The sequence below is a fragment of the Fusibacter tunisiensis genome (assembly GCF_016908355.1).
Classification (GTDB): domain Bacteria; phylum Bacillota; class Clostridia; order Peptostreptococcales; family Acidaminobacteraceae; genus Fusibacter_D; species Fusibacter_D tunisiensis.
On the sequence record NZ_JAFBDT010000017.1, the window covers coordinates 1 to 50,942 of the forward strand.

General features: G+C 36.8%; 45 protein-coding genes, 9 tRNA genes and 1 other RNA gene. 48 read left to right on the forward strand and 7 right to left on the reverse strand.

All coding sequences use genetic code 11. The features are described 5' to 3' along the window. Window positions 1–18 precede the first annotated feature (18 nt). The 16 genes from JOC49_RS09480 to JOC49_RS09555 all read left to right on the forward strand — a co-directional run bounded on the left by JOC49_RS09480 (window position 19) and on the right by JOC49_RS09555 (window position 7,976). Window positions 19–94 (forward strand) — tRNA-Val (locus JOC49_RS09480). Window positions 95–107: 13 nt separating this feature from the next. After that, window positions 108–191: transfer RNA gene (locus JOC49_RS09485), tRNA-Leu, on the forward strand. 170 nt (window positions 192–361) lie between these two features. After that, window positions 362–436: transfer RNA gene (locus tag JOC49_RS09490), tRNA-Gly, on the forward strand. Window positions 437–440: 4 nt separating this feature from the next. Next, window positions 441–514: transfer RNA gene (locus JOC49_RS09495), tRNA-Gly, on the forward strand. 7 nt (window positions 515–521) lie between these two features. After that, window positions 522–597: transfer RNA gene (locus JOC49_RS09500), tRNA-Lys, on the forward strand. A gap of 3 nt (window positions 598–600) precedes the next feature. Then, window positions 601–675, forward strand: a tRNA-Cys gene (locus JOC49_RS09505). Between the two features lie 6 nt (window positions 676–681). Then, window positions 682–758: transfer RNA gene (locus tag JOC49_RS09510), tRNA-Arg, on the forward strand. Window positions 759–814: 56 nt separating this feature from the next. Then, window positions 815–890, forward strand: a tRNA-Val gene (locus tag JOC49_RS09515). Between the two features lies 1 nt (window position 891). Continuing rightward, a tRNA-Gly gene (locus tag JOC49_RS09520) sits at window positions 892–966 on the forward strand. Window positions 967–1,057: 91 nt separating this feature from the next. After that, a complete protein-coding gene (locus JOC49_RS09525) occupies window positions 1,058–2,008 on the forward strand; it encodes an aminoglycoside phosphotransferase family protein (RefSeq protein ID WP_204664719.1) in 951 nt (316 codons plus the stop codon). A 13-nt stretch (window positions 2,009–2,021) separates the two neighbouring features. Next, complete coding sequence (locus tag JOC49_RS09530) at window positions 2,022–2,459, forward strand: peroxiredoxin (protein ID WP_204664720.1); 438 nt, start codon at window positions 2,022–2,024, stop codon at window positions 2,457–2,459. Window positions 2,460–2,468: 9 nt separating this feature from the next. Beyond that, window positions 2,469–4,187, forward strand: a complete 1,719-nt coding sequence (locus JOC49_RS09535; protein WP_204664721.1) for a proline--tRNA ligase — start codon at window positions 2,469–2,471, stop codon at window positions 4,185–4,187. A gap of 87 nt (window positions 4,188–4,274) precedes the next feature. Further along, entirely contained in the window at window positions 4,275–6,053 is a 1,779-nt protein-coding gene (locus JOC49_RS09540; protein WP_204664722.1) for an FAD-dependent oxidoreductase, read from the forward strand. A 65-nt stretch (window positions 6,054–6,118) separates the two neighbouring features. Then, window positions 6,119–6,499: a NusG domain II-containing protein gene (locus JOC49_RS09545; protein WP_204664723.1), complete on the forward strand. Its 381-nt coding sequence runs from the start codon at window positions 6,119–6,121 to the stop codon at window positions 6,497–6,499. Between the two features lie 4 nt (window positions 6,500–6,503). After that, the gene (locus JOC49_RS09550; protein ID WP_204664724.1) at window positions 6,504–7,031 is read left to right on the forward strand and encodes a Gx transporter family protein; all 528 of its coding nucleotides are present in this window, start codon (window positions 6,504–6,506) and stop codon (window positions 7,029–7,031) included. Between the two features lie 15 nt (window positions 7,032–7,046). After that, window positions 7,047–7,976: a polyprenyl synthetase family protein gene (locus tag JOC49_RS09555; protein WP_204664725.1), complete on the forward strand. Its 930-nt coding sequence runs from the start codon at window positions 7,047–7,049 to the stop codon at window positions 7,974–7,976. A gap of 55 nt (window positions 7,977–8,031) precedes the next feature. Here JOC49_RS09555 and JOC49_RS09560 read toward each other — a convergent pair whose 3' ends face one another. Continuing rightward, entirely contained in the window at window positions 8,032–8,520 is a 489-nt protein-coding gene (locus JOC49_RS09560) for a GAF domain-containing protein (protein ID WP_243423678.1), read from the reverse strand. A 132-nt stretch (window positions 8,521–8,652) separates the two neighbouring features. Here JOC49_RS09560 and JOC49_RS09565 point away from each other — a divergent pair, with 132 nt between their 5' ends. Continuing rightward, window positions 8,653–9,897 (forward strand): MFS transporter, encoded by a 1,245-nt coding sequence (locus tag JOC49_RS09565; RefSeq protein ID WP_204664727.1) that lies wholly within the window; start codon window positions 8,653–8,655, stop codon window positions 9,895–9,897. A gap of 12 nt (window positions 9,898–9,909) precedes the next feature. Here the strand turns inward: JOC49_RS09565 and greA are convergent, their stop codons facing one another. After that, window positions 9,910–10,371: a transcription elongation factor GreA gene (greA, locus tag JOC49_RS09570; RefSeq protein ID WP_204664729.1), complete on the reverse strand. Its 462-nt coding sequence runs from the start codon at window positions 10,369–10,371 to the stop codon at window positions 9,910–9,912. Window positions 10,372–10,524: 153 nt separating this feature from the next. On the opposite strand from greA, the gene glsA reads away from it, so the two are divergent. Continuing rightward, entirely contained in the window at window positions 10,525–11,442 is a 918-nt protein-coding gene (gene glsA / locus JOC49_RS09575; protein ID WP_204664731.1) for a glutaminase A, read from the forward strand. Between the two features lie 12 nt (window positions 11,443–11,454). Then, window positions 11,455–12,450 (forward strand): hypothetical protein, encoded by a 996-nt coding sequence (locus JOC49_RS09580; RefSeq protein ID WP_204664733.1) that lies wholly within the window; start codon window positions 11,455–11,457, stop codon window positions 12,448–12,450. Here JOC49_RS09580 and JOC49_RS09585 read toward each other — a convergent pair. Beyond that, entirely contained in the window at window positions 12,434–13,618 is a 1,185-nt protein-coding gene (locus JOC49_RS09585) for a GGDEF domain-containing protein (protein WP_204664741.1), read from the reverse strand. The two genes, JOC49_RS09580 and JOC49_RS09585, sit on opposite strands and share 17 nt — an antisense overlap. Window positions 13,619–13,754: 136 nt before the next feature. Here JOC49_RS09585 and asnS point away from each other — a divergent pair, with 136 nt between their 5' ends. From asnS to JOC49_RS09635, 10 genes are all read left to right on the forward strand, one after another. Continuing rightward, window positions 13,755–15,146: an asparagine--tRNA ligase gene (gene asnS / locus JOC49_RS09590; protein ID WP_204664743.1), complete on the forward strand. Its 1,392-nt coding sequence runs from the start codon at window positions 13,755–13,757 to the stop codon at window positions 15,144–15,146. Window positions 15,147–15,194: 48 nt separating this feature from the next. Next, window positions 15,195–15,470, forward strand: a complete 276-nt coding sequence (locus JOC49_RS09595; RefSeq protein ID WP_341534675.1) for a DUF1294 domain-containing protein — start codon at window positions 15,195–15,197, stop codon at window positions 15,468–15,470. A 113-nt stretch (window positions 15,471–15,583) separates the two neighbouring features. Further along, window positions 15,584–16,537 (forward strand): L-threonine 3-dehydrogenase, encoded by a 954-nt coding sequence (locus JOC49_RS09600; protein WP_204664747.1) that lies wholly within the window; start codon window positions 15,584–15,586, stop codon window positions 16,535–16,537. Between the two features lie 23 nt (window positions 16,538–16,560). Then, window positions 16,561–17,457, forward strand: a complete 897-nt coding sequence (gene ftcD, locus JOC49_RS09605; protein ID WP_204664749.1) for a glutamate formimidoyltransferase — start codon at window positions 16,561–16,563, stop codon at window positions 17,455–17,457. 3 nt (window positions 17,458–17,460) lie between these two features. After that, entirely contained in the window at window positions 17,461–18,732 is a 1,272-nt protein-coding gene (gene hutI, locus JOC49_RS09610) for an imidazolonepropionase (RefSeq protein ID WP_204664750.1), read from the forward strand. Window positions 18,733–18,751: 19 nt separating this feature from the next. Continuing rightward, entirely contained in the window at window positions 18,752–19,369 is a 618-nt protein-coding gene (locus JOC49_RS09615) for a cyclodeaminase/cyclohydrolase family protein (protein ID WP_204664751.1), read from the forward strand. A 59-nt stretch (window positions 19,370–19,428) separates the two neighbouring features. Continuing rightward, window positions 19,429–20,268 (forward strand): DegV family protein, encoded by an 840-nt coding sequence (locus JOC49_RS09620; protein WP_204664752.1) that lies wholly within the window; start codon window positions 19,429–19,431, stop codon window positions 20,266–20,268. Window positions 20,269–20,448: 180 nt separating this feature from the next. Beyond that, window positions 20,449–21,519, forward strand: a complete 1,071-nt coding sequence (locus JOC49_RS09625; RefSeq protein WP_204664753.1) for a pyridoxal-phosphate-dependent aminotransferase family protein — start codon at window positions 20,449–20,451, stop codon at window positions 21,517–21,519. Window positions 21,520–21,568: 49 nt separating this feature from the next. Further along, window positions 21,569–22,483, forward strand: a complete 915-nt coding sequence (locus JOC49_RS09630; protein WP_204664759.1) for a D-2-hydroxyacid dehydrogenase — start codon at window positions 21,569–21,571, stop codon at window positions 22,481–22,483. Between the two features lie 17 nt (window positions 22,484–22,500). Then, the gene (locus tag JOC49_RS09635) at window positions 22,501–23,748 is read left to right on the forward strand and encodes a DUF1015 family protein (protein ID WP_204664761.1); all 1,248 of its coding nucleotides are present in this window, start codon (window positions 22,501–22,503) and stop codon (window positions 23,746–23,748) included. 50 nt (window positions 23,749–23,798) lie between these two features. Here the strand turns inward: JOC49_RS09635 and JOC49_RS09640 are convergent, their stop codons facing one another. Then, the gene (locus tag JOC49_RS09640) at window positions 23,799–25,712 is read right to left on the reverse strand and encodes a type I glutamate--ammonia ligase (RefSeq protein WP_204664763.1); all 1,914 of its coding nucleotides are present in this window, start codon (window positions 25,710–25,712) and stop codon (window positions 23,799–23,801) included. 110 nt (window positions 25,713–25,822) lie between these two features. Beyond that, window positions 25,823–26,893 (reverse strand): AI-2E family transporter, encoded by a 1,071-nt coding sequence (locus tag JOC49_RS09645; protein WP_204664765.1) that lies wholly within the window; start codon window positions 26,891–26,893, stop codon window positions 25,823–25,825. A 78-nt stretch (window positions 26,894–26,971) separates the two neighbouring features. Between JOC49_RS09645 and ltaE the strand changes: the two genes are divergently transcribed. The 5 genes from ltaE to JOC49_RS09670 all read left to right on the forward strand — a co-directional run bounded on the left by ltaE (window position 26,972) and on the right by JOC49_RS09670 (window position 31,596). Beyond that, window positions 26,972–27,991, forward strand: a complete 1,020-nt coding sequence (ltaE, locus tag JOC49_RS09650; protein ID WP_204664767.1) for a low-specificity L-threonine aldolase — start codon at window positions 26,972–26,974, stop codon at window positions 27,989–27,991. A gap of 12 nt (window positions 27,992–28,003) precedes the next feature. Continuing rightward, a complete protein-coding gene (locus tag JOC49_RS09655) occupies window positions 28,004–28,591 on the forward strand; it encodes a hypothetical protein (protein ID WP_204664769.1) in 588 nt (195 codons plus the stop codon). A 7-nt stretch (window positions 28,592–28,598) separates the two neighbouring features. Then, window positions 28,599–29,504 (forward strand): RluA family pseudouridine synthase, encoded by a 906-nt coding sequence (locus JOC49_RS09660; protein WP_204664771.1) that lies wholly within the window; start codon window positions 28,599–28,601, stop codon window positions 29,502–29,504. A gap of 39 nt (window positions 29,505–29,543) precedes the next feature. Then, window positions 29,544–29,718, forward strand: a non-coding RNA gene (gene ssrS, locus JOC49_RS09665) — 6S RNA. Between the two features lie 54 nt (window positions 29,719–29,772). Continuing rightward, window positions 29,773–31,596 carry an LTA synthase family protein gene (locus JOC49_RS09670; RefSeq protein ID WP_204664773.1) on the forward strand — a complete coding sequence of 608 codons (1,824 nt, stop codon included), beginning with the start codon at window positions 29,773–29,775 and terminating at the stop codon, window positions 31,594–31,596. Window positions 31,597–31,641: 45 nt separating this feature from the next. On the opposite strand, the gene JOC49_RS09675 is transcribed toward JOC49_RS09670, so the two are convergent. Then, window positions 31,642–32,133, reverse strand: a complete 492-nt coding sequence (locus tag JOC49_RS09675; RefSeq protein WP_204664775.1) for a bactofilin family protein — start codon at window positions 32,131–32,133, stop codon at window positions 31,642–31,644. Window positions 32,134–32,141: 8 nt separating this feature from the next. Further along, the gene (locus JOC49_RS09680; protein ID WP_204664777.1) at window positions 32,142–33,146 is read right to left on the reverse strand and encodes a M23 family metallopeptidase; all 1,005 of its coding nucleotides are present in this window, start codon (window positions 33,144–33,146) and stop codon (window positions 32,142–32,144) included. A gap of 149 nt (window positions 33,147–33,295) precedes the next feature. Between JOC49_RS09680 and JOC49_RS09685 the strand changes: the two genes are divergently transcribed. From JOC49_RS09685 to JOC49_RS09750, 14 genes are all read left to right on the forward strand, one after another. Next, entirely contained in the window at window positions 33,296–33,721 is a 426-nt protein-coding gene (locus JOC49_RS09685) for a MarR family winged helix-turn-helix transcriptional regulator (RefSeq protein WP_204664779.1), read from the forward strand. A gap of 17 nt (window positions 33,722–33,738) precedes the next feature. Next, window positions 33,739–39,129 carry a diguanylate cyclase gene (locus tag JOC49_RS09690; protein WP_204664788.1) on the forward strand — a complete coding sequence of 1,797 codons (5,391 nt, stop codon included), beginning with the start codon at window positions 33,739–33,741 and terminating at the stop codon, window positions 39,127–39,129. Continuing rightward, window positions 39,116–40,918, forward strand: a complete 1,803-nt coding sequence (locus JOC49_RS09695) for a YgiQ family radical SAM protein (protein WP_204664790.1) — start codon at window positions 39,116–39,118, stop codon at window positions 40,916–40,918. The genes JOC49_RS09690 and JOC49_RS09695 overlap by 14 nt, the downstream gene beginning before the upstream one ends. 11 nt (window positions 40,919–40,929) lie before the next feature. Next, on the forward strand, window positions 40,930–42,462 hold the full coding sequence (gene hutH / locus JOC49_RS09700; RefSeq protein ID WP_204664792.1) for a histidine ammonia-lyase: 1,533 nt from the start codon (window positions 40,930–40,932) through the stop codon (window positions 42,460–42,462). A gap of 18 nt (window positions 42,463–42,480) precedes the next feature. Next, window positions 42,481–42,657 (forward strand): DUF896 domain-containing protein, encoded by a 177-nt coding sequence (locus tag JOC49_RS09705; protein ID WP_341534676.1) that lies wholly within the window; start codon window positions 42,481–42,483, stop codon window positions 42,655–42,657. A 14-nt stretch (window positions 42,658–42,671) separates the two neighbouring features. After that, a complete protein-coding gene (locus JOC49_RS09710) occupies window positions 42,672–43,121 on the forward strand; it encodes a chemotaxis protein CheW (protein ID WP_204664794.1) in 450 nt (149 codons plus the stop codon). 107 nt (window positions 43,122–43,228) lie between these two features. Continuing rightward, complete coding sequence (locus JOC49_RS09715; protein ID WP_204664796.1) at window positions 43,229–44,350, forward strand: sensor histidine kinase; 1,122 nt, start codon at window positions 43,229–43,231, stop codon at window positions 44,348–44,350. A gap of 11 nt (window positions 44,351–44,361) precedes the next feature. Beyond that, a complete protein-coding gene (locus JOC49_RS09720; protein WP_204664798.1) occupies window positions 44,362–45,012 on the forward strand; it encodes a response regulator in 651 nt (216 codons plus the stop codon). 78 nt (window positions 45,013–45,090) lie between these two features. Continuing rightward, window positions 45,091–46,518, forward strand: a complete 1,428-nt coding sequence (locus JOC49_RS09725; protein ID WP_204664800.1) for an aminopeptidase — start codon at window positions 45,091–45,093, stop codon at window positions 46,516–46,518. Between the two features lie 134 nt (window positions 46,519–46,652). After that, window positions 46,653–47,339 (forward strand): response regulator transcription factor, encoded by a 687-nt coding sequence (locus tag JOC49_RS09730; RefSeq protein ID WP_207754715.1) that lies wholly within the window; start codon window positions 46,653–46,655, stop codon window positions 47,337–47,339. 8 nt (window positions 47,340–47,347) lie between these two features. Beyond that, window positions 47,348–48,763 (forward strand): sensor histidine kinase, encoded by a 1,416-nt coding sequence (locus JOC49_RS09735; RefSeq protein WP_204664802.1) that lies wholly within the window; start codon window positions 47,348–47,350, stop codon window positions 48,761–48,763. A 69-nt stretch (window positions 48,764–48,832) separates the two neighbouring features. Beyond that, entirely contained in the window at window positions 48,833–49,252 is a 420-nt protein-coding gene (locus tag JOC49_RS09740) for an Hsp20/alpha crystallin family protein (protein WP_204664804.1), read from the forward strand. Window positions 49,253–49,273: 21 nt separating this feature from the next. Beyond that, window positions 49,274–50,530, forward strand: a complete 1,257-nt coding sequence (locus JOC49_RS09745) for a S1C family serine protease (RefSeq protein ID WP_204664806.1) — start codon at window positions 49,274–49,276, stop codon at window positions 50,528–50,530. A 124-nt stretch (window positions 50,531–50,654) separates the two neighbouring features. After that, a complete protein-coding gene (locus tag JOC49_RS09750; protein WP_204664808.1) occupies window positions 50,655–50,858 on the forward strand; it encodes an S-layer homology domain-containing protein in 204 nt (67 codons plus the stop codon). Window positions 50,859–50,942: the final 84 nt, after the last annotated feature.

Sequence of the window (50,942 nt, forward strand, 5' to 3'; positions counted from 1 at the left end):
CCCTAGGGGTCACCATATGGGAGTATAGCTCAGCTGGGAGAGCATCTGCCTTACAAGCAGAGGGTCATAGGTTCGAGCCCTATTACTCCCACCACTTAATTTAATGTGCGGGTATGGCGGAATTGGCAGACGCGCTAGACTTAGGATCTAGTGACTAGTTCGTGGGGGTTCAAGTCCCTCTACCCGCACCAACAATTTTTTGCGAAGCGAAAAATTGCGCGTAGGTGTTGTTCTCGCGAAGCGAAACATCACTAGCGAATGTAAATTAGGGATGTTGTACAAGAAGAAATATAGTTAGGTGTTGTTCTCGCGAAGCGAAACATCACTAGCAACTATATAATATGAATATTAAATTTTTTAAGCGGGAGTGGCTCAGTGGTAGAGCATCGCCTTGCCAAGGCGAGGGTCGCGAGTTCGAATCTCGTCTTCCGCTCCAATTTGCGGGTGTAGCTCAATGGTAGAGCCCCGGCCTTCCAAGCCGGTCGTGAGAGTTCGATTCTCTTCACCCGCTCCAAGGCAATGATCCATTAGCTCAGTCGGTAGAGCACCTGACTTTTAATCAGGGTGTCCCGCGTTCGAGTCGCGGATGGATCACCATCCGGCGGCGTAGCCAAGTGGTAAGGCACAGGTCTGCAAAACCTTTATTCACCAGTTCAAATCTGGTCGCCGCCTCCAAATTATGCGCTCTTAGCTCAATTGGATAGAGTATCTGACTACGAATCAGAAGGTTGGGAGTTCGAGCCTCTCAGGGCGCACCATTATATCCACGTCTTTTTTGTTATGTAGGATGTAGATGTAATTAGTTATATAGTATGGGAGTATAGCTCAGCTGGGAGAGCATCTGCCTTACAAGCAGAGGGTCATAGGTTCGAGCCCTATTACTCCCACCATGCGGAAGTGGCTCAGTGGTAGAGCATCGCCTTGCCAAGGCGAGGGTCGCGAGTTCGAATCTCGTCTTCCGCTCCAGTAACTTGCAAGTTGTCTATGACGATTTTGCGAGTTTTCTTTTTTTGAAAAATAGAATATAATGGAGACAGTGACGAAAGGTGGGAATCAGATGATTGAACAATTGTCCGATGCTATTCATGAAATCGTATTTGATACTTTTCAAGAAACTGTTATCAACTATTATGAGTGTGGTCATCACGATTTAAATCGAAATCGTGTTTATCAAGTGAACACTTCAGAAAACAGGTATATTTTAAAATTTTATTATAAACCAAATAAGAGGATACGCGAGTTAAATGCGCTAACATATTTTCATGATGCTAAACTTAAAATATTAAATTATGGTATTTGGAAGAACTATTTGGAATGGTCTTTGTATGGTTACATAGATGGTGATATGTTACAAAGCGTAATTAAGGTATTAACGTTTGAAAATAAGGCTGTTATTTTCGATGAAATTGGACAACGTATGGCAAAGTTACATGCCTGTAAAACATTTGATTATTTTGGAGATTGGACTGTTCATAAGCAGAGTCCACTTATTGAATATAAGCAGTTTATAATTAAAGATACTGAACGTATTATTCATAATTTTCAGGCCATTAAAGCACATCAAAATATAAGGGATCAAAAAGCAGTGCAAATTGTAAGAGATGAATATCGAAACATTAGAACTCTAGATATAGGAAGATTGTGTCATAGGGACCTAGATGGCCGCAATTTAATTGTAAAGGCTAGAGAGGATGGCATGTACCATCTTGAAGCAATATTAGATTTTGAAAAATGTGTTGTTTTTAACGAGCATTTGGACACAATTGGCCTGTTTAGGAAATACTTTATTGAGTCACCTGAATTGATCCCGTATTTTATAAAGGGCTATAAAAAATATCATGACATTTCCCCCAGTTTTAATAAAGAATTGAAATTCAATCTCTTTAGGCTTGGACTCGACTTGAGCAGTTGGAGTCAAAACGTGTCTAAGTCTTTTTACGATGAATCAATAGAGTATTTAAGAACATTAATAACTATTGAAACAGATATTATCAATTATCATTTTTGAAGGGAGGTAAACGATGCAATATTTTGAAGAAATTTCCGACAAAACATTGGATTTGGGAAAATTGTCGAATCAAAATTTTGTCCTTTATTTTTATCCAAAAGATAATACGTCGGGATGTACACTTGAAGCGCTTGAATTTAGTGAACTATATCATGAGTTTGTTGCCCTGGGATATCATATATATGGTATTAGTAAAGATACTGTAGGTAGTCATTTGAAATTTAAAGAAAAGAACAATATCCCATTTGAGTTGATCAGCGATCCCGAAAGGGTATTGTTGAATCGATTTGAAGTTGTTAAGGAAAAAAAAATGTATGGAAAAGTTGTAAAAGGTACAGAAAGATCAACCTTTATATTTAAAAAAGATTTTGAGCTTATAAAAAGCTTTAGAAATGTAAAAGCACAAGGTCATGCAAAAGAAGTCTTAGAATATATTAAAGAAAATAGTTGAGGTGGTTTTATGAGAATGTCTTATTTGTATATGCCTACATTAAGAGAAGTGCCAAATGATGCTGACATTATCAGTGCACAATTGCTCTTAAGAGGTGGAATGATTCGAAAGCTGGTTTCAGGCGTTTATTCTTTTTTACCTTTAGGCTTTAGAGTTATGAAAAATGTTGAAGCAATTGTAAGAGAAGAAATGGATCGGTTTGGTGGCCAGGAAGTTTTGATGTCTGCGATTCAACCAAAGGAAATTTGGGAAGAAAGCAATAGGTGGGCAAATTTTGGACCTGAAATGTTTAAACTCAATGACCGTCAAGATCGAGAGTTCTGTCTTGGACCAACACATGAAGAATATTTCACGTTTATGATTAACAATGAACTTAAATCCTATAAACAACTTCCACTGAATTTATATCAGATTCAAACCAAATACAGGGATGAACGTCGACCTAGATTTGGATTAGTACGTGCAAGAGAATTTATTATGAAGGACGCTTATACTTTTGATGTGGACCAAGAGGGTCTTGAAAAATCATATCAAAATATGTGGAAAGCTTATGAAAGTGCTTTTGATCGTGTAGGTTTTAAGTATAAAGTTGTAAAAGGCGATTCAGGCAATATGGGGGGAAATATATCGCATGAATTTATTGCAATCACACCAAATGGTGAGAGTACGATAGCTTATTGTGATTCGTGTGATTTTGCAGCTACCGATGAAGTTGCAGAAGTAATTTACAATCAAAAAATTAGTCAGGTAGAGCATGGTGAACTGGAAAAAGTCCATACGCCAAATGTAAAAACAATTGTAGATTTAGAAAACTTTTTTGGCATTACTGGAGGGCAGTTTATTAAAACCTTACTCTTTAAAACTGAAGATAACCAGCGTGTTTTTGCAGTGATGGTGCCAGGTGATAGAGCTTTAAGTCTCGTGAAATTGTCGAAGGTTGTTGGGGTATCAGAAGATGCGTTAATAATGCTCACAGAAGATGAAGTTCATGATATGGCAGGATCAATTTTAGGGTTTGTAGGACCATTTGGATTAAAAGATACAGTAGAAATTGTTGCGGATAAACGTGTGTTTTTAATTAAAGGTGGTATTTGCGGTGCAAATGAAAAAGACTATCATCTTAAAAATGTAACATTAAATAGTGAGTTATATCAAGTTGCAGATGACTTGCTGTTGGTTGAAGCGGGTGACCAGTGTCCAAACTGTGGCAAGCCACTTATGATTGATAAAGGTACAGAAGTTGGTAATATTTTCCAACTGGGTGATAAGTATTCGAAGGCAATGAATGCGACATTTTTAGATAAAGATGGAAAGGCCAAACATTTCATTATGGGATCTTATGGGATTGGAATTTCTAGATGTGTGGCCGCAGTGGTTGAACAATGCCATGATGACAATGGTATTATTTGGCCATTGTCTATTGCACCCTATAAAGTTCTTGTAACTGTTGTAAATATGAAATCAGAAGAACAAAAAACGTTGGGTGAAGAAATATATCAAGAACTTGTTTCTAGAGGAATTGATGTCCTTCTAGACGATCGAAATGAAAGGGCTGGGGTTAAATTTACAGATGCTGATTTGATCGGGATTCCTTTGCGGGTCACAGTAGGAAAAAAGGCTTCAGAAGGCATGGTTGAATTCTCACTTAGAAAAGATGGCATTAAAGAAGAACTTGATAAAAAAGAACTTTTAGAGCGAATTGATAATGAATTATCAAAAAAAGTGTAACATTTAGAAATAAGTGTTTTTATTTCCTACTATTTTGGTATAATATTCAAGAGGAAATTATTGAAATTCATAGAAATGAGGGAAATTATGGCGAACAAAAAGAAAATTGTTATTCTTGGCGGTGGATATGCTGGCGTTAAGGCTGGCAAAACGCTTCACAAATTGTTTAAGAAAGATGATTCTGTGGAGATAACGCTAATTGACAAAAAACCTTACCACACTTTAATGACTGAGCTTCATGAAGTTGCTGGACACAGAACAGAACCTGATGCAATACGTATTGATCTGAGAACGATTTTTCAGGGCCGAAAAGTTAACGTTGTAACAGATGCAATTCAAAATATTGATTTTGAAAAGCGTACTTTGGAATCTGAAAAAACAACATATGCTTATGATTACTTATTGATAGCATGTGGTTCTGATTCAAATTCTTTTGGAATTGATGGCGTAGATGAACACGCATTTACTTTATGGTCATATGAAGATGCAATTCGGATTAGAGAGCATGTTGAAAAAATGTTTGAAATGGCGTCTATCGAAGAAGATCCAGTGGTGCGTCAGCAGCTTTTAACATTCGCAGTAGTTGGTGGTGGATTTACAGGCGTCGAGATGATTGGTGAATTAGGAGAAGCAAAAAAACACTTGAGCGAAAAGTATGGTGTGGATCCTAATGAAGTAACACTCTACAATATAGAGGCTGCTCCAAGAATTTTAAATACGCTTAAAGATGAAAAACAAATTGCTAAGGTAGAGAAGAGATATAAAAAACTTGGCATCCAATTATTAAAAAATGCCGCACTTGTTAAGGCAACAGAAGACGGTTTTGATCTAAAAGATGGTACCCATATTAAAACAAAAACGTTGATTTGGGGTGCTGGAATAAAGGTCAATAATTTTGTTGGAAAACTTGGATTTGAAGCAGGTCGTGGCGGCCGCGTTGCAGTTAACGCGTTTATGCAGTCAGGCACACATGAAAATGTATACTTGGCGGGTGATAATGTTCACTATGAAGATGGCGATGGCTTATTGCCACAAATTGTGGAAGCTGCAGAGCAGACGGGTCATACGGCTGCGCTGAACATAGCAGCACAGATTAACAACACTGAAATGCACAGTCATAAACAAAACTATCATGGATTCATGGTGTCAATAGGATCTAGATATGCTGTTTCTGATAACAATGGCCTTAAATTCAATGGATTTTTAGCTGTTTTGGTGAAACACCTTGTCAATTTCTTTTATTTGTTTACAGTAAGTGGTGTGGCGCAGTTATTCGAGTATTGGAGACATGAATTTTTCCATGTTAAAAATAGAAGATCATTTTTAGGCGGACATTTTGCAGCTGCAACACCAAATTTCTGGTTGGTACCTTTACGTGTTTATATGGGTGTTATGTGGCTTATTGAAGGCCTTAACAAAATAGATGAAGGCTGGCTGTCAGAAGCTAAAATTTATGCTTCTGATGCGGTTGCTCAAGCTTCTGAATGGGTTGAGCCAGGTGCTGAAGCTGTTAAACCCTTAATAGAAACTGTTCCTGGAATTGTTCAGTGGGGAATTGATGTCTTTGTAGCACCGAATGCAGTTCTTTTCCAAACAGGCATGGTTCTTGCAGAAATCGTTTTAGGTTTAGCATTGATTGCCGGATTGTTTACTTTTATTTCAGCAGTTGTTACCACTGTTATGACGGTTGCAATTACATTAACAGGTATGGCTGATGCTTCAATTTTGTGGTTCTTCTTTGGTGGAATTGCCTTGATTAGTGGCTCAGGAACTGTTTTCAGTTTGGACTATTATGTAATGCCTGTTCTAAAAAAATGGTGGAAATCTACAAAATTTGCTCGAAAATCCTATTTATATTTTCACTAGATGATGACCTAAATCGTATCTGCTTATAGCAGATACGATTTTTAACGATTGAAGAAGGGTTTTGTATGAAAAAAAACGATTTTATTATGGTTATTGCTGTTTTAGCAATTGCAATTGTGGGTTTTGTCGCAATTAGAGGTTATCAAAATCAAGAGGCAACACAAACATATGTTGTAGTTAAGCACGATGGCAAAGTGATTGAAAAAATTCTATTTAATGCTGAAACTGAATCTCAATTTGAGTATGCCCATGGTGATGAATACAATACAATTGTCATAAAGGATGGCCTTGTTACAGTAGAAGAGGCGAGCTGTAGGGATCAAATTTGTGTAAAAACAAAATCCATATCAAAAAATGGCGAGATAATCGTGTGCCTGCCACATAAATTGACAGTAGAAATCTATGCAGAATCCAGTGAAATAGAACTAGATGGTATAGCGGAGTAATGATATGAATCAGAAAAACACATCAGGAAAGACCAGACTTTTGGTGTTTATATCTGTCTTGGTTGCACAAGGCATGGTTTTGTCCTTTATAGAGCGTATGATCCCGTTTCCTTTCATAGCGCCTGGTGCTAAACTAGGGCTTGCAAATATTGTAACAGTTACAGCAGTATACTTGTTAACTTTTAAAGAGGCTGCTGCCGTTGTCTTGTTACGCATATTTCTAACTGCAGCTACGTTTGGCTCTTTATCGAGTTTTTTGTATAGTTTAGCAGGAGGCGTATTGAGTTTGCTTGTGATGGCAGGGATTGTCAAAGTTTTTAGAAATGATTTTAGCCTAATTGGTGTCAGTATAGCTGGCGCAATCTTTCATAATTTGGGGCAATTATTAGTTGCTTCTTTTATGATCAATAGTTTTTTGGTTTTGACATATTTGCCAATTTTAATGATCGTTGCAATACCGACAGGACTATTTGTTGGTTTTGTGGCACGCTATTTAATAGCATATTTGGAACGTGTTAATATGATACGTTAAAAAATGGAGATTGTAATGTCGGTATTTGAGAGTATAAAAGGTATGGAAACACCACTTTCAGCGGAGATAGAGAAAGAGTTGAAATTGGTTAAAGATATGCTTGGAAATGTAACCAGAACAAAATATGCAGGAATTAGAGCGGTAATAGAAGATGTTATGGATCTAAATGGAAAAATGTTGCGCCCAATCTTTGTTATACTGTCTGGACATTTTGGAGCGTATCGGTCAGAAAAAGCAGTTCAATTGGCGGCTTCAATTGAACTATTGCATTTAGCTACATTAATCCATGATGATATTGTCGATGATTCTAAAATGAGACGTCATAAAGAAAGTGTTCAAAGCAAATATGGTAAAGATATGGCTGTTTATGCAGGTGACTATCTTCTCGCAAAATCTTTGACGATTCTTGACAGCGACAAATATGAGGCAAAACATGTGGATCGATTGGCAGAAGGGATAGAACGTATATGTGAAAGTGAATTGCTTCAGTATCAAAGTCGTTTTAATACCATGACGGTAAAAAATTATTTGAGAATTGTTTCGGGTAAGACAGCAACTTTATTTGCAGTTGCCCTTTATGTTGGCGCTGCAGAAAGCGGGTGCTCTGAGCAATTGTCCAAGCAATTGGGACGGATTGGGCATGAATTGGGCATTGCATTTCAAATTATAGATGACGTATTAGATTTTAGCACGACTCAAAAAAATGTGGGAAAATCGACGCAAAATGACCTAAAAAAAGGGTATTATACACTTCCTGTAATTTATGCACTTCGAGAATCTGATGACGTTAATCCTAAAAGTTTGGAGAGCGGTATTCAAAAATCTAGAAAACTAGCAATTAAGTATACGGATAAGGCATTCAAGAGAATTGAGAAGTTGCCTGACTCTGAGGCAAAAGACCTATTGCAGCATATTGCAACGCATATGTTAAAAAGACAATATTAATGTAAAAAAAACCTACATTCTAGTGGTATAAACAGCTAGAATGTAGGTTTTTTGATTAGAAAGTAATGTATTCTAAAATAAGTTTTGCAATTTCTTCCAAATATGTTTGATCGATTTGTTTAAACCGATCTAGCTCAGGACTATCTATGTCCAAAACGCCAATAAGGGTATCATTTTTAATTAACGGGATAACGATTTCACTATTTGAGTACAAATCACAAGCGATGTGTCCCGGAAATTGGTGCACGTCTGGAACAATAAGTGTTTCGCGTTTTTCAGCTGCACTTCCACAGACACCACTCCCCATTTTAATACGCGTTACAGCGGGTCTTCCCCAAAATGGGCCAAGAACCAGCTCATCATTTTTTAACAAATAAAAACCAGCCCAGTTTAAATCATTTAAAAGAAAGCCCAATGTCGCAGCTGCATTGGCGGCATTTGCTATTGGATCAGATTCTGTTTCAAATAGTTTTTTCATTTCATCCATGATATAAGGATAGAGAATTTCGGGCGCTTTACTTGGCGCAGGGTACATACAAGCCATAATAGTCCTCCTTGTTTTAGTTTAGTATAGCCTAAATTTCAGTAAGGGACAATGACAAAAATAAAATATTTCGAAATTCGAATAAAAATATTTCGGTTTACAAAATATATGGTATAATATGTCTTGGTGATGATGATGAAAATGATTTTAAGAGATTATACGGATTATTTTAAGAACATATCGAAGAACGTGCTTTTATATCTAGGCATTATACTTTTTGCGACTATTGTAACGGCAGCCTATAATATTCTTTTTGGAATCTACATGAAAAATGTGGGGTACACAGAAGAATTTGTTGGCAGAATTTTGTCGTTAAAAACAATAGGTGTTGCAATAGGTGCTGTACCAGTAGCCATTATATCAGAGAGAATTAATAAGAAGTGGACCTTGATTGCAGGTTTGTTTGTCATGCTGGGAAGTAGTTTAATGATATTGAATGTGAACTTCTCATGGACCATGGAATTGTTTGCGATTATTTTTGGCCTTGGAAATGCAACTGTAATGGTTCTGCAAGCACCCATTATTTATGACAATACAGAAGCTGAACATCGTGTTACGGCCTTTAGTATGGCCTTTGTGTTTCAGAATATTGCATTTGTAATTGGCAGTTTTGCCTTGGGCCATCTTTCCGAGTTCTTATCAGGTATTTATGGTGCGGCTTCAGCGAATTTAATGGTTCTTAATGGCGCTACCTTATTGGTTGGAATTGCCATTTTAATAGCACTTAGATTTAATGGGGATCAAATGACTTCTGTTAATCATGACAATACTGTTTTTGAAGCTTTAGGTAAAGTTTTGACCGGCTATCGTTTGCTCCTTAAAGGCGATACATTTATGTATCTGCTTCAAGTTGCACTTGTTGGTGTAGGTGCAGGCATGATTGTGCCATTTTTTAGTATGTATCTTAAGTATTCTTTGAACATCGCAGATGGATCAGTAGGGACTATAATGGCAATTAGCCAAGTGGGGACTGTTTTTGGTGGACTCATCGTGCCACCACTTGCAAAGCGAATGGGGCGTGTAAATACAGTTATAGCCTGTCAGCTCTTATCAATTCCTTTTTTGATTTCAATTTCTTTTCCGCAAGGCATTATTATCATAACCATTTCATTTTTCTTTAGATCGTCTTTAATGAATATGGCAAGTCCTGTGATTAACAGTTTGGCAATGGAGATTACATCAGATGATAGCCGAACTTTTATGAGCAGTATGATTATGTTAATTAACAATTTATTTAGATCGATTGGAATTTATATAGGTGGTTACTTAATGTTTAAATATTCGTATAACACACCCTATTATTGGACGATACTTGCATATTTAATTGGTACATTTATACTTTACCGAGTTTTTAAAAGAAAAAACCGCCTCGCATGAGGCGGTTTTATATTACAGCATTTCAACAACTTTTAATCTAACCAACCCGTTTGGCGTGTGAACTTCCACTTCTTCACCGACTTTCTTACCCATTAGTTTTTCACCCATGGGAGACTCGTTTGAAATTTTGCCATCGAGAGGATCAGATTCTATACTGGTTACAATTTGAAGCGTTTCAGTTTCGTCAAAATCTAAGTCCAAAATTTTAAATTTACTATTGATTGAAATTGTATTTTTATCTTTTGGTTCTTGGACCAACTCATAAGATTCCAAAATTGCTTTTAACTTAAGGATTTCTGTTTCATTATGTGATTGCGCTTCTCGTGCAGCATGATACTCAGCATTTTCAGATAAATCACCAAAGCCTCGGGCTCTTTTGATTTCATCGGATATTTGATGTCTTTTCTCTATGAGCTCATCGTACTCATGCTCGAGTTTCTCAAGGGCCGATGGGGTTAGCAATGTCTTTTTCATATGGACAACTCCTCGTAATTTGTTTGCATGTAACATACACTATAATACCAAACTTACTGATGTTTGTAAATTGCTTTTTTAAGAATAAATCGATACTGGAATTTTGCTGTCATCTTGTTATAATGGTAACAGAAAAAGCGAATGAGGTGGCCTATGAACGCACTATTGAATCAACTGATAGAAACACATAAAAATGATGCTCAAAAGGGAAATGTAGCGGATTACATTCCAGAACTTAAAAAGACCCCAAAAGACTTGCTGGGGATTTCCATTATTGATTTGAATGGCAACTCTTATGAAGCAGGTGACTGTGATGTAAAATTTACTCTTCAAAGCATCTCTAAGCCGATCGTTTTGCTGTTGGCACTTATGGACAATGGTGAATCCCGTGTTTTTGAAAAAGTTGGCAAAGAACCTACGGGAGATCCTTTTAATTCTATAATACGATTGGAAACCTATAACGAGCATAAGCCTTTGAACCCTATGATTAATGCAGGCGCTATTTCTGTTTCTGCACTTGTAAAAGGCAAAAATTCCAGTGAAAAAATAGATCGTATTTTAGAGTTTATGCGTAAAATTACGAATAACCCTACGATTCAAGTGAATGAGCATGTGTTTGAGTCTGAACTTGCTACTGGAAATCGAAACCGGTCTATGGCTTATTTTTTACATGATGTTGGAAACTTGGAAGGCAACGTAGAAGAAGCACTAACCGTCTATTTTAAACAGTGCTCCATTGAAGTAACTGCAAAAGATTTAGCCTATATTGGCGCAGTACTTGCTGCAGATGGTGTTGACTTAACGACCAGAGAGCGGTTATTCCCCAAAAGGTATTGTGATATCGTTAAATCTTATATGGCGACATGTGGTATGTATGATGGATCAGGTGAGTTTGCAATTAATGTGGGCATTCCTGCTAAAAGTGGTGTCGGTGGCGGCATTATGTGTACTGTACTTGGTCGAATGGGTATTGGCGTGTTTGGACCTGCATTGGATTCTAAAGGAAATAGTTATGCCGGATTAAGGGTTTTGGAATCCTTGTCCAGTGGTTTATCATTAAGTATTTATTAGAGAGGATTCCCTATGAAAAAAAGGTATGGTTTAGTCACCTTTCTTTTGATTGCGACGCTTCTACTTGGCGGTTGTAAGACATACACGATAAAACCAGAAGGACTTGAACCAAATCCTGAGTTAATTCAGTATGCACCAAAGTCTACTGGTCTTTTTTTAGGGGATAATGCATACATGCACCAGATTGTTGGCATTGAAATTATAAGTGAAACCCCTTTTTATGAAATGACATTGCAAGGGGAAGTGAAGCTAAATCAAGTGTCATCTAAAAATAACGAGGCATCTTTTGATATTGATTTATGGATTGATTCAGAAAAAATGGTTCAGGTCATATCCCCTAGTTTATTTAATGATTCTGATTATGTTGAAAATGTTCTTTTAAAAATGCCCTTGGAAGTTGGTGCATCTTGGGAATATGATACTTTGGATTTTGCAGGGAATGCTCATAAAATAAAAGCTGAAATCGTTAAAATTGACAAGGACCTTATTGAGGTCGTCTATGAAAATTCAAATTTAGGAAAGGAAGCGCGGGTATTTAAGAAAGACAATGGAAGTGTTAGTTTTTCTAAGGAAATTTGGTTTGACACTGTGAAAGCAATTACCGGATATCATAAAGCCTTAGACCCTATAGAAAATCAAGCAGAAGTGTATGACCAAATAGAGCCTGTGGAAATTTCAGGAGAAATTGTTGCGCTTTTAGATGCGTTTAATCGCGCGTTTTATTCAGGTGACGTTCAAACGTATACGGAATGGGTTAAAGAAGAGTCAAGTGCAGCGATGAAACTATCGTCAGAAATAACACAGCTGGAAGAAGCCCCGAGGTATATAGGATTTAAGGTAATTAATGCTGTTTCAACAGAAAAAGGAATGGCAGTGACACTTATTGAAAAGTATGACACTGCCGATGGGACTGATTTATTGGTGGTTATAGATTACTTTGTTGAGTTAATAGATGGGAACTACTTTATTTCTGATTTTGAGATGCAGAACTCTAAAACTTTTGAATAATTGGGACATTGCCCGAGTAGCCAACTTGGTTTTTCCCTGATTCTTTGATTTTATAGAGTCCTTTATCCGCCACTTCAAGCAACTCTGTTGGCGTTCTGCCATCATAGGGATAGGTTGCTATGCCCATAGAAATGGTGATTTTCGGTTTTGTTGTTTTTGAAACTTCTTCACGCAGACGGTCACATATTTCTATTGCCATTGGTGCATTTACGCCAGGAAGGATTAGAATAAATTCATCTCCGCCATATCGGCCAAAGTCATCAGTCTTCCGTTTTCTTGACATAAATAAATTGCTTACATTAATTAAAGCTTCATCTCCAACGGTATGGCCTAATGTGTCATTGATCGTTTTAAAAGAATCAATGTCAAAAAATGCGATTGAAAAAAATTTAGTGTCTGGTGCATTGATGTGGTGTCTTATGGCATCAACGGTGCTTTGCCTGTTTAGAGCCTTGGTCAGTGGATCTCTTTGTGCCTTATCTTTAATGTATGCAACATGGTCAGCCATTTGTGTTGTGCGTTTGCGACTTTCAAATTCGACGACGCGATTAAATTTATGTTCCAAATCATTCAATCGGTTTAGTTTGGTTTTAAGATCTGATTGAGCGTGGTTAAATGTGATAATCAATTTTGAAATTTGATAGATTTGGATTAGGATTACGCCAGCAGTCATGATATGAAATTCATTTGAAAGCGACATGACAAAAGCGCCAACAACTATAAAAAACTGGGATTCCATATATTCTTTGTGTTGTTTGATTTGCGTTTGCCGATATCTTCTATAATATAAGAAGAACGTCACAAAGGCAGTGATGAGCAAAGCTATATTCAGCCACTCAATTGGTCTAAACCAATTTTGTGCCAATAAAAAAATCAATGCCATACTCGCCAGGATTCCAATGCTTAAGGAAACGGTTGTAGTTTGTTTATGTAAGATAAGAAAGTGTGCAATAACCATAAATTGGTAGACCAGAATTGCCCATTTAAAAAGGGCAAAATCTGTAACGGGAAGTAAAAGAAAATCACCCGCAAAGATAATGGCAAAGGGGAGAAACATCAAAGCCTGAGTGTTGAAACGAGAATCCTTTGCGTGTGTTCCAGACAGATGCATTACAAATCCACCAAAGAAAAGGGTAGCACTTAATCTGGTAATAAATGTGAGATCCATTTGCGCCTCCTATAAATATATATAGTCATCTTATAAGAAATAGGCGAAAAACACAATGGATTATTTTGACTTGAAGGGTGGCATAGGTTATAATTTAGAAATATTGAAGAAACTTGATTAAAATTTGGAGGAACTTATGAAAACAACTTATATAAGGGACCTGTATAAAAAAGGTTCAGATTTAGAGGATCAAGAGATTGTGGTTTCTGGTTGGATTAGAACCAGCCGGGCATCTAAGACATTTGGATTCATCGAGTTGAATGATGGTACTTATTTTAAAAATGTACAAATCGTTTATGATGAAAACCTTTCAAATTTTGAGGCAGTTTCAAAGTTATCCATAGCATCTGCAATTATTATACAGGGGAAATTGGTTTTGACACCTGATGCAAAACAACCTTTTGAAATACTTGCCACCACAATAGAGGTGGAGGGCGAATCAACGCCTGAATACCCACTCCAAAAAAAGCGTCATACCATGGAGTATTTAAGAACAATTGCACATTTAAGACCAAGAAGCAATACATTTTCAGCTGTTTTTAGAGTTCGATCTGTAGCAGCTTACGCCATTCACAAGTTCTTCCAGGACCGTGGGTTTGTATATGTACACACGCCAATTATCACTGGGAGTGATGCAGAGGGTGCAGGTCAGATGTTCAGAGTGACAACTATGGATTTAGAAAATTTGCCAATGTCGGACAATGGACAATTAGATGTAGCAGAGGATTTTTTTGGAAAAGAAACTAATCTTACAGTGAGTGGTCAATTAGAGGCTGAAACTTTTGCATTGGCTTTTAGAGATGTTTATACTTTTGGCCCAACTTTTAGAGCAGAGAACTCTAACACAAAACGTCATGCTGCTGAATTTTGGATGATTGAACCAGAAATTGCTTTTGCAGATTTAAATGACAATATGGATTTAGCTGAGGATATGGTGAAGTATATAATTGATTATGTCCTTGAACAGTGTCCAGAAGAAATGAAGTTTTTTAACGAACGCATCGATAAGGGATTGCTTGATAGACTGACCCATGTTCTTTCATCTGACTTTGTACGCGTAACTTATACTGAAGCGGTGGAGGCTTTGAAAAATTCTGGAGAAACTTTTGAGTTCCCTGTTTTCTGGGGGGCTGATTTGCAAACAGAACACGAACGCTATTTAACGGAAGTGATTTATAAAAAGCCTGTTTTTGTAACGGATTATCCTAAGGAAATCAAATCTTTTTACATGAGAATGAATGCAGATCAAAAGACTGTTGCAGCTATGGATTTGCTCGTACCTGGCATCGGCGAATTGATTGGAGGGTCACAGAGGGAAGAACGTTATGACTTGCTTTTGAACCGTATTCATGAAATGGGACTTCAGGAAGAGGATTACTGGTGGTATTTAGAGCTTCGAAAATTTGGAGGGACACGTCATGCTGGTTATGGGCTTGGCTTTGAGCGTATGATTATGTATCTTACAGGAATGGGTAACATTAGAGACGTTGTACCGTTTCCAAGAACAGTTAAAAATGCTGAATTTTAGTTTTTAAGCATACCCTTGGGTATGCTTTTTTTTGAAAAGGAGATAACTGTGATAAATAGTGTAATATATACGATTTTAGGTATGAATGTGTTGGTTTTCCTTTTGATGGGTCTTGATAAAAGTAAAGCAGTACATGGTAAATGGCGCATTCCAGAAAAATGGCTTCTTATAATGGGATTTTTTGGTGGTGGCATTGGATTTTCAACTTCGATGATTGTTTTTAAACATAAGTTGTCGAAAGGCTATTTTAGATGGACAGCCTTCGTAGGAAGTTTAATCCTGCTGGGAAGTGGTGCATGGTATATTTTAAAAGGTTTAAAATGAGTTAAGTTTTATTAAAATGTTTTTGTGAATGTTTTGTTTTACTATTTGTTTCAATCATGTAAAATAAAGATGATTTAGTATTTAATCAATTAATTTTCAAAGGGGAGTTTCACATGAAAAGAATTTTAATCACAGGTGCATCAGGTCAAATTGGAACAGAATTGACAGAACTCTTAAGAAACACTTATGGCGTTGATAATGTTGTCGCGTCTAGCCGTGGACATGGAAAAAACAAAACTGTTGAAGAAAACGGAATTTATGAAGCGTTAGATGTAACAGATGGAAAGCATTTAGGCGAAATTGTAAACAAGTATAAAATTGATACAATTATGAATTTAGCTGCTGTTTTATCGGCGGTAGGCGAGAAAAATCCTCAGTTGTTGTGGGATGTAAACATGAATGGTTTGTATAACTGTTTAGAAGTAGCAAGAGAAACTGGTGCTATGGTATTTACACCAAGTTCAATTGCAGCATTTGGACCATCAACACCTAAAGATTTAACACCTCAGGATACCCTTCAAAGACCGTCAACAATTTATGGTGTTTCAAAAGTTTCAGGAGAATTGCTGTGCGATTATTATTTCAATAAATTTGGTGTGGACACAAGAGGTGTTCGTTTTCCTGGATTGATTTCTTATGCAGCACTTCCAGGTGGTGGCACTACGGATTATGCAGTGCACATTTATTATGATGCACTAAAGTCTGGAAAGTTCACATGTAATTTAAGTGCGGATACTTATATGGATATGATGTACATGCCTGATGCACTTGATTCAATTGTACAATTGTGTGAGGCAGATCCTTCTAAATTGATTCATAGAAATGCCTTTAATATAACGGCAATGAGCTTTTGTCCGGAAGACATTAAAAATGAAATTAAAAAACACATTCCTGAATTTGAAATGGATTATGATGTAGATTCAGTCAAGCAAACAATTGCAAATTCGTGGCCTAATTCTTTGGACGATTCTGCAGCACGTGAAGAATGGGGCTGGAATCCAAAGTATAATTTAGAGAATATGACAGCTGATATGTTGGCGAAACTTAAGATGAAACTAGCACTTTAAGCGACTAGGAATTGAGGAGGTTTATGATGCAACAGATTATTCAATGTGTTCCAAATTTCAGTGAAGGTCGAGATTTAGACAAAATCGAAAAAATTGTATCTGAGTTTAGAGGCAAAGACGGTGTGAAATTGTTGGATTACAGCAATGACCCGGATCACAACAGACTTGTGGTGACACTTGTTGGTGAAAAAGAAGCCCTGAAATCGGTGATACTAAAAGCAGTAGGGGTTGCGATTGAACTGATTGACCTAACCAAACATGAGGGCCAGCATCCAAGAATGGGCGCTGTTGATGTTATTCCTTTTATTCCAATTAAAGATGTAACAATGGAAGCGTGTATTGAACTTTCTAAGGAAGTTGCTCAAGCGCTATATGAAACGTATAAGTTGCCTAGTTTTCTTTATGAAAAATCAGCTCGAAATTCTGAACGTGAGAATTTGGCCAAGTTAAGAAAAGGTCAATTTGAAGGCATGTCTGAGAAAATCAAGGATGAAGCGTTTTCACCAGATTTTGGAACTGAAATTCATCCGACTGCAGGAATTGTTGCTGTTGGCGCCCGTATGCCTCTTGTGGCATTTAATGTGAACTTAAATACTGCCGACGTAGAAATTGCCAATAAGATTGCAAAAAATGTACGTCATCTTTCTGGTGGTTTAAGATATTGCAAAGCGATTGGTATTGAAATGGAAGACCGTGGGATTACACAGGTTTCCATGAATATGACTGACTTCACAAAAACACCTCTTTACCGTGCGTTTGAATTGATTAAGATTGAAGCAAAGCGTTATGGGGTATCAGTTGTTGGAAGTGAAGTCATTGGACTTGTACCTATGGATGCTTTAATTGGAACTGCGGAATACTATTTAGGAATTGAAGATTTTTCATACGACCAGGTCCTCGAGAAGAGAATAATGGAGTAAGACATGAAAAAAGGAAATTTAGTGATTCTAAACGCCCAAGAAGTTGTTACATGTAGTGGCTTTAAGGGAAAATCTGGATCAGAAATGCAAAATTTAGGTGTTGTAACACATGCATCTGTTATTGTAGAAGATGGTATTATCACAAAGATTACAAAAGACCCTGTTGATGGTTCTGCCTTTGAAAAAAAAGGATTCAAAGTGATCGATGCAAGTGGCAAGTGTGTGTTGCCGGGATTTGTTGATTCACACACACATTTGATTTTTGGTGGTTACAGAGAAGACGAATACAACAATCGCCTCAATGGTATGGACTACATGGAAATCATGAACAGAGGTGGTGGCATCATAAATTCAGTACGTGGGACTCAAGAAAGTTCAAAAGAGACGCTTCTTGAAGTTGGCATCAAAAGGTTAAATTCCATGGCTGGATTTGGGGTTACAACAGTAGAAGGTAAAAGTGGATACGGATTGGATTTAGAGACTGAAGTTAAGCAACTTGAAGTCATGAAAGAACTTAACAAAATGCATTCTTTAGACATTGTTACAACCTTTTTGGGGCCACATGCCCGACCAATCGCGTATAAAGATAATCCTGATGCTTTTATTGATTTCATGATTGAAGATGTTTTGCCAGTGGTAGATGAAAATGGTTTGGCAGAATTTGCAGATATATTCTGTGAAAAAAATGTTTTTTCCATTGAACAGTCTAAACGCTTTTTACTTGAAGCTAAAAAACGAGGCTTTAAGCTTAAAATTCATGCAGATGAGATTGTTCAACTTGGTGGAGCGGAGCTTGCGGCTGAACTTGGGGCCTATTCTGCGGACCATTTGCTTCAAGCTTCTGACGCAGGCATTGATGCAATGCGTGCCGCAGGTGTTGTAGCGACACTTTTACCCTGCACAGCTTTTTCTTTAAAAGAACCATATGCCAGAGCACGCTTCATGATTGATCAAGGTCTTGTTGTAGCGCTTGCAACTGACTTTAATCCTGGCAGCTGTTTTACAGAATCCATTCCACTTTTAATTGCACTTGCAACAAACCAAATGGGAATGACAATAGAGGAGACGATTACTGCTTTAACAATTAATGGGGCTGCAGCACTTGACAGGGCGGATCAGATTGGCAGTATTGATGTTGGGAAAAAAGCAGATTTAACGGTTCACGAATTTCCCTCTTATAAATTTTTGCCATATCATATTGGTGTGAGTACGGTGGAGAAAGTTATTAAGAATGGTGTTTTGATTTTGGATAAAGAATCTAACGTGCCTTTATAGGCTATCATAGGAGGAAACGATGCTTAAAGAAATGTATTTGAAAGATTTTTTGAGTCAAACAGCTTCAAGCGACCCTGTTCCAGGCGGCGGAAGTGTTGCGGCACTTTCATCAGCGCTTGCTGCAGCGTTATCAGCTATGGTTGCAAACCTCACAGTGGGAAAAAAAAATTATGAATCCGTGAGTGAAGAAATGGAAACCATAGTGCATCAAATGGTTGCTTATAAAGATGCTTTTGTAGACCTTATTGATAAAGATGCCAATTCATTTGACGGTGTTATGCAAGCCTTTAAAATGCCTAAAGAGACAGATGCTGAAAAACTGGCAAGATCGAATCGTATTCAAGAAGAGACAAAGTATGCGGCATCAGTACCCTTGGAAGTGGCTAAAAAGACCAGTGAATTGTTTGACATGATTGAAGCCTTGGTTCAAAAAGGAAATAAAAATGCACAAACAGATGCTTTGGTTGCTGCGATGATGGCTAGAACAGCAATTCTTTCAGCGCTTTATAACGTCAAAATAAATCTCGGATCAATAAAAGATGCTGAATTTGTTGCTGGCATGAATAAAGAAGTAGAAGCACTGGAGTCGTATGCAATTCGGAAAGAATCTGAAATCCTCAAGCAAGCAAGCTTTTAATTGAATCCAAATGTTTTTTCTAGTATAATAAGGATATTAACTTTTTAGGAGATGATTGGATGTTTAAAATAGTAGCAGACAGTAGTACGGAAGTCGATGGTAGGTTTTTAGAGAAATTTCCAGTTTCTTTGGTCCCTTTTAAATTGTATTTGGAGGGAAAAGAATATGTGGATGATTCAAATTTAGATGTTGATGCCTTTGTTAATGATATGAAAGCATCCAATGATTTACCTAGGTCTGCTTGTCCTTCGCCAAACGATTTTTTAGATGCGTTTAAAGGAGAGGAAGATGAGATTTTTGTTGTAACCATTTCATCAAAATTAAGTGGAACTTACAACAGTGCTATGGTTGCAAAAGAACTTTTTGAAACAGAAAATCCAGGGAAAAAATTTATTCACGTTTTTGATTCCTTAGGCGCTGCAGCAGGAGAAACACTTGTGGCCCGTATGATTCATGAATTTAAGAATCAAGGTCAAAAAGGAGAGGAACTGGTAAAATCAGTGACCCAATACATTTCTAATATGAGGGTGATGTTTATATCAGAATCTTTGGATAACCTGATTAAGAACGGTCGTATATCAAAGTGGAAAGGCATAATTGCCACCAAACTTAGAATTTTTCCAATTATGGGTGCTGATGGGCATGGTGAAATTAAGCTGATTGAAAAAGTTAGAAATTCCAATAAAGCCTATAACAGACTTATTGAAATAATGCAGGAAGAAATTACGAAAAAAGGAAAGAAAATTGTTGCCATAACACATGTAGGCAACCCTGAAAGAGCAAATCAAATAGAGACTGCTATGTCAGAAACAACAGGGATAGACGAGGTTATTAATCTAAAGTGTGCAGGATTGTCTTCGCTATATGCAGACAAAAAAGGGATTGTTGTCGCTTTTTAACAAATTTTTTAGGGACGATTTGAAATCTGAGCAAAGATTTTAGTCGTCCCTTTAGTAATTTTTTGGAAGTGTTAAAATTTTTAAGCAAAATTTACAACTTGATGCGGGACAAATATTGTTATTCCTTATTTAAAATGGTATGATGAATTTGGTAAAAATAATATCTTTGAGGTGATTTGAATGCATAAACGCTTATTTATCCCAGGTCCAGTAGATGTACGTGAAGATGTGCTCCAAAAAATGGCTACGCCACAAATCGGGCACAGAACAAAGGACGCATCTGCATTGCAAAGAAGTATTTCCGACAAAATGAGAAAGTTGATGTACACTGAAAACGAAATCCTACTTTCCACTTCATCAGGTAGTGGACTTATGGAAGGTGCTGTACGGTCCTGTACACGCAAGCGCGCAGCTGTATTTTCTGTGGGTGCTTTTGGTGACAGATGGTATGAGATGGCAGTTAGCAACAATGTGCCAGCTGATATTTTCAAGTCAGAACTTGGACAACCAACAACGCCTGAAATGGTAGAAGAAGTGCTTTCAACAGGAAAATATGATTTGATTACAGTAACACATAATGAAACATCAACTGGCATCATGAATCCTGTAGATGAAATTGCAGAAGTTGTAAAAAAATACCCAGAAGTTATTTTCTGTTTGGATACGGTAAGCTCTCTTGGAGGCACAAAAATTCCAGTAGACGATTTGGGCGTTGATATTTGTATCGCATCCACCCAAAAGTGTCTTGGATTGCCTGCAGGTTTAAGTGTTTGTTCTATTTCTCAAAAAGCACTTGATGCAGCTAAAGAAGTACCACATCGCGGCATGTATTTCGATTTGCTTGCACTGTATCAGTACATTCAAAAGAAAGATTATCAATATCCTTCAACACCATCTTTGGCACATATGTTTGCGCTTGATTATCAATTGGACAATATTTTAGAAGAGGGCCTTGACAATCGATTTAAGCGTCATCAAGATATGGCAAAAGTGACACGTGAGTGGGCTGAGAAACATTTCGCTATGTTGGCGGATGAAAAATACGCTTCAAATACATTAACAACGATTAAGAATACAAAAGAAATCAGCGTTTCTGATCTGAACAAGGCACTTGGAGAGAGAGGATACATGATTTCAAATGGATATGGTAAGCTTAAAGATGTAACATTTAGAATTGCACACATGGCGGATACTCAAATGGAAGATCTTAAAAAATTACTCGCTACAATTGAAGACATATTAGGATTATAAAAACTAGGGCAATTGGAAACAATTGCCTTTCAATTGGGAGGTATATTAAATGCAACTTAAAATATTAGCCAATGATGGAATGGATAAAAGTGCAGTTGATGCTTTGAATGCAATGGGCCATACAGTTGACACAACACATTATGATGGTGAAGCCCTAGTGGAAAAAATGCGCGAGTCTCATGTGATTGTCATTCGCTCAGCAACAAAAATCCGAAAAGAATTAATTGATCAAGTTAAGGGAAGCACCATGAAACTAATGATTAGAGCGGGTGTTGGAATTGACAATATTGATCATGTCTACGCTAAAGAAAATGGATTTACTGTAAAGAACACGCCAAATTCAAGCAGTGCTGCAGTGGCTGAACTTGCTATTGGTCATATGTTTGCAATATCAAGATTTATTCATATTTCAAATGTTACAATGCGAAATGGCGAATGGAATAAAAAGAACTATAAAGGTGTTGAGCTAAATGGCAAAACACTGGGACTGATTGGTATGGGTAGAATTTCTTATGAAGTTGCTAAGCGTGCAGTTGCTCTAGGTATGAAGGTTGTTTATACAAATCGACGCGGGAAACTGGACCAGTATCCTGAGTTTGATTATATGCCACTAGATGAATTGCTTGGCGTTTCAGATTTTATTTCTTTGCACATTCCATTTGATAAAACAGCTGGCCCAACACTTAAAAAAGAGCAGTTTGATAAGATGAAAGATGGTGTTTATCTGATTAATACAGCTCGTGGTGGCGTTGTCTCTGAATCTGACTTACTGGATGCACTTAACACGGGGAAAGTTGCGGGTGCTGGGATTGATGTTTTTGAAGAAGAACCTACTAAAAATGATGCGTTGATTAATCATCCGCGTGTTAGTTGTACACCACATATTGGTGCTTCTACTGGAGAAGCACAGGCACGAATTGGGGAAGAAACAATTGGTGTTATAAAAGAATTTTTTAATCTTTAGACAATGGAGGTAATAGAGTGGCAGTAGTTAAACCTTTTAAAGGGATTTTACCTAAAGAAGATTTAGTTGAAAAAGTAGCGTCATTACCATATGATGTTATGAACCGTGAAGAAGCAAAAAAAATGGCTGAAGGCAATCCTTATTCATTTTTACATGTTGTAAGATCTGAAATTGACCTTCCGGATACAGTTGGCGATTATGAGCCTCTTGTTTACCAAACTTCGAGAAAGACGTTGGATCGATTTATTGAAGAAGAAATTATGAATCAAGATGACCAAGACAATTATTATATCTATAGACAGCTTATGAATGGTCGTGTCCAAACCGGAATTGTTGCATGTACGTCAATTGACGATTATATGAATGATGTGATTAAAAAACATGAGTTCACAAGACCAACAAAAGAGATAGATAGAATTAATAATTTTGATTACTGTGATGCAAACACAGAGCCTATTTTCTTAACGTATCGAAAAAATGATACAATTAATCAAATCGTCAATGATTGGATTAAGTTTCATATGCCACTTTTTAATTTCACAACTGACGATGATATAACACATATTTTCTGGAGATTGGATGATCCTGAACTTGTAAAGCAGATTCATACTATTTTTGAGTCAATTGATTATCTTTATATAGCAGATGGTCATCACAGATCGGCTTCTTCTGTAAAAGTTGGTCTAAAGCGAAGAGAAGAATTTCCTGATTACGATGGTACAGAAGAATTTAACTTTTTTATGTCTGTTATTTTCCCGGATGAAGATTTATTCATCATGGACTATAATCGCGTCGTGAAAGACTTAAATGGAAACTCTACTGAGTCATTTTTATCGAAAGTAAGCGAGAAATTTGACGTTGAGAAATTGTCTCAAACTGAACCTTATAAACCAATGAAACGCGCTACTTTTGGTATGTATTTAGAGGGCGATTGGTATCGACTTGAAGCGAAATCTGGTATTTATGATGCCAATGATCCAGTTGATCGATTGGATGTATCAATTCTTCAAAAAAATCTACTTGATCCAATACTTGGCATTGAAAATCCACGAACTGACGAAAGAATTGATTTTGTTGGTGGCATTAGAGGGCTAAAAGAACTTGAAAAGAGAGTTAATAACAACTTTAAAGTTGCTTTCTCAATGTATCCAACAACCATGGATGACTTAATTGGAATTGCAGATGCTGGTGAAGTAATGCCACCAAAATCTACATGGTTTGAACCAAAACTTAGAAGCGGTTTATTTGTACATCGATTAAAATAAGAGTAAAGGTCCGGGTGTCGCAATACAGTGCGATGTGCCGAACCTTTTTTTTATAAGTGATTTGTGATCATGAGATTTCGTCTGTAATCCAAATATTTTTTTAGAAGGAGTCCCATTTGATCATTCATTTCAATTTGAAGATTAGAGGCTAAATCATAATTTTCGGCATCCAAGGCTTCTCTTATTTGTGTAAATAAGGACTTCGATGCAACGGAATCTTTCATAAGCGAATGTCTGATACGATTGATGTATTCCCAACTCAAAACATCTAAATCTGTAATCTCTTCATTACCATGTAGTTTGTCAAGGCGTCTAATGGTGCGAATATGGGTTGGAATAATCCGCTCTTTAAGTTCGGTTGACCATTCGCTTAACATATATGCCCTATATGACCGTACAATCTTTTCGGAAAAAATATCATTTTGCATTAACACTTTTACTTTTTCAGGATACTTTCCAAAAGCCAATAAGTTTTCATATACCGTCTTAGGTGGGACACCAAATAAAGCATCTCTTTCTGAACTGGAGTAGTCTTCAAACACATCTTTTTCGCTTCTATAAACCCGTGGGGTCTCTAAATAAAAGTGTGGCTCACCTGCTTTTTTGTTAAAGGCAGATTCTATATCCGAAAGCGTAGCATTAGAATGTATAACGGCTTGTATGCCATCAAGTTTTGCCTGATAAAGAGCGGCTAGCAATAAGTAACTGTTTGAATTTGGATTGGGTGATCTAAGCTCGAACCTTGTGGCATGGGTGTTACTTAAATCCCGAATTAAGCCAATTAAAACTGTACGGTTTCGAGAAGGAATTTGCGGGGCGTGACCCAGTGAAGAAACAATACATACGGGAGCTTCAAATCCTGGTTTTAACCGATTTAAGCTGTCATTTGTTGAAGAAACAAAGGGGTTTATAACTTCATAGTTCTTTAAAATCCCCATTAGAGCACCATACCCTAATTTAGATAGAAAATTAGATGTCATATCTTTTGGAGAAAAAAGATTGATATTTTTTCCGTCTTTCAGTTTCAGAGCAACACCAACATGATGGTGTTCGCCACTACCTGCAACACCTTCTAGAGGTTTTGCTTGAAATGTGACATTTAGGCCATGGGCCTCAAAAACGTCCTTAATAATATCTTTGGCTATTATTTCTTTATCTGCTGTACGTAGTGTTTCATCATATGTCCAATCAATTTCCAGTTGTTCCATTATATGTGTAAACGTGTTGGTGCCTGCAAGTTTTGATGTAACGCCACCGACTTCTTTATGCCCCATTTCAGGTTCAAACCCATAATGTTCTAAAGTTAAAAGCGTTTCTTCCATTGCTGTTCTCACCTGTCCATAGGTACGTTTCCAGTATTGCTCCTTAAGATGTTGAGATGCAGACAATTTTTCAATATCCATGTGCGTGTCAGGTGTTTTAACCCAGAACTCCAGTTCAGTTGCGCTGGTTAAAGCAACAGCCTCAATCTCATCAAAATTAGAGATTTCAGGATAGTCGCGAAGGTATTCGGGAGAATCTTTTAAAAGTTTCAGTATTGTGCTTTTAAAGTGTTCAGAAGAACGTTTTAGAACACTTCTGGAACAGACAGGTACATTTTCGTGATATAAAAAGGAGGGAATAATCAATGTGCCTGAGAAGCCGCCACCAGGAAGTGGATGTCCTTTATTATAATCGACAATCCATTGAGCATCCATATCTGGGATTAAATCCACCTTTGCATTGTTAATAGTGGCGATTTCAGGTAGGTAAACAGAAGAACCATCTGTTTGAATTCCTTTTTTTAAAAAAGACTCTAAATCATCAATGATTCGGTTGATTGGAATTTTTTCATCCGTGTGATTGTTTCCAAAATCTACTGCAAACAATGAAACAAATTGGATTTCTGGGTGCTGTTTTAATAAAGAACTTAATTGATCAGGTGCTTTGAAATTATCCTTGATTGTATAGAGTGTATTTTCCATGGCTGCCTCCTAAGCATAATGTATACAAAAATTAATATATTGGACAATTATAGCACAAAAAGAAAAAAAGTAAAGCATCTGACCAACAGAAACTTTACTTTAATTTGATTTTACGCATTAATGTTCGTGTTTCTAAAAACGCTCTCATAAACTCTAATGGCCACTAGAGTAATCATTACCAGTATTGGACCTAAAATCAAACCTGAAATTCCGATAAATCGATAGCAGGTATACATTGAAAATAACATGATGAGTGGATGTGTTCCAATTTTTGAACTTACAATTCTAGGCTCAATAGTCTGACGTGTTAGTGTAGAGATTAAATAAATTACAAACAGTCCCAAAGCAGTGGAATATTCGGACATCATCAACACAAGAACAATCCATGGCATGTATATGAATGCAGGGCCAACCATAGGAATCAAATCTATAAAAGCGACAGCTGCAGCTATTAGATAACTGAAAGGAATGCCCATAATTGTAAGGCCAATAAATGAAATTAAGTAAGTAATGCTGATGATAATTAACTGTGCTTTTAGGTATTGTTTTATGGTCTCAAATGAATTTTTTTTTAAATGAATGAGCCAAGGAAACTTAATTTTTGAACCATAGTGGGAGACAGTACCTACAACTTTTTCGTGATCTCTTGTTAGAAAATACAATGAGATCAAGAGCATAAATATAAATATACCAATACTCGGAAGGGCTTTGGCAACAGATACAATAATATCAATAGCGCCATTGGTTAACTGAGTTAGGGCACTTAAAAAAACATCGTAAAAATCAAAAAGCAAATCACTAAGCGCGATTGGTGCTTCATACCAAGGCAATTCAAAAACGATTAAGTCTGCTTGTTTGGTAAGAGATTCAATATTTTCTGCAACAGTGCTGAGCAAAGTGGAAATTCCTCGGAGTGCTTGAACGCCTTTATAGACACCAAATGAAATTGCTGTGATTAAAAGTCCAATGAAGATAATTACAACAACAAGTGAAATGAGACTCCTTGGCAAATGGGTCTTTTGTTTTATTTTATCTACCAACCACGAGAGTGGCTTAGACAAGCCAAAAGCAATTGCAAAAGGAATTAAAATAAAAAAGAGTCTAAAACCTATCCAAAGAAGGGCAATGCCTAAAATGAGCATTACAACTATAAACATTAATTTATTCATAAAGATATTCATATGTCCTCCAAAACCCATTCATCGTATGCTATAATTGTACTATAATTCTTCAAAAAATTCACATAAAGGATGATGTTTATGAAATATTTTGATTTTAGAAGTGATACGGTAACCAAACCCACACAAACAATGCGAGATGCCATGTATCGTGCGGAAGTTGGAGATGACGTCTATGGTGATGATCCTACCGTTATTGAACTTGAAAAGAAAAGTGCTCAAATGCTTGGTAAAGAATCTGCTTTATTTATACCCAGTGGAACTTTTGGGAATCAGCTTGCGGTATTAACACATACAAAAAGAGGTGATGAAGTTATACTTGGGGATATGTGCCACATAGTTATGCATGAGGTGGGTGCATCGTCTGTTATTGCAGGGGTACAACTTAGAACTGTTTCTGCAGAAGATGGCTACATGAATCCAAAATATGTAGAGAAACTTATTCGTGAAGAGGACATTCATTATCCAGATACTGGACTTATTTGTGTAGAAAATGCCCATTCAAGTGGTAAAGTTATGACACTTGAAAATATGAAACAGATTTATGAAATTGGGAAAAAGCATGAGATACCAGTGCATTTAGATGGGGCACGTTTGTTTAACGCTGCTTCAGCGCTCAATGTAAAGCCTTCAGAAATTGCAAGTTATGCGGATTCAATAATGTTTTGTCTAAGCAAGGGCTTGTGTGCGCCAATAGGGAGTATGCTTGTGGGAGACACGGCATTTATCGAGCGTGCCAGAAAGAACAGAAAATTAATGGGTGGTGGCATGCGTCAAGCTGGTATAATAGCTGCAGCTGGGATTGTCGCCCTTGATGAAATGGTAGAGCGACTGGACGAAGACCATAAAAGTGCAAAACGCCTCGCCCAAGAATTGGCTAAAATTAAGGGTGTTCATATTTTTGAAGAACGCTTGGACATCAATATGGTTTTTTGTGAAATTGAAGGCATTGAAAATGATGAGCTGTTTGTGACTGAATTGGATAAGAGAGGGTTTTTAGTGAATGGGCCTGAAATGGGAGAGTACCGATTTGTTACAAATTTTTGGACACCAGAGGATGCTGTATTGGCACTGGCAAAGGCAATTGAAGAACTTTTGTAGATAGGAGCCTTTATGAATTACGGATTACAAGATTTAAAAGAAGCTGTAGAGCGTTTGGATGAAGCAATTGAAGATTTAGATGCAGAAGATGTTGACCTTTGTGTAAAACTTATTAAAAATATTGCTTCACAGATTAAGTCTGATTTTTGGTCTCAACATATAGAAAATGATTCTGTAATCATACAACCCGTTAAAAAACACAACAGTGATTTTAATATTATCAACTCATTAGAGTTCTTATATAAGCCAATGCATTTCATTAATGTCTATGAAGGCAACGAAATTGAGTATTATTCTAGAGAACGCACTGAAGAGTTGATGGAATCTGGCGCGATTGATGCCCACAATGATTTTTGGCAACATCATGAAACTGTATACGGCAATGTCTATGGGTCGCTTCCAGTTGAGTTGGTTAACCGTGAAGCTGCGGGAAAATTAACACGATATGGTTGGAAAAAAACAGTTGTCGATATAATTGAATTTAAAAATGAGTGCGATGAAATGGCCATTAGGGAGATTGCAGAGAGCAAATACAGACATTATATAATTATTAGAGAAAAAGAAACCCAAGGGATTCTAGTTCTTCGTTATAATTTTTAGGAGTGCTATGTTTATTAACAATGAAACATTAAAGTTGGCGTATCAAATAGAATCCAGTGAAGACGGATTAAAAGTTATAGATGTTTTAGCATCATCTATGAATATATCCAGCCGCCTAATTCGAAAATGCAAAAATCATAAACAGATCTATTTGAATGGGACTTGGGGATCTGTGAACAGACTTGTTCACGAAGGCGATGTGATTTCGTTAGTGCTAGACCATGATGAAAACACATTTGAGCCCAATGCAATACCCGTAGATATAATTTATGAAGATGGTGATATGATGGCTGTAAATAAACAGCCTTTTCTTGTTGTTCACCCAACTAAGGGACATCCAGTAGGAACCCTTGCAAATGCACTTTCAAACTATCAAAAGACTCGGTGTGAAAATTATAAAATTCGTTTTATCAACCGGCTGGATCGAGATACATCAGGCGTGGTTTTAATTGCAAAAAATGCCTTTGCCCAACAGGTTATTTCTGAGCAAATGAAACTGAATTTAGTGAAAAAAACATATTTTGCTGTGGTGGATGGTGTCGTGACGCAAGATGCTGGTACGATTGATTTGCCAATAGATAGAGCAAATGAAGGGGATATTAAAAGGACTGTTTTAAGTAGTGGTCTTGAGTCCATTACACATTTTCAAGTTATAGAACGGTATTCAAAACATACTTTGGTTAAAATAAATTTGGAAACAGGACGGACTCATCAAATTCGTGTCCATTTTGCCCATATTGGGCATCCAGTCCATGGAGATTCTCTTTATGGAACCACCAGTGTCTATATAGATAGGCAGGCACTTCATTGTGCTGAAATGATTTTTAGTGCACCAAGAACGAAAAATGAAATCTGCGCATCGGCAGAGTTGCCGGCGGATTTGTTAAAATTGATTCACATGCTCACGCATTGAAATCTGGATTATTTTGGTGTATAATATGTTTATCAAAGGCATTGCCTGGGATGTTGGTTGCGTTTATGAATTTTACCACTGATTATTGAACGGGAGAACGCGTTCCCGTGTGGATGGCAAGCTGTCTAGAACAGACGTCAGAAGCATAGGATAGTCCACCCACCTGGAGAAGGTGTGGTGTGAGATTTGTACGCAACGGCATCCTGGACACCATTGAATTTTGTGATTGAGTCGACTGTTGAGTCGGCTTTTTGTTTGGAGGCATAAAATGAAGCCTAAAAAAAGCACATTGGTCTTACTCTTCACACTTTACGTGCTCAAAGTGTTGTACTTTAATTTTGCAACAGATATTCCAATTAATAAAATGCTTTATGGACTCGTTACAATTTCAGTGTTTACCTTGATTTTTGTATGGACCTATAAAAAACCTAAATTGACATTTTTACTGACAGGGCTTATCACCTTGATTATGTATGGCGATATATTGTACTACAGATATTTTATGGACTACTTATCCATTAAATTATTGAATCAGGTTACGTTTGTGGGCTCTGTTATGGAGGTTGTCGTATCTATTATAAGACCTTTTGATTTTATTTTATTTATAGACATAGCGCTTTTATTTTTGCTTAGAAAAAACCTTGTTGACTTTAAACTCTTCAAAAAACGAAAAGCTTTTGTGGCAGCAATGCTTATATTTCCAACGGTGATTTTAAGCATATCATTTTCACAGGTCTATACTGGCATTAAAGAATATGAATTTTTCAACTACCATGTGTATGATCTTATTTCTGCAGATTTTGAAAACAGTAGATTAACGTCTGAAGATCGGAAAGATATTATTACAAGCATTGTAAAGCAACAAGTGGAATCTGTAGACGCGCAACATTTTGGCATAGGAAAAGATATGAACCTAATGGTTATTCAATTGGAGTCTTTTCAAAATGATTTTATTGGCGCGTTTTATAGGGGGCAAGAAATTTTACCAAACCTGAATGCCTTAATAAAAGATCAAGCTTTTTATTTTGACCATTATTATCAGCAACTTGGAAAAGGAAACACATCTGATGCTGAATTTGCTTCTTTAAATTCCTTATATCCTATTTTAACAGGCAATACTTATAATGTTTATGAAAGCAATGCCTTTATGGGACTGCCGTGGATTATGCGAGAAAATGGGTATCAAGCAACCTCTTATCATGGTTATGTGGCATCCTTTTGGAACCGAGAAAACATTTATCCTCATGAAGGATTTGAAACTTCATATTTTGAACGCGATTACATCATGGGAGATAAAATTGTTTTTGGACTGGATGATTATGATTTTTTTATGCAGTCGTTGGATAAAATGAAAGGGAGAAGTGGTAAGCAATTTGATTTTTTGGTGAGTTTATCTTCGCATAAACCTTATTCACTTCAGGCAGAAAAGCAGTTTCTTGATGTGCCAAAGGAAGAGGTGTGTTTTTTTACAGACCATCTTCAGTCCATCCATTATGTAGACCATGTATTGGGTCAGACTATCGAAAAACTTAAAGAAGAGGGTTTGTATGAAAAAACTGTTCTTGTGATCTATGGAGACCACTTTGGAATTGGTGTTGAAAACAAGAAAGCCTTTGAAGCCATGGAAGATTTTTTGGGAAGACCATATAAAAACGAAGACTTACTAAATATTCCTTTAATTATAAGGGTGCCGGGTTTAGGAGAAAGCCAAACAATTTCAACATCTGGAGGCCAAATTGACCTCTTGCCGACACTTCTCAATATAATGGGCGTTGAAAATGAGTATGTAACTTTTGGTCAAGATTTACTTAATGCAAAAGAGGGGTTGGTTCTGTCTCAAACATTTATGGGACCTGGCTCATTTATAACGGATACTGTTGTATATGAAGCCAGTAAAGATCAAGTTTTTGAAAACGGCATTGCATACGATAGGGATACACATGAGCCTGTGAGGATTGAACCTTATCGTAGAATCTTTGAAAAGGCCTTTAGACACTTGGAACTCAGTAAAAGGGTCACAGAAGCTGACGCTGTTCATGATCTTTTATTAGAGTACAAAGAATATCGGTATGGTGTTATTGAAAAAGAATAAAATCCCACTAAAAAAAGGGCATATGCCCTTTTTTTTGATGTCTTTTTATTGTGCGTTTTTAGTTTCTTCAGGTGTATCTTCTTTTTTTGATTTATTATTACGAGGCGTAGATTTTGTAAAATCTACGAGGTTTTTACTTAATGTTTTTGTATTTGGGTCATGTATGCTGCTGTCAACCGTAATTTGCATGTCTTCTTCAGGATCAACAGTACAATTGCCTTTAAAAGATGCCCCTTCTTTTGTATTGAAGCTTTTAGCCAAGACTTCTCCAATTAAAGTGGATTTTTGATGGAGATTTAACTTGCCTTTCACCTTGACATCACCTTCGCAAACACCAAATATTTCTGCATTTGAACAGGTAATGTTGCCATTAACATAAGCATTTTCACTAACAATTACATTGCCAAGTGTAGTAATATTACCAATAATTTTACCATCTACGCGTATGCTGCCTTCGCTGTCTAAATCACCCTTAATAATAGATTTTTCACCAATAACAATGTCGTAATTAGACTCATATTCTTTTTTCTGAAACATAATTCCCCCTATTGTAAAATATTTAGTGGATCCACCGAATCGCCATTATATCGAATTTCAAAGTGAAGATGTGGGCCGGTTGTTCTACCGGTAGACCCCATTTTTCCAATTTGATCCCCTTTCTGAACGGTGTCACCTTCTTCAACAGATATACGGCTCAAATGTGCATACACTGTTTCGTAGCCATATCCATGATCAATGATGATGACTTTGCCGTAGTTTCCGTCGTATCCTTCAAAAGTGACGACGCCAGTTCCAGCTGCCCATATGGCAGTACCTGAAGAATTGGAGATGTCAATGCCGTTGTGCATAGACCGTTGACCAGTTACAGGATGTCTTCTAAAGCCGAAATCAGAACTGATTTTCCCTTTAGTCGGGAAAAAGTCTGGACGAGAATCCAAGTAGGTTAACTGACTTTCAAGTTGAGTAACCAAATCGCTATACGTATCAGAACTTTCGTTAATTAAAGCGCCAATTTCATCATTTACAATGAGTGCCTCTATTTCGTCAAAAAGCAACTGATCTTCACTTATAATTTGTTCTGAAAGTTCAGATTCCACATCAAGTGTTCGTGTATAAGATCGGCTAACAGGAACCGGCAAATCCGATTTTGTTTCCTCGTTAAACATAACAACAAGTTGCGAAATATAATTTTCAGCTTTCTCCATCTCTTCAAGGCGGGTCTTTAAAAACTCAGATGAGTTGTGGAGTGACGTTTTTAAATGTTCAACTTCATCGGCACTGCTTGAATTTATGCTTAAGAGTGAATTGATTTTGTCTTGTGTTTGTATAAGGCTTTCAGACAACTCATGGTTTTCTGATGACAGTGTAACGGCTTCTGCCCGAGATGAAACTGTATCAATCAAAAGTGTTAAATTAACGACAATCAATCCCACCAATATAATAAAGGCAATGGACAGATTGAACTTCCACTGTTTAATCGATTTTTTAGCATTTGGAATAACCATCACAGTAACTTTGTGTTGGTTAAAAAACTCCTTGAACTTATTCATAACCCCTCCGCTTGTAATGTAAACTTAATATATTTTAACATATTAAATGGGAATAGTACAACGATTCTCGAAAATTTAGTTTACCTAATTACTAAAATTCTGTAAAATAGAAGAGTGAGTACTTATATTAAATAAAAATGGAGGCATAAATGAGGGAAAGAACTGTAAGAATAGAAGAGAACTTGAGACGTGTTTGTTTTAAAATTAAAAAGAAAGGCAGAGAGATTTTGAACGATGTTGAAATTACGCCCCCACAATTTGAGGCACTTCAGCATCTGATTTTTCAAGAAAATATGACAATTGGTGAATTGAGTTCGAAAATGTTTCTAGCGTGTAGTACTGTAACTGATTTGTTAGATCGAATGGAACGCAATGATTTGGTAAAACGTGTTAAAGATGAAAACGATCGACGCATTGTTCGGATTGTGGTTTTAGATAAGGGACATGAGTTGCTTGAAAAGGTTATGGAGAACAGAAGAAGTTATATTCAAGATATTTTGGATGGATTTGATGAAGATATTGTTGATGCAATTGACAGAAGTTTTAAACTGTTTAACGAAAAAGTTGAACTTTAATCTCAGGGGGGATTGTTTTGAAAATTATCAACGACAGATATGAAATATTAGAGGCATTAACCAAAGAAAACAACTGGATAGAATATTTGGTCAAAGATACAAAACACTCCACAAAAGAGGCGATTAAACGTATTCGTATCTTTGATACGGAAATGTCAAACTTTGATTTTATTCAGAGGATGGAAACTGAATTCATAGACTTAAAAAACATTGAGCATGAGAATCTTTTATCTTTGTTTGAATTTCAACCAATTTACTCTATCAACGGAAGTCGAATCAGCCGGAAGCAGTATTTTTATACGTATGAGCACTTTGACGAAAAGGACCGTATTTCTTATCTTGACCTCAATAAAACTGAGGTGAATGCTGTTATTGTTCAGCTTTTAAGAGTGATGCGGTTTTTACATCATAGAGGGGTCTATTATAAACACTTAAATTTTGACCATATGGTTATACTCAGGAATCCCCAAGGTGTTACACTTAAACTTGTGGATGTGGCCAATATTTATGTAAACGATTATAATTACAAAAGTGATTTTGAGCGGTTTAATCAATTCATGGCACCAGAGATTATGTGGGGTGAGGAAATTGATGCCACAGTAGACATTTTTTCGTTAGGTGTTGTTTTTTATTACTTGTATTATCAAATCAATTATAAAGAAAGCAATTTTGTTGAAGTTATTAAATCTTCAAGTGACAATAACATACATCAATTTATCTTAAAAGCGACGAGCCATATCCGTGAAGAGCGTCATGAAACCATTCATGCGTTTATTGAAGTGCTTGAAAAATTAATCTGGATTACAGTTGATTTTTCGGATTTGATCTACTACAACCGATATTTTGAAGACACTGAAATTGTAGGTCGTGAGCGGATTGTTAAAGATATAAAAATCTTGTTGCATGAAAAGTACATGAAAACCTTGGCCTATAATGCCATTTATATAAAGGGCGAGTCTGGAATTGGTAAAACGCGAATTTTGCGTGAGATAAGACAGATTTCAAAGTACAATCGATACCCATCTTTGTGGGTTCAAACTAGGCATTCTGATCCATCTCCGTTTGCAACAGTTCGACAAATTTTAAAACATATTTTGGAACTAGATGACGCGTCACCGATACTGTATCAGAAGTATGCGGTTGAACTTGCAAGTGTCCTACCTGAATATGCTGAGGCCTTAAAAGTAGATCGTGACCGAATGATTGATCCAGAGACACAGGCGCTTCGGATTTTAAATCGTGTGTTCAACTTTTTTATTGAATACACATCTGATAAATTCATGGTTCTATTTTTGGACGATGAACAATATATTAAAGATACAGAATCGTATTTTTACAACTTATTGTTAAATCATACGGGCATGTCAAACTACCTGCTGATTATGAGCGGAACTGAACTTCAGAAAAATCAACGGAGCCGGTATGCCAGCATTAGAGTGATTAAATTGCCTTCTCTCACTTTAGAAGAAACAGGTGAGATTATTAAGCATACGCTGGGACTCAGCCAAATCCCATATAAGCTTACACATAGAATTATGATGGAAAATCAGGGAAAGGCCAGTATTACCAAAAGAATACTCTATCAACTTTGGCGTGACGGGCACGTTTATTATGATGTGGCGTCGAACAAATGGAATCTCGACGTTTTTGACGACAAATATGTTTTTGAGTATTATGAAGGCCGTTTGGAGAACTTTCAGACGCTTATAGAAACGCTCGATGACACCTATTTGGATTATCTTTCAAAGTTGTCGGTTTTAAAAGGGTCATTTAACATGAACCTGATTTTTGAGTTTTGTGGTATGGAAGAAGAAGAAGGCTACCGTTTCCTCTCTGAAATGGAGGAAAAACGGTTCTTAAATAAGCGAATTAGCGATGTTGAGTATGTTTTTGTTTTTCAGGACAATGAATTTAAAAAAGTTTTCTATGATATGCTGAGCGAAGATGTTAAACAACAGTACTATCTTGAAGCGGCGGCGTATTTTGAAAAGCGGTATATGGCCAATCAGGAAATTAACGAAAGTCTAATCGATTATTTGTTGCTCAGTGGTAAGAAAAAATATGCATCTGAATATTGCATTATTTTTGCTGATTTGTATTCAAAACAGTATAACAACTTGAAAGCAGCTGATCTATACGAATGGGCACTTGAAATTTTTGAGTCAAATCAAGAACTTGATAGCATTAGAGAAACTGGGCTTAAACTGATTCGTCAGTTGATGAAAATCGGAAAAATAGAAGTCGCACACACAATCTCAAAGCGCATGGAACAGTATTTTTCTGATGATGCGCCTCAATTTGAAATTGACTTAAACCTAGAAGTTGCCCTAATCATGTATTATCGAAATGAAGTTGATACAACCGTTAAACTTTCAAAAAAATGTATTGAAGACTCCAAAAATATAGCTTACATTCATGGAGAATTCACAGGTGTTCAAACTTTATGCAAATGCTTGACGCATTTTGTGGATTTAGATCAACATTTGGAATTGGCGCAACTCTATTTAGACAAGAGTATTGAACTTGGAAATGTCTATTTTGAAGCTGTGTTCCATAATGAAATGGGTGCAAATTATCTTTATCGAAATGCCTTTGATAAAAGTTTGGAAGCCTTTAACAAGAGTATTGAATGCTACAAACAGATTGAAAGTGAAGAGAACATTATTAAACTTTACAACAACATTGGTGTGGTCTATTTTGAAGGTCAAGGCGATTACTTGTCAGCCAGAGAATATTTTAGAAAAGCTCATACCCATGCCTTAAATCGCAACTATCTTGTTGCGCTTCAGATTCATTTAAACAATATTGGTGAAACCTATGTGACAGAAGGTCGTTATGAAATGGCTTTACGTTATTTTGAAGAAGCCCATGAGATTTCTGAGAAAGTCGGCGATAAAAAAATTGACATATTGGCTTTGATGAATATGTGTGGTGCATTGATTAAAGTTGAAAAATATGGGAAAGCATTCACCTTATTAAATCGTTTGGAACATGAGTTTACATCTTTTTCCAAAAGCAACTTTGATCGAATGGATTATTATATCTTACACATTGAGTTTTTTATGGCTGTAAACAGTGTCATGCAAGTAGATGGCTGGAAATATGAACTCAGTCAAGAGAACATTGAAGATGACACGAGAAAATTTAAACTGCGTATTTTGGATTATTATTTAAGCCATCGGAAAAATCAGTTGGACTTACATGAGACAAGTGACTTTCCAAAAGAACTTGAAGAATTGACAGAAAAACTTGTAAAACCGTCAGATGTTGTTCTCGTTAGACGATTTCTTCTGGACGTTATGGTGGACCAGATTATTAATCAGGACTATCTTTCAGCAGAATCTCTTTACAAGCGAGATTCAGCGTTAATTGAAACGTATAATACCAAACGTGTGCGGGTACAACGGGATGTGGTTGCTGCAACTTTATCGGATTATTCAATTTCACGCATTGAAAATCTACTGCCTGTAATCAAGGAATTGTCTTCAGAGTTGCTTTGGAGAGTCTACATGATCCTAGGAAATGAGTATTTGGGAACCGGTAACCTATACCATGCCCTTCGTTATTATTTAATGGCACTGGATGAAGTGTATGACCTCACACAGTTAATTCCTGCAATATATCAAGAAACATATGTCCTCTATGACAATACAAAGATGGCACTTAAGAATAAAATCAACCGAATTACTGGGCGATTGCTGACGTTTGATGGAATTGTGCAAAATACGATCTATGATGAACGGTTTGAAACGGTGGAGGATTATTTTGATCTGAGTCAATTGACGATGCTCTATCAGAGTGAAGAATTTCTCAAATTGGCATATGAAAATACTTTGGATCAAGAAACATTTCTTTTCAAAGATTCGGTTGAATTAATTAAGACACTGGAGAAAGACGAACGTGCCAATTTATCTGCTATTTTAACGTATATCAAGCAGTTTACTTTGGCAGAACGTGGTTTTATTTATTTGCTGGACGAAAACGAGAAAATTGTGGAAACCATAGATACCGTCAATGGTGAAAACATCTATGAAATCAATCATTTGATTAATCTTATAGGCAATGATATTGAAGGGGTTTTTGTTTCCAAATTGGATACCAAAACCAATATTCAGTTGTTAATGGAAGACCAGAAGGGCATGATGTATTTCCCAATTTATGAAGCCTCTTCTGACACACTCAATAAAGAAAATCGTAAAGAAGATTTGTTGCTTTCGAAACAAAAAATTGTTGGATACGTTTATTTGGACTCCACAAATTTGATCAATCGCTTTAATTTAGACACCTTTGAGCAGGCAAAATCCTTTATCAACCTCATCTATGTGTTTATAGACAATTACAATCTAAAACGCGTTTCAACTGTGGATAAATTGACAGGTGTTTATTTGAGAAAGCATCTTGAACAGCAGTTCGCAATACACATGAGTGTTTCAAGGCAAGCAAACCTAAATTTGTCTGTCATCATGCTTGATATTGATAAGTTCAAATTTGTCAATGACACATATGGTCATAGGAAAGGTGATGAAATTCTTTCTAAACTTGGGGAAATTCTCAAAAATTCTGTTAGATCCAGCGACTATGTTGCAAGATATGGTGGCGAAGAATTTATAGTGCTCTTACCTGAAGCAGATGCTTCAGTTGGCTACAAGGTTGCTGAAAAAATCAGAACCTTGATTGAGTCCAACAAACTATTAGGAGAAGATGTGCCATTAACAGTTAGCTTAGGAATTGCAACCTATCCAAAAGATGGTGCCAATGAAGAGGAACTAATTGAAAAAGCAGATCAAGCCCTTTATTATTCAAAAAATAACGGTCGAAATCAATCGACAAGTTGGGATGAAAAGATAATAAAGGAACGTCATAGATATGACAGACTGACTGGAATACTGACGGGAAATATTTCTTCTGATACTAGAAATGTCAAGGCTGTTGTGGATGTTATGAATCAGTTGAATCATGGTATTAGTAGAGATGACAGCATTCGAAATACCTTTATCTCCTTGCTGGATATTACGGAAGGCGATGAGATTCAGTTTATTTTATTTGATGAAGATCAGAAAATTAAGGAAGTACTTTATAAAAAGAAAGGTTTTGATGAAGTTCAAAACATGTTGGTCTTAAGTGAACGCCTCATCAATCGATTTAAGGATAATGTCACCAGCAGTTACTTTATTGATTGGGAAGAAACAAAGTCCTATAAATATGGCGAAGAGACGCCAACGTGGAAATCTTACATTGTTCTTTCAATGAAAGAATTTGGCCACAGCGGTATTTTATCCATTGCTGTAGACATTGCAGAAAAAGAGTTTGATTTTAGCAATTATAATTTTGTGGATGCGTTAAGGCCTGTTTTAGAACATATTTTTTTAGACCGTGTAGATGAAAGGGAATTGAATGATATTAAATGACTTTCTTCCTATGACACAGGAAGATTTGAATAAACTAGGTTGGGAACAACTGGATTTTGTTTTTGTATCTGGGGATGCATATGTTGACCATCCTAGTTTTGGACCCGCTGTTGTATGCAGAGTCCTGCTTGATGCAGGTTATAAAGTTGGCATTATTGCACAACCGGATTGGAATGATCCAAACAGTATTTCTGTTATGGGTAAACCGCGGTTGGGGTTTTTGGTGAGTTCAGGCAATATGGATTCCATGGTGAATCATTATTATGTTTCAAAAAAAAGAAGGCGGACAGACTCATTTACACCAGGTGGCGTCATGGGAAAAAGACCTGATCGTGCGGCCATTGTGTACACCAATTTGATTCGAAAAACTTACCGTGATGTCCCCATAATTCTAGGTGGAATAGAAGCGTCACTTAGACGGTTTGCCCATTATGATTATTGGGATGATAAAGTCAGAAGATCCATTTTATTTGACAGTGGCGCGGATTTACTCGTCTATGGTATGGGTGAACATCAAATTCGGGAAATTGCAGAGTATTTAAACAGCGGTATAGATGTTCAGTACATTATGCATATTCCGGGAACCTGTTATGTGGCTGAAAGTTTGGATCATTTAGATCAGTTTATTGAAATTGATCCTTATGAAAGTGTTTCCACAGATAAAATTTCATATGCAAAAAGTTTTAAAATTCAAAACGATGAACAGGACCCAATTAGAGGACAAACCTTGGTTCAAAGGCATGCCAACAGATTTGTGGTCCAAAATCCGCCAACAATGCCACTTGAACGGTCTGAAATGGACTGGGTTTACAAATTGGGATTTCAGCGAAATTACCATCCAAGTTATGAAGCCATGGGGGGTGTGCCTGCCATACAAGAGGTTAAACTAAGTATTATCAGTGAACGTGGGTGTTACGGGAATTGTTCTTTTTGTGCACTTACCTTTCATCAAGGACGGATTGTGCAGTCTAGATCACATGACTCTATTTTGGAAGAAGCAGTACAAATTACGAAAGATTCGGATTTTAAAGGGTATATCCATGATGTGGGTGGGCCTACTGCAAATTTTAGAGAGCCGGCTTGTGAAAGACAGTTAAAATATGGGGCTTGTAAAAATAAGCAGTGCCTCTTTCCTGAACCTTGTGGAAACTTAAATGTGACACATGAAGATTATTTGACACTCCTTCGAAAATTAAGAGGCTTAGAGGGGGTTAAAAAGGTTTTTATTAGGAGTGGCATTCGATATGACTACTTGATGCACGATCCATCAGATGATTTCTTTTATGAACTTTGTGAACATCATGTGAGCGGGCAATTGAAGGTAGCACCTGAACATATTGATGAGACTGTATTAAATTACATGGGCAAACCAAGCGGAAAATTATATGGGGCTTTTGTAGATAAATTTAATAAGGTTAACCAGACGCTTGGAAAAGAACAGTATGTGATTCCATATCTTATGAGTTCTCACCCTGGAAGCACACTTAAATCTGCAATAAAACTTGCAGAATACCTTAGAGATATTCAGTACACACCTGAACAAGTGCAGGATTTTTATCCAACACCAGGAACACTTAGTACGTGTATGTATCATACTGGGCTAGATCCTAGAACACTGAAAGAGGTTTATGTTCCGAAGACGTCCGGAGAAAAGGCGATGCAAAGAGCACTGCTTCAATTTAAAAATCCAAAGAATTATAATTTGGTATATGAAGCGCTTGTATTGTCTAATCGTCAGGATTTAATCGGTTACCATAAAAAAGCTTTGATAAAACCAAAAAAGAATTAGAGGGGTCGATTATGAAAAACAAAATTGTTATCGATGGGAAAAGTCTTACTTTGGAATCTGTGATGCAAGTGGCCAGACACGGCGCTCTTGTAGAATTGTCCAATGCGTCTGTAGAAAAGGTGAACCGCGCAAGAAAATATGTCGATGAACTTGTGGACTCAAAAAAAGTTGTCTATGGCATTACAACTGGATTTGGAAAGTTTTCGGATGTGGTCATATCAAAAGATGAAACTAAAGGATTGCAGCGGAATCTAATTATTAGTCATGCATGTGGCGTTGGGAAGCCATTTGATGAAGAGATTGTGCGAGCAATTATGCTTTTAAGGGTAAATAATCTTTCTAAAGGGCATAGTGGTGTGCGTATAGAGACCATTAGCACACTGATTGCCATGCTTAATAAAGGGGTTCACCCAATCATTCCCGAAAAAGGATCCTTGGGTGCGAGCGGAGATTTAGCACCACTTGCACATATGGTGTTGGTAATGATTGGTCTGGGAGAAGCGCTATATAAAGGCGAACGTATGTCAGGTGCTAAGGCCATGAAGGCTGCAGACATTGACCCTATTGAACTTACATCAAAAGAAGGCCTTGCGCTGATTAACGGCACTCAAGTTATGACAGCAGTAGGATGCGTTACAGCTTATGAAGCAGTTCAACTTCTAAAACTTTCAGATATTAGTGCTGCACTTACTATGGAAGCGTTAAATGGCATAACAGATGCGTTTGATCCAAGACTTCACGCAGTTAGGCCACATCCAGGTCAAATTAAAACTGCTGAAAATGTCCTTAAGCTTTTAAAAGAGAGCACGCGCACAACACGTCAAGGTGAAATCAGGGTGCAGGATGCTTACACAATACGGTGTATTCCCCAAGTACATGGGGCCAGTAAGGATGCAATTCAGTACATTTTAGACCGCATTCAAATCGAAATTAATGCAGTTACAGACAATCCAATTTTGTTCCCAGAGGACGATGTGGCATTTTCAGGCGGGAACTTCCATGGCCAACCAATGGCGTTGCCATTTGATTTTATGGGGATTGCACTGAGTGAAGTTGCAAATATTTCAGAAAGAAGAATTGAGCGATTGGTAAATCCACAATTGAGCAATTTGCCTGCTTTTTTAACACCACATGGTGGCCTTCATTCAGGATTTATGATTGCACAATATGCGGCAGCAGCCTTGGTTTCAGAAAATAAAATTTTGGCACATCCTGCGAGTGTAGATTCAATCCCTTCTAGCGCAAATCAAGAAGATCATGTGAGTATGGGAACTATAGCCGCAAGAAAAGCTAAAGAAATTCTTTTTAATGCTCAAAATGTAATTGCTATAGAGATGCTTTGTGCGGCACAAGCAATTGATTTTGCTGAGTCGGGAAAATTGGGCAAAGGTACCGAAGTGGCTTATAAAATCATTCGATCGAAAGTGGATAAACTCAATGAAGACCGAGTGATGCATCTGGATTTTGAAAAAATCTATGATATAATAAAAGACAACCAATTGTTGTCAGAGGTAGAAAAGGCCATAGGAGAATTGGCCCATTAGAAAGGTGTTGAATTACAAGTGATAGGACAGGAAAAGTTGGATCGGATTAATTTTCTGGCTCAAAAGAAGAAAACTGAAGGATTAACTGATGCTGAAAAATCCGAGCAAGAAATTTTAAGAAAAGAGTATCTGGAAGCGTTTAAAAAGAATTTCAGGCGTCAACTGGATAATATTGATATAGTCTATAAAGACTGAAGGGAGTAAAGGCGATGGCTTATAAACAGTACATCATTTTTAAACTGAACGATGAAAAATACGCAGCTGAAATCAGTAACATTGCATCCATAACGGATTATTCATCGATTACCACTCTGCCAAATGGGCCTTCTTATATTGACGGTCTTTTGAATCTGAGAGGGGATATTATACCAGTTATTAATCTCAAAAAAAGGTTTAACCTTGCAGATAATCAGATGAAGGAAAAACGTATAATCATTGCCAGACGAGGTGACACACAAATCGGGTTCTTAGTAGATGACGCTTCACAATCTATGTCGGTTGAATCGGATCAGGTTTTACCACCTCCGGTTATTGCCATTCAAAAAAGCAATCGTTATATCTCAGAAGTTTGTATTAAGGACAATGAACTCATTGTGGTAATTGACCTTGAAAAAGTCTTGACGGATGACGAAGTTGAGGAAATTATGGAACTGGCATAGGCATTCTAATCAGTTAAATATAGGACCATTTCATCAAAAAAGCCCTACTTGTTTATTGAGTATGGGCTTTTATGTTATAATACTTTGAGTGAATTTGGAGTGTGTATATGATGGAAAAATTTTCAAGTACAAAAGTTTTGGATCAAATTGTCAACAAAACAGCACTGGCCATTGAAGAAGGCAAAAAAGAAATTTTTGGGATTTCTGAATCTGTTCGCAGAGAAAATGCAACTTTGGAAAGCGAATTGGTTATGACAAAAGCGAAACTTTCCATCATCATTAGTGACGTGGACAAGTTGGAAATTCGGACTCAAATGGCGAAAAATATGATCAAAACCATAAATGAACATTTTGATGAATTTGGCGAAAAAGACATCCGTGAAGCTTATGAACTGTCTGAATCGGTACAACTTTTGTTGTCGAGTAAAAGGCATGAAGAAAGAGAATTGGTTGAAAAGCGCAATACACTTGAACGCATGTTAAGAAACAACAACGAGATGTTAAAAAAGGCTGAAGTACTTGAAATGAAAGTAAGCGTGGCACTTGAGTATTTAACGGGAAATGTCGTTGAACAAATAAAAGAAAAAAAAGATATTGGGCTTAAAATTATTGAAGCTCAAGAACAAGAGAAAAAACGAATTTCCAGAGACATACACGACGGACCAGCCCAATCGCTGGCAAATGTAATATACAAGGCAGAATACGCTTCCAAAGTTATTGACCATGCACCAGGCAAGGCAAAGAAAGAGATTTATGACCTTCAAGAAGATGTGCGCAACATTCTCAATGATATCAGACGGATTATCTACGATTTGATGCCAATGTCTCTGGATGATTTAGGGCTTGTTCCAACGGTTAAGAAATTGGCGATGAATATTAACGATTCTTATAAAGTCAAAGTACATCTTAACACTGTTCAGGAGAGCGTTGTTGAAGATTCACTTGTGAATCTCATGGCATTTAGAGTCATTCAAGAGAGCCTAAATAATATTGTTAAACATTCAAAATCAAAGACAGCTACAATTGACTTGCAGATTCTGGATGATTTTTTGAAAGTTGATATTTGGGATGAGGGCAAAGGTTTTAATGTTGAAGAAATAGAACACAACCCAAGTGGTTATGGTCTTTATAACATGAAAGAACGTGTGGAGATTGTGAATGGTGATATTTCCATTGAGTCATCTCCCAAAAAAGGCACACATATAAAATTAAGAATTCCAAATCAGTAATGGAGGAAATTATGGATACAATTAGGATTGTAATTGTGGACGATCATGCATTAATAAGAGAAGGCCTTAAAAAGTTATTGGAACTTGATCCAAAATTTGAAATTGTTGGATTGGCAGATAACGGAAAAAAAGCGCTAGAAATCGTAGAGAAAAAAAATCCTGATGTGGTTCTTTTGGACATTAATATGCCAGAATTAAATGGTATTGAGTGTTTGAAAAAACTCAAGCAACAGTTTAGCGATGTAAAGGTTATTATGTTGACCATACACGACGATTCCGAGTATTTAATTGAAACCGTTAACATTGGCGCTGAAGGGTATGTTTTAAAAGATGCCGACGTTTCCCAACTTTCAAATGCGATTCAAAAGGTACATAATGGCGAAATATATATTCATCCTTCCTTATCTGGTGTACTTGTAAAAGAGTATAAGCGGAAGGAAGATACTTACAACGATCTAAGAAATAGACGGCTAACAAAGCGGGAGTTGGAAGTTTTAAAATTAATTGCTCAAGGCATTAACAACCGAGACATATCGGGTCAATTGTTTATCAGTGAAAAAACGGTGAAAAATCATATTTCCAGTATCTTTAAAAAATTAGGTGTAAATGACAGAACGCAGGCAGCCCTCTATGCAATTAAACATAATGTTACGAAAATTTAATTTACTTGCGCTCGTATAAAATATTTTATATGCTAGAGTTGACAGAAAATTTCAATTAATAATTCGAGGGGGTTTCCAATGGAAAACAAAAGTAAGTTTGAAGACTTGTCCAAAGCGCTGAATCATTCTTTTAAAAACGCATGGGAAGCGATGGATGAAGCTGAAACAAAAGTCTGTTTTGAGTTTAGTGAAGGGTATAAAGCATTTTTAAATGCTGGTAAAACTGAGCGTGAAAGTGCTAGAGAAATTAGAAAATTGGCTGAAGCAAAGGGCTATAAGAATATTGAACTCTATTTGAGCGGAAAAGAGAAGTTGGTAAAAGGCTCTAAAATATATGCTGTAAACCGCGATAAATCCATCGTTTTATTTTTAATGGGTGAGAAGCCGTTAAAAGAGGGCATGAACATTGTTGGTGCGCATATAGATGTACCTAGATTGGATTTAAAGCCATTCCCACTTTATGAAGACAGTGACATGGCGTTTTTTAAGACGCATTACTATGGTGGTATTAAAAAATATCAATGGACAGCAACACCTTTGGCACTTCATGGTGTAGCAATTGATAAAAACAACAACAGAATTGATATTGTAATTGGCGAAGATGAGGCCGATCCTGTATTTGCCATCACTGATCTTTTACCACACTTGTCGAAAGATCAAATTTCAAAAACACTTGCTGAAGGCATTGATGGAGAAACACTCAATGTTCTTGTGGGTCATATGCCAATGGGTGATGATAAGACAAAAGACAAAATCAAACTTCATATTTTAAATATTTTGAAAGAAAAATATGGTTTGGTTGAAGAAGATTTCTTAAGTGCGGAATTTGAAATTGTTCCAGCTGGCAAAGCAAAAGACCTTGGATTTGACAGAAGCATGATTTCGGCTTATGGACATGACGATCGTGTTTGTAGTTATACGGGTATGATGGCGTTATTAGATCTAGAAAATGTTGAAACCACTGCTGTTGGTATGTTTATGGATAAAGAAGAAGTAGGCAGTCAAGGGAATACAGGCTCACACTCTAGATTTTTCGAAAACATCGTTGCAGAGTTAATTGCAGTACAAGAAGAAAATTTCACAGATCTTTACCTCAGAAGAGCAATTTCAAAGACTAAAGTATTGTCTGGTGATGTTGGTGCTGCTTTTGATCCAAATTACGCAGGTGCTTATGAAAAACGCAACTCTGCTTATGTTGGAAAAGGCGTTCAATTGGTTAAATACACTGGTGCTAGAGGAAAAGGTGGCTGTAATGATGCCAACGCAGAATTCCTTGGTGAAGTCAGAAACCTCTTCAATGCAAATGACATTGTTTGGCAAATTGGAGAACTTGGTAAAGTAGATCAAGGTGGCGGCGGTACAATTGCCTATATTCTTGCCAATTCCGATGCTGAAGTTGTAGACTGTGGTGTACCGGTATTAAGCATGCATGCACCTTATGAAATCGTGAGTAAAGTAGATGTTTATATGACTTATAAAGCATACAAAGCATTTTTCAACAGATAATGGACATAATTTGTTCAAATTTCATTCACGATAACAAATAGATGTTAAGTCATAAATATTGTATAATGGATATTGAGAGAATGAGCATTAACTATAATGCTCATTTTTCATATTTAAGTTGGAGGGGGATTATTATGAATAAACGCATTTTTGTCATTGACGATGATGAGAACATTAGAGAATTAATTTCACTTTACCTAGAAAAAGAAGGCTATGCTGTTGACCAGTTTGAAAGTGGTGAAAAAGGCATTGAAGCATTAAAAATTAGTGCGCCTGATCTGGTTATGCTCGACATTATGATGCCGGGTATGGATGGGTACGATACGCTTAAAGAAATTCGGAAAATCGGTAAGACACCTGTTATTATGGTAACGGCAAAGGATGAGACCTTTGATAAAGTACTGGGCCTTGAGCTGGGGGCAGATGATTACATCGTTAAACCCTTTGAGCCTAAAGAAATGACAGCTCGTGTAAAAGCCGTTATCAGACGTTTTCAAAGTTCTGATACAACCAGTACAGATGGGATTGTGAGTGTCCCTAATTTGGTCATTAATATGTCAGATTATAACGTTACGTATTTTGGTAATGTCTTGGAACTTCCACCTAAGGAGATAGAACTTTTGAATTATCTTGTCAGCAACCCAAATCGTGTTTTCACAAGAGAACAGTTGTTGGACCGCATATGGGGCTATGATTTCTTTGGCGAGACGAGAACAGTAGATGTTCACATAAAGAGATTACGCGAAAAATTTGATCGTGATCAAAATGGATGGGAAATTAAGACGGTCTGGGGCGTTGGCTATAAATTTAAGTTGGATTAGAGGGCTTTATGAAGACAATTTTTCATAAATTTGCATTTGTCTATATTTTAATATTTTTAATCTCATTTATATTAATCATAGTGGGTGTAAGATCAGTACTTGACATATATTTTGTAAGTCATGAAACGGATTTGATTGTAAAACGCGTCTCCAATTATGAGGAATTGGTTAATTCCAGATATATTAACTCAATTAGTTTGAACTTGCTTCAAGAACAGATTATGCTTCTAGATGGATATACCGGGGCAAATATTTGGCTGTTTACAGAAAGTGGTGATTTATACACCACAGAGGTCGATGAAATTTTTATTGATCCCACTAAATATGGAGATTTATCCGCCGATGTTTCTGAGGTGTTTGCTGGGAAAACAACATCCAGAGAAGTTCTGAACAAGGAAGTTTATGCGGATCGAGTTTTAAGAGTTGGTTATCCCTTTACAGTAGGCGAAACCCGTTATGCTATGTTTATTAATGTCCCGATGCCTGAGATTGAAGATACCATTTCAAAAGTTTCCGTGATAATTTTTATCTCTTTATCATTTTCGGGAATACTGGCCGTATTTTTGATTTTCTTCATTACACGTCGAATGGGTTATGAGATTCAAGTGATTAACGAGGCTGCTCAGTACATTGCTGAAGGAAACTTTGATAAAAAAATCATCATTAACCGGAAAGATGAACTGGGTGATTTGGCGAAAAGTTTCAATATCATGGCTGACAAATTGGACCAGCAAGAAAAAACAAAACGGATGTTTATATCAAGTCTTTCACACGATCTAAGATCACCGCTAACAAACATAAAAGGGTATACACGTGGGATATTGGATGGCACAATTGAAGTCGAAAAGCAAAATCGTTATTTAAATATTGTCCTTAACGAGAGTGAAAGGCTTATTAAAATGATCAATGATCTTCTGGATTTATCTAAGATGGAGTCTGGGTCACTTGTGCTGAATAAGACGGATTTTGACTTAAACGAAGTCATTGTAAATGTGCTTGATAGCTTTGAGCAGGTTATTATTGAAAAAAGAGTTAAATTGACTGTAGATTTAGCCCACGATAAAATTAAAGCCCATGGGGATTATGCTTCAATTCAGCGTATTGTTTTTAACCTTTTGGATAATGCCACAAAATTTGTGGATTTAGATGGTACGATTAGTGTCCGAACAGAACTAAAAGGGGACAAGTATTACGTTGGGATTAACAACACCGGAAATGTGTTGACAGATAAAGAACTCCAGCGCATTTGGGACCGGTTTACAAAACTTGACAAGTCAAGAGGGCTTGAAAAGAAATCATCGGGTCTTGGACTTTCAATTGTTAAAGAGCTTATTAAAGCCCATCACGAAGAGATTAAAGTCTACAGCAACGAAGATATTGGTGTGGCATTTATCTTTACAGTCTCTACACAAATTTTCAAATAAGCTTTATTGATTATTCATATTTTGTTAAAGAAACTGACGTAAGATAATTACAGTGGGAGGTGTGTAAAATTGTTGAAGATTAATCCAGAGAAATTCAGTTCTAAGCATAGACAGGCACTCGATCAACTTTTTTACGATGTCATGGAGGAAAAAGTCAGCTGTGCTGTAAAAAAAGGCGACCATGTAATCAATACTTTTGATGTGGATGTTCGTGAGAACGATTATGGCTTTCTGGTAGAAGCAGAGTTGCCGGGCATAAGTATTGAAGAAATTAGCATTGTCTATGAAGATAATTTTTTGAGTATTATTGCAAAAAGGGCTGAAGAAAGCGACTTGGATGCATACGGTTTTATACGTCGAGAAAGAAGATACGGCACTTTTAGACGCAACTTTTTAGTGGAGGATGTGGATGTACAAGGCATAAAAGCCACACTAAAAAACGGCGTTTTAAAAGTAAGTCTCCCTAAAATTTCAAAAGATCTTTATTAAATTTTGGTGAGGTGAAGCAATATGGATTTTGAAAAGTATGACCGAACAGAAGAAGATATCTTTTATGGGACACCGAGAACGGTAGAAAACACCCCTTCGGGTGGGCCAAAAAAAGGACGTGGCAAGCAATTTTTTGTATTTTTACTGATTTTAGCTTTGATCTCCGGAACAACGTATACAATCGGGTATTATTATGGGCAAATCAATTTAAACACATCCAAAATAGAAACACAAGTTCAAACGCTTTTAAAAGACAATTATGAAGCAGAAATTTACACAGCGGTAGCGGACTACCTAGATGAAAATGGGACAGATGTCCAGCGGATTGATACGGATTATTCGCAAATCTACGACAACATCAGCGGATCGATTGTGGGCATTACAAGCAAGAAGACCTATTATGACTGGTTTAATATACAAAGACAAACTGGTGGGTCTGGTTCTGGCGTTGTAGTGGGTGAAACACCGGATGCTTTTTACATTGTTACAAACTTTCATGTGATTGATGGTGCAACTGAAGTTGTGGTGGATATTACAGAAGGTGAAGTTGCAGAGGCGAAACTGGTAGGGCATGATTCTGATACAGACCTTGCCGTTGTATCCATACAAAAAAGTGACATTTCTGAACTGATTGTAAACACAATGAAGCCAATTCAAATTGGCGATTCTAATATGCTTAAAGTGGGTGAGCCTGCCATTGCGATAGGGAATCCACTTGGGTATAACCGCACACTGACAGCTGGTTTTGTGAGTGCACTTGACAGAGATGTTCAAGATGATGCTGGGGTGAAGTATATACAAATTGATGCTGCCATTAATCCTGGGAATTCAGGTGGGGCACTTGTAAACCGTAAAGGAGAGCTAGTTGGCATCAACACAGCAAAAATTGTGGACACACAAGTTGAAGGCATTGGATTTGCAATTCCATCCAATACAATGAAACCTATTGTAGACGAAATTATTGAAAATGGATACGTTTCTAGACCTTATATTGGTATAGGTGGGGTTGAAATTGGTGAAGATGATTCAGAACTCTACGAAATTCCAATGGGTGTTATGATTCGTTACATTTATGAAGGGTCTCCTGCTGAAAAGGCTGGCCTAAAAGAGTCAGATCTTATTATTGGTGTAGACAGCGTAAAAGTATTTACGATGGATGACTTGACTGGATATATTTCAGACCTTAAACCGGGTGATACAATTGATTTAAAAATTATTCGCAATGGCGATGAGAAAATGACTGTTGAAATTGTACTTGGAAATAGAGGTCAAAATTAAAAAATAATAAAAAAAGTGATAAAGACAGGCTTACAGGGCCTGTCTTTTTTTTGTCAATTGTGGTGTTTATTCATAAAAAAGGGTATTTATTTATATTGTTATAGTGCACAGGGGGGTGTTGTAAGTGTTTAAAACCAAAGGTGTTTTGATCTTTCTGAGTTTGATTTTAATCGTGTCGTCTGTACCAATGGTGGGGTTTGCAGAACTGATTTCACAAGAGGCACAGCTGTATAGAGACGTTAAGGGTGAGGATTGGGCTAAAGAAGCGGTATTATGGTGCCAGGCCAATGGCATTATTCAGGGGACACCAAACCATTATTTTAACTAAAATAGCCGAGAAGTCCCCCGCCTCTAAGCCACCTTGCTCACGGAGTGAGAGTGCAGGTGGGGGATGAATCGGCTTGTTTTTGAC

Excerpts from the sequence above, each read along its gene's own strand:
- JOC49_RS09580 (WP_204664733.1), top strand. The coding sequence starts at position 11,455 with ATGAAAAAAAGGTATGGTTTAGTCACCTTTCTTTTGATTGCGACGCTT.
- JOC49_RS09685 (WP_204664779.1), top strand. The coding sequence starts at position 33,296 with ATGAGGGAAAGAACTGTAAGAATAGAAGAGAACTTGAGACGTGTTTGT.
- JOC49_RS09565 (WP_204664727.1), top strand. The coding sequence starts at position 8,653 with ATGATGAAAATGATTTTAAGAGATTATACGGATTATTTTAAGAACATA.
- JOC49_RS09535 (WP_204664721.1), top strand. The coding sequence starts at position 2,469 with ATGAGAATGTCTTATTTGTATATGCCTACATTAAGAGAAGTGCCAAAT.
- JOC49_RS09645 (WP_204664765.1), bottom strand. The coding sequence starts at position 26,893 with ATGAATATCTTTATGAATAAATTAATGTTTATAGTTGTAATGCTCATT.
- JOC49_RS09660 (WP_204664771.1), top strand. The coding sequence starts at position 28,599 with ATGTTTATTAACAATGAAACATTAAAGTTGGCGTATCAAATAGAATCC.
- JOC49_RS09620 (WP_204664752.1), top strand. The coding sequence starts at position 19,429 with ATGTTTAAAATAGTAGCAGACAGTAGTACGGAAGTCGATGGTAGGTTT.
- ltaE (WP_204664767.1), top strand. The coding sequence starts at position 26,972 with ATGAAATATTTTGATTTTAGAAGTGATACGGTAACCAAACCCACACAA.
- JOC49_RS09675 (WP_204664775.1), bottom strand. The coding sequence starts at position 32,133 with ATGTTTCAGAAAAAAGAATATGAGTCTAATTACGACATTGTTATTGGT.
- JOC49_RS09625 (WP_204664753.1), top strand. The coding sequence starts at position 20,449 with ATGCATAAACGCTTATTTATCCCAGGTCCAGTAGATGTACGTGAAGAT.
- hutI (WP_204664750.1), top strand. The coding sequence starts at position 17,461 with ATGAAAAAAGGAAATTTAGTGATTCTAAACGCCCAAGAAGTTGTTACA.
- JOC49_RS09540 (WP_204664722.1), top strand. The coding sequence starts at position 4,275 with ATGGCGAACAAAAAGAAAATTGTTATTCTTGGCGGTGGATATGCTGGC.
- JOC49_RS09720 (WP_204664798.1), top strand. The coding sequence starts at position 44,362 with ATGGATACAATTAGGATTGTAATTGTGGACGATCATGCATTAATAAGA.
- JOC49_RS09550 (WP_204664724.1), top strand. The coding sequence starts at position 6,504 with ATGAATCAGAAAAACACATCAGGAAAGACCAGACTTTTGGTGTTTATA.
- JOC49_RS09555 (WP_204664725.1), top strand. The coding sequence starts at position 7,047 with ATGTCGGTATTTGAGAGTATAAAAGGTATGGAAACACCACTTTCAGCG.
- JOC49_RS09640 (WP_204664763.1), bottom strand. The coding sequence starts at position 25,712 with ATGGAAAATACACTCTATACAATCAAGGATAATTTCAAAGCACCTGAT.
- JOC49_RS09545 (WP_204664723.1), top strand. The coding sequence starts at position 6,119 with ATGAAAAAAAACGATTTTATTATGGTTATTGCTGTTTTAGCAATTGCA.
- ftcD (WP_204664749.1), top strand. The coding sequence starts at position 16,561 with ATGATGCAACAGATTATTCAATGTGTTCCAAATTTCAGTGAAGGTCGA.
- JOC49_RS09600 (WP_204664747.1), top strand. The coding sequence starts at position 15,584 with ATGAAAAGAATTTTAATCACAGGTGCATCAGGTCAAATTGGAACAGAA.
- JOC49_RS09560 (WP_243423678.1), bottom strand. The coding sequence starts at position 8,520 with ATGGCTTGTATGTACCCTGCGCCAAGTAAAGCGCCCGAAATTCTCTAT.
- JOC49_RS09530 (WP_204664720.1), top strand. The coding sequence starts at position 2,022 with ATGCAATATTTTGAAGAAATTTCCGACAAAACATTGGATTTGGGAAAA.
- hutH (WP_204664792.1), top strand. The coding sequence starts at position 40,930 with ATGAAAAACAAAATTGTTATCGATGGGAAAAGTCTTACTTTGGAATCT.
- JOC49_RS09585 (WP_204664741.1), bottom strand. The coding sequence starts at position 13,618 with ATGGATCTCACATTTATTACCAGATTAAGTGCTACCCTTTTCTTTGGT.
- JOC49_RS09525 (WP_204664719.1), top strand. The coding sequence starts at position 1,058 with ATGATTGAACAATTGTCCGATGCTATTCATGAAATCGTATTTGATACT.
- glsA (WP_204664731.1), top strand. The coding sequence starts at position 10,525 with ATGAACGCACTATTGAATCAACTGATAGAAACACATAAAAATGATGCT.
- JOC49_RS09695 (WP_204664790.1), top strand. The coding sequence starts at position 39,116 with ATGATATTAAATGACTTTCTTCCTATGACACAGGAAGATTTGAATAAA.
- asnS (WP_204664743.1), top strand. The coding sequence starts at position 13,755 with ATGAAAACAACTTATATAAGGGACCTGTATAAAAAAGGTTCAGATTTA.
- JOC49_RS09680 (WP_204664777.1), bottom strand. The coding sequence starts at position 33,146 with ATGAATAAGTTCAAGGAGTTTTTTAACCAACACAAAGTTACTGTGATG.
- JOC49_RS09710 (WP_204664794.1), top strand. The coding sequence starts at position 42,672 with ATGGCTTATAAACAGTACATCATTTTTAAACTGAACGATGAAAAATAC.
- greA (WP_204664729.1), bottom strand. The coding sequence starts at position 10,371 with ATGAAAAAGACATTGCTAACCCCATCGGCCCTTGAGAAACTCGAGCAT.
- JOC49_RS09715 (WP_204664796.1), top strand. The coding sequence starts at position 43,229 with ATGATGGAAAAATTTTCAAGTACAAAAGTTTTGGATCAAATTGTCAAC.
- JOC49_RS09735 (WP_204664802.1), top strand. The coding sequence starts at position 47,348 with ATGAAGACAATTTTTCATAAATTTGCATTTGTCTATATTTTAATATTT.
- JOC49_RS09670 (WP_204664773.1), top strand. The coding sequence starts at position 29,773 with ATGAAGCCTAAAAAAAGCACATTGGTCTTACTCTTCACACTTTACGTG.
- JOC49_RS09630 (WP_204664759.1), top strand. The coding sequence starts at position 21,569 with ATGCAACTTAAAATATTAGCCAATGATGGAATGGATAAAAGTGCAGTT.
- JOC49_RS09725 (WP_204664800.1), top strand. The coding sequence starts at position 45,091 with ATGGAAAACAAAAGTAAGTTTGAAGACTTGTCCAAAGCGCTGAATCAT.
- JOC49_RS09745 (WP_204664806.1), top strand. The coding sequence starts at position 49,274 with ATGGATTTTGAAAAGTATGACCGAACAGAAGAAGATATCTTTTATGGG.
- JOC49_RS09730 (WP_207754715.1), top strand. The coding sequence starts at position 46,653 with ATGAATAAACGCATTTTTGTCATTGACGATGATGAGAACATTAGAGAA.
- JOC49_RS09615 (WP_204664751.1), top strand. The coding sequence starts at position 18,752 with ATGCTTAAAGAAATGTATTTGAAAGATTTTTTGAGTCAAACAGCTTCA.
- JOC49_RS09655 (WP_204664769.1), top strand. The coding sequence starts at position 28,004 with ATGAATTACGGATTACAAGATTTAAAAGAAGCTGTAGAGCGTTTGGAT.